Origin of the sequence: Cytobacillus oceanisediminis, from assembly GCF_003182355.1 — a bacterium.
GTDB classification, from domain to species: Bacteria; Bacillota; Bacilli; order Bacillales; family Cytobacillaceae; genus Cytobacillus; species Cytobacillus oceanisediminis_A.
This window is the reverse complement of sequence record NZ_QGTW01000010.1, coordinates 57,672-115,160: the sequence shown is the minus strand read 5'-3', so window position 1 is coordinate 115,160 and position 57,489 is coordinate 57,672. Positions and strand designations below refer to the sequence as shown.

Sequence of the window (57,489 nt, the reverse complement as noted above, 5' to 3'; positions counted from 1 at the left end):
CAAGTTCGGCTGTTTCCCCAACCGAGTCAGAAACAACATAGATGATCGGCATTTTTCCCATTCTTCAAAACCAACTCCTTCTATCACAAATCTACTTTTCCCCCGCAAGGGCCAAGAATGCTTTTGTTAAATTTGTTTTTGTTATTCTGCCGTTAACTTCAAATCCCTTATCCGTTTTCTTTACTACCGGCAGTGCATCTATTTGTTTTTCAATCAGCTTTTTAGCTACCTCTATAAGTAAATCATCTTTCTCGCACATCGTTATATTCGGCATTCTTGTCATAATAATATTTACAGGAATCGAGTTCAGCTCCTGCTTGCCAATACTTGCACGAAGAAGATCCTTTCTGGATAAAACTCCAACAAGCAATGAATGCTGGTCAACAACAAACAACGTGCCTACATCTTCCAGAAACATCGTAACAATAGCATCATAAACTGAGACATTTTCATTGACCACAACCGGAATCGACTGATAATCCTTTACATACAGCTTTTGAAGGTTTTCCGTTAAAAGCTGGGCACCTGTTTTGCCAGTATAAAAATAGCCTACACGAGGGCGGGCATCCAAATAGCCAGCCATTGTCAAAATGGCCAAATCAGGCCTTAAAGTCGCCCTAGTCAAGTTTAATTGTTCTGCAATACTCTCGCCAGTAATTGGACCATTTTCCTTCACGATTTCAATAATCTTTTCCTGCCTTTTATTTAATTCGATTTTCCTCACCACCTAATCAAGGGAAAGGTCGGGACTATAATAAAGGAAGTACATTGCCCAACCTTCTGAATTCAATATAAATAAGGTTATACTTTTATATAATTATTATATACTATTTGCCAAAAATGAAAAGATGCGTTTCTTACATAGTCAGTTATTGGCCATTATTTTGTGTCAAAAACTTGAAAGAGCCCGTCAACAGATTTAACAGGCTCTTTCCTTTCACAACAGCATCGTTCTCTGCTGTCATTCCTTATTCAAATTTAATCCTATTCCATCATAAAACGCAAAATTTTAGCTCGTTATTTAACAATAATTTCATTCATATTGGCGAACTGCATAATTAATTCGGCTAAAATTGCCATTTGATTCAGTCTGTTTATTCGGATTGCCTGATTATCGGCCATAACCATTGTATGTTCGAAGTATTGATCAATCTCAGGCTTCATGCTTATGAGCAAGGTAAAGGCTGCTTCCTCCGAAACTTCTTTACGCAGCTCTTCATTCACTGATAGGTATTTATTGAAAAGAGCTTTTTCAAACTCATTCTCAAACAGGCTGCTATCCACTTCGCCCTTTTCTTCTGCTTTTGAAGAAATATTAATAACACGGCTAAGAGCTTCTATGCTTTCTTTAAAACCTTCAGCATTCTTGTTGGATTCGAGAACCTCAGCTCTTTTTACAAGGGATGGCACAGAGCCGATTTCACCGCTTAAAACAGCATCAATTAAGTCATATCGCACAGCTTTTTCCTGTAACATATGCTTTACTCTTAGCTTAAAGAAGGAAACCAATTCCTGGAGAAGTTCCTCTTTTGTCTTCTTGCCGATCTTCGCATTCTGTACTGCATCCAAAGCTAATTCGATCAGGTTTTCAAGCTTAATATTCCAATTTTTCGCCAGTAATGTTTGGATAATTCCTGTTGCCTGTCTTCTTAGGGCATATGGATCCTGGGAACCGCTAGGGATAATGCCAATAGCAAAGGAAGAGACTATAGTATCCATTTTTTCAGCAATGGCCAATACAGCTCCTGTATTTCCTGATGGCGTTTTATCATCCGCATTCCGCGGCATATAATGCTCATTGATGGCAAGTGCCACTGCTTCTTTTTCGCCTTTTTGGAGAGCATATTTTTCTCCCATGAAGCCCTGGAGCTCTGGAAACTCATATACCATATGGGAAACAAGGTCAAATTTGCTTATTTCAGCAGCACGGTCTGCAACTGCTTTATCCTCTTCACTGAAACCGATTTGGTCACTCAATTTATTTACCAATTCGCGCACACGATCCACTTTTTCTGCAAGAGTACCGATTTCCTCATGGTATACAATGCTTTTTAGCTTTGCCAATGAAACATTGATATCCGTTTTTTGGTCTTCTTTATAGAAGAATGCAGCATCTGCAAGTCTTGCTCTTAAAACCTTTTCATTTCCTTTGGCGACTTTCTCCAAATTTTCATGCCCGCCATTCCTGACTGTAACGAAGTATGGAAGCAACTTTCCAGCTTTTGACTTCACTGGAAAATAACGCTGATGTTCCTTCATAGATGTAATCAAAACCTCTTCTGGAAGTTCAAGAAATTCCTCTTCAAATTGCCCATATAAAGCAGTTGGGTATTCAACTAGATTATTTACTTCCTCTAATAAATTTTCGTCTACAGGAATAACCCATCCGTTCTCTTCTTCAATCTTTTCCAGCTGTGATCGAATGGCATCTTTTCTTTCCTGCGGATTAGTAATCACATATTGCGCCAGCAGGGCTTTTTCATAATCAGCAGGATGGTTGAGCTCAATTTCTTCACCCAGGAATCGGTGTCCTCTTGTCCAGTTTGATGTTTGGACATTTGTAATGGCAAAAGGAATAACTTCGTTTCCGAACAAGGCCATCAGCCATTTAATAGGCCTTACAAAACGAAGGTCCTGATCTCCCCATTTCATATTCTTTGGAAATGTTAATGAAGTAATAATTTGCTGCAGTTCTGGCAGCAGGGCAGCTGTTTCCTGTCCCTTTATAAATTTGTTAACATGGGCATATTCAACCCCGTTAATTTCTTTAAAGAAAATATCCTCTACACTTGCTCCCTGGCCTCTGCTGAACCCAATGGCCGCTTTTGACCATTGGCCATCATCAGTTAATGCGATTTTTTTTGCAGGACCTTTTGCTTCTTCATTTATATCTTCCTGAGCTGTACTGACTCCCTTTACAAGAACAGCCAAACGGCGCGGAGAGGAGTAAGCTATAATCTCTTTAAATGAAATTTTCTTCTCTGTAAGCCAAGAGCTTACTTTATCTGAAAGCTGGTTCATTGAATTAGTCACAAATCTGGCCGGCATTTCTTCAAGGCCTATTTCCAATAGCAGATCTTTGTTATTCATGGGTTCCTTCCTCCTTTGCCTTTAAAATCGGGAAGCCAAGCTTCTCTCGCTCTTCATAGAAGGTTTTGGCAACTTTCCTGGCCAGGTTTCTGCAGCGTGCTATATAACCAGTTCTTTCTGTAACTGAAATAGCCCCTCTGGCATCAAGCAGGTTAAAAGTGTGCGAACATTTTAAAACATAATCATATGCTGGGTGGACAAGGCCTTCATCCATTTGTCTGTGTGCTTCTTTTTCATAAATATTGAACAAATTAAAAAGCATATCCGGATCCGATGTTTCAAAGGTATATTTTGAATGCTCAAATTCAGGCTGCAGAAAAATATCTCTTACAGTAAACCCATCAGTCCATTCAAGGTCGAAAACATCTTCTTTATCCTGGATGTATGAAGCAAGCCTTTCAATCCCATATGTAATTTCAACAGAAACCGGCTTGCACTCCAATCCGCCCACCTGCTGGAAATAGGTGAATTGTGTAATTTCCATACCATCAAGCCATACTTCCCATCCTAAGCCGGCACAGCCAAGGGATGGGTTTTCCCAGTTATCTTCTACAAAGCGGATATCATGTTCCAGAGGATTAATGCCTAATGCTTTTAAAGAATCAAGGTATAGCTCCTGGATATTGTCTGGAGAAGGCTTCATAATAACCTGAAACTGGTGATGCTGATAAAGCCTGTTCGGGTTTTCTCCATAGCGTCCATCAGCAGGGCGGCGTGAAGGCTCTACATAAGCCACATTCCATGGTTCCGGGCCGATTGCTCTTAAAAATGTGTAAGGACTCATCGTACCTGCGCCTTTTTCAACATCATAAGCCTGCATCAGGATGCATCCATGGCCTGACCAATGTTTTTGGAGTGTTAAAATCATGTTTTGAATATTCATAGGACACCTCTTCCTTATTCCTGTTTGTGTAGTATTAAAACATTTGGCTTTATTAACCTTGTCTGTTGATTCTCGCTACAGGTACCCGCTTTCCGAGGATCTTGTACCTTCCGCTCAAATCAACAGGGGGTTAAAAACCACAATAAGCTTTAATAGAGCTAAACATAAAAAAACTCCCGTCTCTATGCTCAAGGCATAGGGACGAGAGTTTACCCGCGGTTCCACCCTATTTGCTGCAGCCCTTGCCGCAGCCTCTTTTATGTCAAAAGACATTATTGCTCTGGAGCGCCCTTCCTTAACCTTCCCATGCCTGGCTTCCACCGTCCCAGGTTCGCTTTTATAGAATGAGTTAAGTACTCTTCCCCTTCACTGCAATTATTTTATTAATTTGAATCATAGCGGAAACAATATTGATTGTCAATATTCAAGCAGGCCGACTGTCCTTCGTTTACTTCACATAAGGTCATCAAACTTGGCCATTTGGTTAAGAAACTTCTTTGACTTTAAGTTTAGGCCAGAATATTCTTCGTAATAAGCTGAAATAATTTTTTTCAATTCTGCTTTTGTTTCCGGCTTGACAGAGATATTTCCAAGCCTGGACAAGTCAAAAAAGTAGAACAGGCGAAGCAGCTTGATTGCCCCCTGTGAAACTTTGTAATGATACGGGTCTTTTTCAAGACAGCGGTGGCATATGAGGCCGTTTTCCCGGATAGAAAATGAAAAATGCCCGTCAGTACTTCCACAGACAGAACATTGATCAAGAATAGGATATAACCCCAAAGTATTCAGCATCTTCATTTCATAAATATTTGTAATGATTTCAGGGTCATACCCTTCATTTATATAATTCAGGGATTGATAAAGCAATTCAAACAGAAAAGGGTTTGGTTTTTTGTCCTCTGTGCTTTTATCGGTTAAATCCACGATATAGCTTGCGTAAGCCGTCAGAAAAATATCTTCCTTTATAGAACGCATGGATAAGGCCATTTCCCCCTGCTGAAGAGTCCCTAATCCGCTCCCTCTTTGCACTAAAAAGTATCCGTATGTAAAAAGCTGGGTGACAGCAGCAAGCCGGCTGTTCGGCTTTTTCGCACCGCGTGCCATCACACCAACCTTTCCCCACTCACGGGTAAATAGAGTTACTATTTTATTTGTTTCGCTATAATTAGTAGTCCTTATGACGATGCCTTCACATTTATCAAGCACCTTTGACACCATCCCTGTCTTTCGACAAACCTATGAGATGGGAAAATCAGCTTCTGCTAGCTCTTCATCGTTATTTCCGGGTATTTCTTGAGTTTCCTTTTCTAGCTCCTTGAAAAGAAGATATGTGTCAATATTACCTGTCTGGGAAAACACTTTCCAGGTAAAGTCCATCATCGAAAACCCCACCTTTCCGTTATTCAACTAGCAATTTATTTATCCCAATACTTTATTTATATCATAGCCTGTCTTTGTAAAATCATGAGACGAAAATATTGTCAATCAGTATCATGCATATTAACCAAAAACCGTTAATACTTTAATTAGGGCTGGTAATATTAGTACTCATCCTCACGGAAACCAAAATCGCGGAGCTGGGACATTTTGTTTCGCCAATCTTTTTGAACCTTAACCCAAAGCTCAAGGTATACTTTTGACCCGAGCAGATTTTCTATATCCACCCTAGCCCGTTTACCGACTTCCTTCAGCATTTTTCCCTGCTTTCCGATTACGATGCCTTTTTGCGAATCACGTTCTACGATTATGGTGGCCATCACATGAACGACATCCTTCTCTTCACGGCGCTCCATTTTATCGATAATTACAGCCAGCGAGTGCGGAATTTCTTCTCTTGTAAGATGCAGTGCTTTTTCCCTGATCAGTTCGGAAACAATAAATCTTTCAGGGTGGTCTGTCACCTGGTCGGCAGGATAAAATTGAGGGCCCTCCGGAATATATTCCTTAATCTGTCCCAAAAGTGTTTCAACATTATTTCCCTCAAGAGCAGATATGGGGATAATTTCACTGAATTCGTACTTCTCCCTGTATGACTCAATTAACTTCAGCAGTTCATCTGGATGTACCTGGTCAATTTTGTTGATAACAAGGAAAATGGGAGTACGAACTGACTGAAATTTTTCAATGATAAATTCCTCACCTCGCCCGAAGCCTTCCTGGGCATTAACCATAAACAGGATGACATCAACTTCCTTAAGCGTATTTTGGGCAACTTTCATCATAAAGTCTCCCAGCTTATGCTTTGGTTTATGGATTCCAGGTGTATCGATGAAGATAAATTGTGCATCATCGGTTGTCAGGACACCTTGGACTTTATTGCGTGTCGTTTGCGGCTTATCACTCATAATGGCAATTTTCTGTCCGATTACGCGATTTAAAAAGGTCGATTTTCCTACGTTTGGCCTGCCAATTATGGAAATAAATCCCGATTTGTGGCCCTTTGATGTTGTTTCGTTATTCATGTAAATCCTCCGGTGAAAATGCTCCTGGCAATAATTCTTCTACTGTTAATTCACTTATATCCCCTTTTAAATTCGTTAAAACCACTTTCATATCTGGGGGGCATAACTCTGAAATTACCTGCCTGCATGCTCCGCATGGTGGTACAGGCCGATCTGTGTCAGCGACTACAGCAATGGCTGAAAAGTTTTTAACTCCATCTGAATATGCTTTGAACAGAGCAGTTCTTTCGGCACAGTTGCACATGCTGTATGCTGCATTTTCAATATTGCAGCCATGGAAGACTTGCCCGTCATCACTTAAAAGCGCCGCTCCTACTTTAAATTTTGAATAAGGTACATAAGCTCTATCTCTTGCAATTTTTGCTTCTGCAATTAGTTGATCCATTTTCACGATTATTTCTTCCTTTCGAGTAAGAAGGCTGCCGCCTCCCTTTTATTTTACAACATTTTGCCGCCATTTTCACCGTTTGTAGCAAAAACGTAATAAAAAATTTGAATTTTCTAAAAATATTTCAGCTTTTTAAATTTAAATAGGCTGTTCTGTCATTTTAGCGGATTCAGTGAGCGTTTTCAAACCTCGGAAATAACAATTTTGTTACAAGAAATTAGGTTTGCCTGAACAACTTTCTTTGATGCCTAGAAATAAGCAGGTTGGAAAAAATAAAGCCGCCCAGTTGGACAGCTTTCTTGGTCAACTCATATAAACGATGATCTTCGGCAAAAAAATGATGGCTCCAATTATTACGCTTAGAGCCGCATATATAAAAACGGCTCCGGCAGCAATATCCTTCGCTTGCTTTGCAAGGGGATGGTAATCTTTGGTTGCAAGATCAACAACCCTTTCAACAGCCGTATTCATTAATTCAAGTGACAGCATTCCACCGATCGCGAAAAGGACCATAATCCATTCAAGACGGGAAATGGCAAATATTAATCCCAGCAAAATAACAGCTACAGAAATAACAAGATGTATTTGCAGATTCCTTTCTTTCTTTACAGCTGCTTTAATGCCGGCAAAGGCAAAACTAAAGGATTTAAGGACACTGTGGGTACGTTCGTTATTACCTCGTAAGCCCGAATTCATCAAGTATATCCTTCTGGCGTGAAAACATTTTTTCCTCATCCTCAGCGTTTTCATGATCATACCCTAGGAGATGAAGGAAACCATGAACCGCCAAAAAACCAAGTTCCCGCATAAAAGAGTGTCCGTATTCCTCTGCCTGCTCCTGTGCTTTTGCAACAGATATAATAATGTCACCTAAGACCCTTGGCATCTCCGCTCCAACAAGCTCAACTTCTCCTTCACCCAGTTCTTCCATAGCAAACGAAATAACATCTGTCGGCCGATCTTTATCACGGTATTCCCTGTTGATTTCCTGTATTCGATCATTGGTCACAAATGTAACTGATACCTCGCTATCCGGCTCTATTCCTTCTTTTGAGGCGGCAAAGTTAATTAAATCTTTTATTTGGGCAATATTGTCCTCCATCAGCTCATTTGTTTCATCTAAAAAGTCAATGCTTAAACTCATGCTTGTTTCACCTTCTGTTTTGTCATTTCAGGATACTCAATACGAGAATGGAATATTCCATTTAACGTTTCACAAAATGAGAGTGAAACGGTTTCCAGTTCTTTTAAGGTTAAATCACATTCATTCAACTGTCCATCCTGAAGCCGGTCTGCAATAATATTTTTGACCAGTCCTTCAATTTGTTCAGTAGTAGGGTGCGACATGGAACGGACTGCAGCCTCTACACTATCAGCAATCCCAATAACTGCGGATTCCTTTGATTGCGCTTTCGGTCCAGGATACCGGTAATCCTCCTCTTTGACTTCCAGTCCATTTTGTTTTGCTTTATGGTAAAAATATTTTAGCAATGTAGTCCCATGATGCTGTTCGGCAATATCGACAATCTCTTTCGGCATCTTGTGCTTTCTCAGCATTTCAGCACCATCTGCAGCATGTGCAATGATTATGTTTTTGCTGGTCTGCGGCGGAAGCCGGTCGTGAGGGTTCTCAATATTAACCTGGTTTTCAATAAAAAATTGCGGGCGCTTTGTTTTGCCGATATCGTGATAATAGCAGCCAACCCTCGCCAAAAGCCCATTTGCACCAATTGCTTCACAGGCAGATTCTGAGAGATTGGCAACCATCACACTATGATGGTAAGTACCCGGGGCCTCGGTCAAAATCTTTCTCAGCAGCGGATGGTTTGGATTCGACAGCTCAATCAGCCTCATGGTTGATAAAATACCGAAACCAGCTTCAAAATACGGCAGCAGCCCAATCGTAAGGACTGCGGAAGATATGCCTGAAATAAGCGCAATCACAAAGTAAAAACCATATTCAACAGTATCATAATGGCCATTTCTTAGAAACATCAGCGAAAAAATAATGATAATGTTTACTGCTGATACAAACATGCCAGCCTGCAAAATTTTGGAGCGGCGATTTTGCTTGCTTAAAAACAGGATTGCTGCCAGACCGCTGCAAATAATATAGATTCCGGCGGTTACCTGGAATGTGCCGGTAATTCCTTCGTTAAAAATGATGCTTCCGCAGATAGCCATAATAATTGTAAAATAAAGCGCCAGTTTTTCATCGATTAAAATCTTAATTAGCATGGCACCCATAGCGGCAGGGAAAATATAGCCTATTTCCGAGTAATCGTATTCCTGGAAAATGCTTATGACCTTCATCAGCAATATGGACAATATAAAAACAAGGCTGAACAGAAGCAAATAACTTTGCTTGACTTCAGTTTGAACATTTAATTCATGGAAGTAGTAATACAGAGCAAAAAGAACAATCACGATAATCATTGAAAGTCCAATGAAGGGCTGTATGGAATTAACGCTGTCGAGGAGCCCTACAAGCTCAAGCTGTCTGTATATATCTCTGCTGATCAGCTGATTTTCTTCAACAATAATCTGGCCCTGAAGAATTTTAACAGGTTCAACACTCTCTACTGTCTGCTGACGCAATTCTTCTGTTGCTACCGGGTCATAAAATTGATTTTGATAAATAGCATAACGCCCTAATTCAATTGCAGCCTGCTTTAAATCAGAACTTAAACTGGTAAATCGAAGTTCTTCCTCGACCCGTTTTTTAGCATTCTCTACCTGTTCTGCCGGTATCTCACTATTCATAATCTTATTAATGGCTGTTACCGTGAGGTCTTTGGCTATTGAAAGTTCACCCTCTTTTGCCTTCAGCAATGCCAGAAATACCCCATCGGAAACTTCCCTTGTTACATCTTCTGTCAGTTTTTCTTTTACCCGTGCCAGTTTCTCATTTGGAGAAGGAACTGACGGCTTCGAAGCCTCTGCACCCTCCTGTGCCGGTTCAGAAGCCTCTTTTTCTTTTTCTTCCATCTCTTCTTGCACTTCTTCATTCACTTCAGAAACAGATCCGAAAATGGAGGTGACTAAATCAACCCGGTTCTGCGCTATTTCTTTTTTTACAACGTATATATCTTTTACATTATTTTCGGCTTCTTTTTTCTTTCTCTCTGTGCTCGCTTTATCTTCAATGGTTATCGGGGATCTGATGGTCTGTTCAGCTACAGAGAATAAACCAAGATCCAATTTTTCCGGTTTAACATTGCTATACATGGAAAAATACATAACGATGCCCAAAAGAAGAAATAGCAACACCCGAAAAAAAGTCATATTTAATAAATTCCTGATTTTATTCATACTCTGCTGAAGGTTTACCACATTACCCCTCCTATCTTGGCTAAAAGCTGCCAGATAAGCTTTTATTAGCAACTTAATGCATTCTCTTTAATTATGTAAAATCATAACAGTTTTTTTATTAAGTTTCACCAACAAAAATATCTATTTATTAACAGGTTACCTAAACATTTCACTAATAGCAAATAATCCCATAATCTTCTTGAAAAGTGGAAATCCTTTTCAAAAAAAAATTTTGAACTTACCAGCAATTAGACCATGAACATAACCGCAAAGAAAAAACCGCCAAAAAGCCGGCGGTTTTTTAGGTATTATCTTTTTCATAGGCCTGAATAATTTTTGCTACCAGCGGGTGGCGCACAACATCGCTTTGTTCCAAATGAACAAATGATAAACCCTTAACTCCGCCTAGAATGTTTTCAGCCACAATTAGACCTGATTTTACTCCCTTTGGAAGATCGACTTGTGTTTGATCTCCAGTAATGATCATTTTTGATCCAAAGCCCAGGCGGGTTAAAAACATTTTCATTTGAGCTTGGGTTGTATTTTGTGCTTCATCCAGAATGACAAAAGCATCATCCAGTGTTCTTCCCCGCATATAAGCTAATGGAGCAATTTCGATAGTACCTCTTTCAATCATCCTTTGGGTATGCTCTGTCCCTAATATATCATGCAATGCATCATACAAAGGCCTCAAATAAGGATCGACCTTTTCCTTTAAATCGCCCGGCAAAAAACCGAGGCTTTCTCCTGCTTCAACAGCGGGACGGGTAAGGATAATTCGCTTTACATTGCCATTCTTTAATGCGTTGACGGCCATGACAACTGCCAGGTACGTCTTTCCTGTTCCAGCTGGACCAATGCCAAACACAAGGTCATTTTTGCGGATGGCATTAATATATTGGCGCTGCCCCAGTGTTTTCACTCGAATGGACTTGCCTTTTGCATTTTTCGTTATTTCTTCCTCATATAAATCACTGAAATATTCAAGCGTTCCTTTATTCGCCATTTGAAGTGCATACACGACATCTCTCTGGCTTATATTTATTCCTTTTCGAATAACATAAAGTAATTTTTCCAGTACCTTGCCGACCAGCTCTACCTTATCCATTTCTCCAGATACGTAAACGGATTCGCCTCTAGTCACAATGGATACATTCAGTTCTTGTTCAATAATTTTTAGGTTCGCATCCGAATTCCCCAATAAGGCAATGGCTTCATTTGGGTCTTCCAGCTGCACATTCATTGTTTTCAAGTCTTCTGTCATTCCGAATCTCCTTGAATAATTGGTTGTCCTTCTGCAATGTTCTCAATAATTTGGAAATGTATTGATATTGTTACTTTACCATTGTCAACTGATTGGTGCAAAACTTTTTCACCCTTAACCTTAGCATTTTCTTCTAGACGGTTTTTTATATCATTTCGCGCCATAACTTTCGCAACATCAAATGCTTCTTCGTTTGAATAAATCCTGGTTACCTGCTCTCTTTCCCTGAAAGTTACATTTTTATACGAAAAAGGAAGCTCCCACTTTAAGAATCTGATTCTCTTTTCATTTTCCTCTAATTCATATTCTTTAAACTCCGGCTTGCCAAATCCCCATACAGGGATGTTTAATGACCCAATTGTAATGGAATGCTTTACTTTTTCATTCCCATTAAAAACTTGAAAAGTGCTCTTAAGAGGCAGCTCCACTGTTGATTTGTACCATGTCTCACCTAAAACTTCTCCTCTGGCAGGAACGGTCTCTGTTTCCCCCTCTTTTCCGATTATACCAGACACTAGGAGCTGGCCAGGCTGGACATGATCATGTATATCAACAACAGGCCGGCCTTCTTCAACAAACATATCCACTATGACGGCCTTCTTTTTGGCCACTAAATGCCGTGGACTTAAATATTCCGGCTTATCAGGCTCATTCTTTTCCACAACCTGTAAATGGTAGGTTGTCCCTTTCAGCTCCACACCAACCCACGTTATGGCTTCAATATTATTGGATAACTTCCGCTGAATCGATTCAACATTATCAACAAAGAACTGCAGCTTTCCTGTTTTAAGGCCCATCTTGTCCAGTTCTTTGCGAATCTGATATTCTGTGGCAGGGTTCGCTCCTTTAATTTCAATTCCCCATACCATATTGGATAAAAGAAGGATTACTGCAAAAAAAGCCAATGCACCAGCGACAAACCCGCTGTTCTTCAACAGCCTTTTAAAAAGAAAAGGGGCTCCCGCCCGCTGCAGGAACTCGATTTTGCAATCGCTGTTCCTGGCGAGGCTTCTGATTTTTTTGGCATCTTCAAGCTTCATTTTAAAAGTCACAGCCTGCGTGCCATGATTCTTTACATTCCAGATGTAAATTCCGCTTCGGGTAAGCGTATTAATAAACCGTTCAATTCCCTTTCCGCTTGCTTTAACTGTTACAAGACCCCTATAAAACTCAATCCACTGGTTCTTCATTTCCTTCCCCCTGAATAATTAATCATTGTCTGTAATATAGGTAACTGAGTCAATTTTCCCCTCCAGCAGTATCTCTTCAGGCAAAATCGTTTTTATAACAAACGCTTTACCTTTAATTAATAACTGTCCCTGCTTCAAAAGAAGCCTTAGTTCCTTATCTGAAAAGGCAAGTAATCCCCTGTGGTTTTCAATATATATATGGATTTGTCCAATCATAGTGATGCGGGGTAAATCCATCATGACATCTTGAGGAAGCTCCATATTTTTAGTCATCCAGCTGCGGACGAAATGTCCCCATTTTTTTGCCATAAAAAAAGAACCCCCTTTCATCTCATATGTATGAAATGAACGAAGGTTCTAGCACTTATTTTTAATTACTTCCTTTGAATCGAACGATGGGGATTCTTTGCTCTGGGCGGACCCAAGATCTCAGACCATATGACTCCATCGACAAGTGCCTGCTTTTTAGGCGTAAACTGGCCTGAAGGTTGGGTGTGTGGACGTTCCACTAACTTCGCGGCCGGTTCCCTTAGTGAATTTGCTTTTCTTTCAGCAGCGCTCTTTTGGTTCTGAAGGGCCCTCATACTTTCCTCTGCCTGCTGTTTTCGCCGCCTGTATTCTTCTTCGATCCTGCTTGCTCTCTCTGCCTGCTGCCTCTTTTCCTCTTTCAGCGCTTTTTCCATTGAAGCCTCCACCGCAGGACGCTCTGCTTGCGGCTGAGGCCTCTGCTTTGGAGGTTTTTTTGGGTTTTCACGCTGTTCTCCCTTCTTTTTCTTAAAGAAGGAAGAGATAAACGCTATTAGAGCTATTAGAATAAATGGATTCTCCAATAATATTTCCAAGAGAGTTTCCTCCCTTCTCCCCTTCAGGGATCATTTAGTCGTTTTTACGGCCATCTTTGCGGTCTTCACTCATATTGCCGATTGAATCTCTCATTTCCGTGTCAGCTGAAATGTTTTGGATATTCATATAATCCATAACACCAATATTACCGGAACGAAGCGCTTCTGACATGGCCAGCGGTACCTGGGCCTCTGCTTCTACAACCTTCGCTCTCATTTCTTCTACGCGGGCTTTCATTTCCTGTTCCTGCGCTACAGCCATTGCACGTCTTTCTTCCGCTTTAGCCTGGGCAATTTTCTTATCTGCCTCTGCTTGCTCAGTCTGTAATTCTGCTCCAATGTTTTTGCCGATATCCACATCCGCAATATCAATCGAGAGAATCTCAAAGGCAGTTCCCGCATCCAATCCTTTTGAAAGAACTGTTTGAGAAATCATATCTGGATTCTCCAGAACCTTTTTATGATTGTCAGATGAACCGATTGTCGATACAATCCCTTCACCGACACGCGCCACAATCGTTTCCTCGCCGGCCCCCCCGACAAGGCGGTCAATATTTGCTCTTACTGTGATTCTTGCTTTTGCCTTCACTTCAATACCATCCATCGCTACACCGGCAATGAAAGGTGTTTCAATCACTTTAGGGTTAACGCTCATCTGAACTGCTTCCAAAACATCACGGCCTGCCAAATCAATAGCCGCGCTGCGTTCAAAGCTTAAGTCAATATTTGCACGGTGAGCCGCAATCAATGCATTCACAACGCGGTCAACATTACCGCCAGCCAGGTAATGGCTTTCAAGCTGGTTTGTGGAAACATCAAGTCCTGCTTTATGGGCTTTAATTAACGGATTGATCACTCTGCTGGGAATAACCCGGCGAAGCCTCATCCCAATTAATGTGAATATGCTGACTCTAACTCCGGCTGCCAATGCTGAAATCCACAGCATTACCGGTACAAAGGTAAATAAAACACCCAACAAAATAACTCCCAGTACAACGGCAACCAGGACAAATACTGTTCCTGCTTCTAACATGTTCCTACCTCCTGAAATTTTTATTTATCTAAATCAAGATTAGATATTTCCCTTACAACAATACGGGAACCTTCCGCTTTAACAACTTTTACGTTGGCTCCTTTGGCTATATAGCCTCCCTCGCTGACAACGTCAATTCGTTCATCCTTGAGGACTACTGTTCCTGATGGGCGGAGTGCCGTTAAAGCATACCCTTCCAGCCCAATCAGTTCGAGCCTGCTTTTATTCGAAATATAGCCTCTTTCTGTATTTGTGCTATCGGTTAAAATGATTTTTTTAAAGAATTTCATCCTTTTACCAAACACCTTTATCATTAATATAGATGCCAAAACCGAAACCGCTAGTGCAATTAGAAGAGAAATTCCCATATGGACTACATTGTCAGTCGCCAAAAACAGACTGCCCAATATTGCACCAATTCCTGCTATGCCTGCAATGCCGCCAGGGAGGAAAAACTCTGCAATAATTAAGCCAATGCCGATCACAAAGAGGATAAGTGTTTCATATCCTGCTAAACCAGCGACCATATGGCCATAGAAGAAAAGCAGCAATGCCGATAGCCCCATAAAACCTGGAATTCCAAAGCCTGGTGAATATAGCTCAAGCACCAGCCCTAAGCTTCCGATTGATAAAAGAATTGGAACCACTACCGGATGGGTAATAAAGCGGGCCAGCTTTTCTGCAAAACTTTCATCAATGGTTCTTATTTGAGCATTCTCATATCCAAGCCTTTTCAATAAATCGGCCCTTGAATCAACGGTACCTTCCGAATAGCCCACTTCCTCAGCCTGCTCAGCCGTTAAGGTGAGCAGCTTTCCTTTAGGCGCGCCAAGCTTTGGCAAATCAACTGATTCATCTGCCATAGCAAGTGCGTAAATAGGATCTCTATCAGTCTGCCTCGCCGCGCTCTGCATAGCAGCAAACCAGTATGATTCAGCTTTTTTCCCAGCCGTATTGCCCTGCTGGTCTATGATAGCAGCAGAACCCATTGTGGAGCCAGGCACCATGTAAATTTCATCTGTATTTAATGAAATATAGGCACCGGCTGATAAAGCCTGCTTATTAACAAACGAAATCGTTTTCACTTTTGTCGATGTTAAAAGTTTTCCAATCTCACCTGCTGCATCTACTGCCCCGCCAGGAGTATTTATTTCAAATATAATGGCAGAAGCATTCTCTTCCTCAGCTGTTTGGACTGCCCTGCTCAAAAAAGCGTAAAGCCCTTTTTCCACCGTTTCCTCAATAGGCGCTATATAGACAATTTCATTATCGGCTTTTCCCTGAAAAGGGACAGCCATCAGGACAAAAGCAAGCAAAAATGAAAAGATTGTTAAAAGCCTTCTTACAGTCATCTCTTTCCCCCCTTCGAAGTGAAACTTGAATATATGTATGTATCTACGGTTGAACCCTGATAAAAGTTTCATCTTTTAAAAGAAAAAATGAAACTGTATATCCTTTTTTTAGTATAACCCACTAATGGCTATAGTTAGATGTATTAGCGGCAGTTAACAATGAAATTTTTTATAAAAACCGGGCTTGTTAATTTCATGTCTGAAATTTTATGAGCCTGCCATATAACTTTGGTGCCCACCGGTTTCCAAATAAAATAAAAAAGACCGTTAGCCTAGGGCCTTCGGTCTTTTATTACATAGTTTTATGAAAGGTGTTGTTGTACAAGTTTATTTACTAGTGATCCGTCTGCTTTGCCTTTTACTTTAGGCATAATGGCAGCCATCACTTTTCCCATATCAGCCTTTGAGGATGCACCAGTTTCAGTAACCGTTTCAGCAACGATTTTAGAAACCTCTTCTTCAGAGAGCTGTTTAGGCATATATAATTCGACATACTGAAGTTCAGTACGAATTTTTTCAACAAGGTCTTCACGACCTGCTTTTTCAAATTCATGGAGGGAATCCTTGCGTTGTTTAACTTCGCGAGAAAGGACAGTTAACTCCTGTTCTTCGTTAAGCTCTTTACCGAGCTTGATGGCTTCGTTTTGAAGCGAAGCTTTAATCATACGAATGACAGTGAGTTTTTCTTTTTCTTTATTCCTCATCGCTTGTTTCATATCTTCATTTAAACGCTCGAGAAGACTCATTACATACACCCTCTCTTACCACTTACGCTTTCTAGCAGCCTCAGACTTTTTCTTACGTTTAATACTAGGTTTTTCGTAGAATTCGCGCTTTCTTGCTTCCTGCAAAGTACCAGTTTTTGATACTGAACGTTTGAAGCGACGAAGAGCATCTTCAAGCGATTCGTTTTTACGAACGACGGTTTTAGACATTCTCTTTCCCTCCCTCCGAGCACAACACACTTACATCAACAACATGGTTTATTCCATGTACCTTGCAATTATAATATAACAGCTTATCAAGGTCAACAGTAATTAGCCTGCTCTAGCGTTTGTTTTTTCTAATTGTGCTTTTTTATTACCCTAAATGAGGACAAACTAAACATTTTTTTTGCCTTAGGCATGTCCTTGCAATATGCCCCATAGTATTAGATGTAGGGGGTGAGGGCTTGACCCAGCTGTTATTATTTTTACTTCTTATTGGGATATTTATTTATGGGATGACACTTTTAAGATCAGGACTTTTCAACCTATCCGCCGATTCATTAAAAACTTGGCTGGCAGTGCTGACAAATGCTCCCTGGAAAGGCCTGCTTATCGGTACATTAATTACGGCCATTTTACAAAGCAGCTCCGCCGTAATGATCATTACTATAGGAATGGTTTCAGCAAGAATGCTCACGTTTCCGCAAACCATAGGCATTATTTTAGGAACAAATATTGGAACAACTTTTACGACAGAACTAATCACTTTTAATATAGAGTCTTATATCATCCCTATTGCTGTGGCTGGAAGTATCCTAGCCGTTATGAATAGAAAAAACCTACAGAGTGCAGGGCTCGCTTTGCTGGGCATATCTGCAGTATTTGCAGCAATGAGGGGCTTTGAATATTTGGCGGGTTCCCTAAAAAATATTGATTGGGTCAACCAAATGCTTCTTGCTCTTGATGGAAGCCATTTATATGCAGTTTTTGCCGGCATCATCATTACAGCCATTATCCAATCAAGCACTGCAACAACTGGAATTATAATGGGCTTTTTGACTGCTGGTACGATGGATTTAAATACGGCTATTGCCATTATGCTGGGATCAAATATTGGAACATGTGTTGATGCCTATTTAGCCTCCATTGGTTCAGGCAGGGAAGCCAAGCTTTCTGCCTACGCCCATATATGGCTAAATTGCATTGGGGTTGCCGCTTTTTACCCTTTTATTGATTTGCTTGCTGCGCTTGGCCAAAATGCTGCTGACCACGCTGACGTGCAGCTTGCCCATATTAGTGTAATGTTCAATGTCATATCATCTTTGCTTGTCCTTCCATTTGCCCATCAGTTTGGAAGGTTTATTATCAGGCTGCATGACCGGTAGTATTTTTCTTTGGAATGCAGGCGGGGCTCAATCGTACCTGATGCCAGTGAAAAAACAGGTGCAAGGGAACAATTGTATGTTCCTTTGCGAACTCAGTAAAAAAGCAAGAGTATAGGATCAAATTAACTATTAATTTGCCCTGTAAACAGCAGCCTTCAAACATTTAAGACAATTCATAGTGGCTGATTTGTCACCAAAACAAAAAAAATGCCGGGTATCCCGGCATTTTTTTTAGTAATCAGAATCGCTAGTCAAACCGTTGACAATAGCTGCTCCTGAGCTTGCACCAATTCTTGTGGCACCTGCTTCAATCATTTTCTGTGCATCTTCAGCGCTTCTTACTCCGCCAGATGCTTTAACGCCAATATCTGGGCCTACTGTTTTTCTCATAAGGGCGATGTCTTCAACGGTTGCTCCTCCAGTAGAGAATCCAGTAGATGTTTTTACGAAGTCAGCTCCTGCCTTAACAGAAAGTTCGCATGCTCTAACCTTTTCTTCTTCAGTAAGAAGACAAGTTTCGATAATAACTTTTGTTAATGCTTTTCCTTTAGCAGCATCGACAACCGCGCGAATATCTCTTTCAACAAGCTCATTATCTCCGCCTTTTAAAGCGCCGATGTTAATTACCATATCTACTTCTGTTGCACCATTTTCAATGGCACTTTTAGTTTCAAACGCTTTAGTTTCAGGAGTGGAAGCTCCCAATGGAAAACCGATAACTGTGCAAACCTTAACCTCAGTTCCGTTTAGCAACTCGCTTGAAAGTTTTACCCAAGTCGGATTAACACAAACGGATGCAAAGTTGTATTCCTTTGCCTCTGCACAAATTTTTTCAATTTGGTCTTTGGTTGTATCCGCTTTAAGTAATGTATGGTCGATCATTCTTGCTACGTTATTTGTCATTTTAACTACTCCTTTAAAACAAGTTGTCCGTACCTCTTACATAATACCATTGAAATCAAAAAATATCGAGCAATTTTGCAACCGTTTTCGAGAGTAGTTTTTCCCAAAATGCTTTATTCAATGAGAATTGAACAAAAAAGGAACTACCCTAAGGTAATTCCGTTAAACTGCCGCCTCTTCTTTTTCATCCAATTCATCGAGAACTTTCACGAATTGGCCTTCATTATAAGGATAACCAGCCTTTGTAATTTTTACTTTGACAATCTGGCCAATCATTTCTTCAGTGGCCGGGAAAACAACCTTCAAGTAATTGTCTGTGTATCCCACAAACAAATTGTTATCTGAGCTATCCTTGAAGCTTTCCTCAGGAATCACTTCAAGCACTTCCCCCTCATACTTGGATGCATATTCTTTTGCAAGCTGATCAGATAATGCAATCAGGCGGTGCACCCGCTCGTTTTTAATTTCTTCGTCGATCTGGTCATCCATTCTTGCAGCAGGTGTACCTGTACGCTTTGAATAAGGAAATACATGAAGCTCGGAAAATTTATGTTTCTTTATAAAATTATAGGTTTCCATAAATTCTTCTTCTGTTTCCCCAGGGAACCCAACGATAACATCTGAGGTTACCGCCAAACCAGGAAGAGCTTCCTTCAAACGGTCGAGACGCTCTGCAAAGAACTCCATCGTATATTTGCGGCGCATTCTCTTCAGGACAGTATTGGAACCCGATTGAAGAGGAATGTGGAGATGCCTGACAACCACTTTGGATTGATCCATAACTTCAATGACTTCATCTGTAATTTGGCTAGCTTCAATGGAGGAGATTCTTAGACGTTTTAACCCTGCAACCTGCTCTTCCAAATCTTTCAGAAGCATCGCAAGGTTATAATCCTTCATATCCTCCCCATAGCCTCCTGTATGGATGCCTGTCAGGACAATTTCTTTATAGCCTGCATCGACAAGCTGCTGTGCCTGGCGGATTACTTCCTGTGGATCGCGGGATCTCATTAAACCGCGGGCCCATGGAATAATACAGAAGGTACAAAAATTGTTGCAGCCCTCCTGAATTTTAAGGGAAGCACGTGTCCTGTCTGTAAAAGCTGGAACATCTAGTTCCTCATAAACACGGTTTTTCATGATATTTCCGACACCATTAATAGGCTGGCGTTCCTGTTTGTACTGCTCAATATACTCGAGCATCTTAACCCGATCCTGGGTACCTACAACGATATCCACCCCAGGAATCGCCATAATTTCAGCTGGTGATGTTTGTGCATAACAGCCTGTTACACAAATAACAGCATCAGGGTTTTTCCGGATAGCTCTTCTAATAACCTGCCGGCTTTTTTTATCTCCTGTATTTGTAACCGTACATGTATTAATAACATATACATCTGAAACAGATTCAAAATCTGTCCGTTCATAGCCAGCTTCTTTAAACAGCTGCCAAATGGCTTCTGTTTCGTAATGGTTGACTTTGCAACCAAGTGTATGAAATGCAACTGCAGGCATATTATTTCACCCCATTAATTCAAAATGATAGGAAACAGCCGAAAGCAAATAAAGCGGTGCTGTTTCTGTTCTTAAAATCCGCGGGCCAAGGCCGCAGGCAAGAAAGCCGTGCTCCTGCAGCAAGGTAACTTCCTGGTCTGCAAGCCCGCCTTCAGGCCCAAAAAATATAATCAGCGATTCACCTTTATTCATTGAAGACAAGGTTTTGGAAAGCACGGAGGCTTCCCCCTGTTTCGCTTCTTCCTCAAAGGCAATCAATTTATGGTTGTAATGTCCGCATAATTTCAGCAGTGACTTTAAGTCTAACGGTGCATGAACTTCAGGCATAATGGTCCGGTGAGACTGCTCGGCTGCTTCTTTAGCAATTTTCTGCCATCTGTCAACCTTTTTCGCAGCCTTCTTCGCATCCCATTTTACTACTGAACGAGCTGAAGTAAAAGGGATAAATCGGTGAGCACCGAGCTCTGTACCCTTTTGGATAATCCATTCCAGCTTATCCCCTTTAGGCAGTCCGCTCACTATTGTAACATCAACAGGAAGCTCTGAAGATCCTTCAATCCATTGTACAACTTCTGCAGTCACTTGTTCATCGGTAATTTCTGCAATTGTGCATAGTGCGCTCTTCTGGTGCGGACCCACACAAATAATGCAGTCGCCTTCTTTCATGCGCATTACTTTTACAATGTGATGGCGGTCTTCACCAAAAATATAAAAGCGATTTTCAATTGCCTGTTCCTCTACGAAATAACGCTGCACATTTGGCACCTTCTTTCTTAGACTGTCCGCTATTCTTCTAAAACTTTTAGCTTTGCTTACCTTCCTTGTTGATTTCCGCTCAAGAAGCTCAGTTGAACCGCGGGCGGTCCGACGCTCCTCAAGCGTGAAGCCTGGGGGCTCCCTGTGATCCGCAATCCCGCAGGACATTGGATAAGCATCCTCGAATCCGAATGCATTTTCGAGGATCCCGCGCCTTCCGCTCCAATAAACAAAGCGCCAAAATCACCAGTTAGCTTTAGCACAGCCAAAACTTTAAAAAGGGGGGTAAATCAATTCCCCCCTCCCGACTGTCACTTTCTTTTCCCTACAATAGCAACCCAGTCTTCCATTTGAATCGTTTCTTCAATTTCAAAGCCTGATGCTGCAATGGCGTCCCTGACTTCCTGTTTCTTCTGCTGGATAATTCCTGATGCAATAAAATATCCGCCTTCCTTAACGACAGATGCAACATCATCCGTAAATCGCAGGATCACTTCCGCAAGGATATTCGCTACCACCACATCTGCACCTTGCTCCACGCCATCGAGCAGGTTATTTTGGGAAACATCTACTATATGCTGAACTTTATTTAGCTTAATATTTAATCTAGCCGAATTTACTGCTACTTCATCCAAATCAAGTGCTTTTACACTTTCAGCGCCAAGCATGGCTGCAGCAATGCTCAAAACACCTGAACCGGTCCCAACATCTACTACATTATCCCCTTGTTTTACTGTTCTTTCCAAGGCTTGAATACACATGACAGTCGTTGGGTGTGTCCCCGTTCCAAAAGCCATTCCCGGATCAAGTTCAATGATAAGCTCATCACTGCTGACCGGAGTATACTCCTCCCAAGTAGGGACGATGGTAAAACGTTCTGATATTTTTACAGGGTTATAATATTTTTTCCAGGCTGTCGCCCATTCTTCTTCGTTTACTTCGCTGATGCTGACCTTATTAGCCCCTATATCAATGTTAAATAAAATCAGGTTATTAATAGCCTCTTTTATTTCATCAACAGTTTCGCCCAAAAAACTGTTTACAGGCAAATAAGCTTTTACAATAACGCCTTCTTCAGGATAATCCTGTGGATCGAGCTGGTAGATTTCGCCGAATTGGTCCTTTCTTTCTTTTACAAGTTCCAAAGGATCTTCTATAACGACTCCGCTTGCTCCGGCTTCATGCAAAATATTCGAAATCGGTTCAACAGCTTCATTTGTAGTATGAATACTGATTTCTGACCATTTCACTTCTACCAACTCCATTTCCTTTATTCACCTTTAAAGGCTCGTTTTACTTTCGAAAAAAAGCTCTCTTCCTGCTCCCCTTGAGGAACTTTCCCGCTTACTTCCGCAAATTCGCTAAGCAGCTGCCTTTGCTTTTCTGTCAGCTTTGTCGGGGTGATAATACGGATAATTATATGCTGATCTCCCGTGCCGTAACCTCTGACGTTTGGAACACCTTTCCCTTTTAAGCGGAATTTTGTTCCCGTTTGTGTACCCGCAGGAACCTTTAGCTTTACTTTCCCATGAAGGGTTGGCACTTCGATTTCATCACCAAGTGCAGCTTGCACAAAAGTAATAGGCATTTCACAATATACATCATCGCCATCCCGCTCAAAGAACTCATGAGAACGAACATGGAACACTACATAAAGATCTCCAGGAGGGCCGCCATTCACCCCCGGTTCACCTTGTCCAGCTACACGAAGCTGCTGGCCATCATCTATCCCGGCAGGAATCTTGACGTGGATTTTCCTTCGCTTTTGCACCTTGCCGGAGCCCCCGCATGTAGAGCACTTCTCCTTAATTTCTTTGCCAGTACCACTACAATAGTGGCAAACTCTTCTGTTTACAATCTTGCCAAATGGCGTATTTTGTTCAACGTTCAGCTGGCCAGATCCATGGCAGTGGCGGCATGTTTCCGGCTTGGTGCCAGGCTTCGCCCCTGATCCGTTACAAGTTTCACATGTTTCCTCACGAGGAATTTCAATATCTGTCTCTTTTCCAAAGACAGCTTCCTCAAAAGATAGGGACATTGTGTATTGCAAATCTGCCCCTTGCCTTGGCGCATTAGGGTCGCGACGGCGAGAGCCTCCACCGAAGAATGTGCTGAAGATGTCCTCGAAACCGCCAAAGCCTTCAAAACCGCCTCCGCCAAAGCCCTGATTCGGATCTGTATGTCCGAATTGATCGTAATGAGCTCTTTTCTGTTCATCGCTAAGCACTTCATACGCTTCTTTTACTTCCTTGAACTTCTCGTCAGCATCAGGCTCTTTATTAATATCAGGATGATATTTTTTTGAAAGCTTTCGATAAGCTTTCTTTATTTCATCCTTGGATGCACCTTTGCTAATTCCAAGAACTTCATAGTAATCCCTTTTACTCATGATTACCACTCCCCGATTCATTTCACATAAAGGTTATTGTATCATTCTCTAAATATATTCTGCAACCGACATTCACTTGGAAAGTGAATAGATTTGCCGCTTCCCCAAAGATAGGATTCACATCCGCTCATCGGGCAAGGGGCAAAAAAGCACCTCCATGAATTCTTCTTCCGATTGCCTTAATAGCCATATGCTCTTTAAAAACAAGTTTCCTTAAACAGAATAAAAGCCAAAGCCAAGAAATACCTGACTTTGACTTTTAATTGGAAAATCTCAGGCGCCCAGCTCAGGAGTGACACCCTCAAGCTCCTAGGCGCTGGAGCTGTTCAATATTATTTATCGTCTTTAACTTCTTCAAATTCTGCGTCAACTACATTATCGCCATTATTTTCGCCAGTGCCTTCCGCACCTTGGCCAGCTTGTGCTTGCTGAGCCTGTTCATAAAGCTTCATTGTTAATGCTTGGACAACCTCCTGCAATGCATCTTTCTTCGCGCGGATTTCATCCAAATCATTCTTTTCAATTGCAGCTTTTAAAGCATCTTTAGCTTCGTTAGCTTTAGTTACCTCAGCTTCGTCCACTTTACCTTCAAGATCCTTTAGAGTCTTTTCAGTAGTGAATACCAGCTGGTCTGCTTCATTGCGAAGCTCAACCTCTTCTTTGCGCTTCTTATCAGCTTCTGCATTTTCTTCTGCTTCTCTTACCATTTTATCGATTTCTTCATCCGATAATCCTGTGGATGATTTAATCGTAATCGCCTGTTCTTTATTTGTGCCCAAGTCTTTTGCACGCACGTTAACAATTCCATTTTTATCAATATCAAAAGATACCTCAATTTGCGGTACACCGCGTGGAGCTGGAGGGATATCTCCAAGCTGGAAGCGGCCTAACGTTTTGTTATCAGCAGCCATCGGACGTTCCCCTTGAAGAACATGGATGTCTACAGCGGACTGGTTATCTGCAGCAGTAGAGAATACTTGTGATTTTGATGTTGGGATTGTTGTATTGCGCTCAATTAGCTTTGTGAATACTCCGCCCATTGTTTCAATACCAAGAGACAGTGGAGTAACATCTAATAGTACAACGTCCTTAACATCTCCAGTGATAACACCGCCCTGGATTGCTGCACCCATTGCAACAACTTCATCAGGGTTAACGCCTTTATGCGGCTCCTTGCCTGTCTCTTTCTTAATTGCTTCCTGTACAGCCGGGATACGTGTTGATCCACCAACAAGAATAACTTTGTCGATATCTGAAGGAGTCAATCCAGCATCTTTTAGCGCCTGGCGGGTAGGTCCCATTGTGCGTTCTACAAGATCTGCAGAAAGCTCTTCAAATTTTGCTCTAGAAAGCGTTACTTCAAGGTGTAAAGGACCAGCTTCCCCCGCAGTGATAAACGGAAGGGAAATTTGGGTTGAAGTTACACCGGAAAGATCCTTTTTCGCTTTTTCAGCTGCATCTTTTAAACGCTGAAGCGCCATTTTATCTTTTGAAAGATCGATGCCATTTTCTTTCTTGAACTGTTCTACAAGGTAATCAATAATAACCTGGTCGAAGTCATCTCCGCCAAGGCGGTTATCGCCGGCAGTTGATTTTACTTCAAACACGCCATCGCCAAGTTCAAGAATGGATACGTCAAATGTACCGCCTCCAAGGTCATAAACAAGAATCGTCTGGTCCTCATCCATTTTATCAAGGCCATATGCCAAAGCTGCAGCAGTAGGCTCGTTGATAATACGTTCTACTTCAAGGCCTGCGATTTTGCCTGCATCCTTTGTAGCCTGACGCTCAGCATCATTAAAGTATGCAGGAACAGTGATTACGGCTTTTGTAACTTTTTCGCCAAGATAGTCTTCAGCATAAGATTTTAAATATTGAAGAATAATAGCAGATACCTCTTGAGGTGAATATTCTTTTCCTTCAATTTCAGTTTTAAAATCTGTTCCCATATGACGCTTAATGGAAATTATTGTGTTCGGGTTTGTAATGGATTGGCGTTTTGCCACCTCACCGACCTGGCGTTCACCGTTTTTAAACGCAACAACAGAAGGTGTTGTACGGTTGCCCTCCGGATTTGGAATTACTTTTGGTTCGCCGCCCTCGAGTACAGCGACACATGAGTTTGTTGTACCTAAATCTATCCCGATAATTTTGCTCATGTTCTTTTACCTCCCCAAATATGTAGTTATTGATTTACTTTAACCATTGCTGGTCGAATGACTCTATCCTTTAGCTTGTAGCCTTTTTGGAACTCTTCGACTACAATATTGGAACCAAAATTCTCATCCTCTACCTGCATGACAGCCTGGTGCAAATGCGGATCGAATTCCTTCCCAACTGCTTCGATTTGTTCTGCACCTTCTTTTTTAATAGCCTCCAGGACGCTTCGGTAAACCATTTCCATTCCTTGGAGGATGGATTTTGCCTGTTCATTTTCAGCTTCCATCTGAAGAGCTCTCTCAAAGTTGTCAACTGCAGGCAACAGATCAGAGATTAAGCTTTGTGCTCTATATTTTTCAGACGCTTCAAGGTCAAGCCTTGCACGGCGTCGGGAATTTTCAAAATCAGCCTGAAGGCGGTAAATCCGATTTTCTGCTTCCTCCAGCTTGCCTTCGAGTTCAGTAATTCTTTCCTTAGCTGCAATAAGCTCAGCATCCGTATTTTCCTGGCTAGCATCTGCTTCTTCAGCCTCTGCAAACACTTTCTCAACAGGAGCCTCATTTTCAGTTCCTTCAGGATTGTTCGTTTGTTCATTTAAATTTTGATTTAGCGTTTCTTTCTCTTCTGCCAACTTGTTCACCTCCCTTAAAGAATGGATGTTCCAGTGCATCACGGCACCGCACTATATAAAAAAACACAGGGAAAGGGATGGAAAAGGCCATTCCACCCTTAATCAATATTTCCACCGTCAGCCGTTTTGATACAGCTTCGATAAAACAGCAGATAAGTCTGCGCTGATGTAATCCAACAAACTTATCACTCTTGAATACTCCATCCTGGTAGGTCCGAGAATGGCAATGGTACCTAGCTGCTCGGTACCGATCGAGTAGCTCGCTGTAATCAGACTGCAGTTTTCCATTGCAGAATTGTTATTTTCCCGGCCAATTTTTATATTGATCCCGGCCTTATTTTTACGGATTAAATCATATATGCCTTTTTCCTGCTCAATCATATTCATGAGATTTTTAATTTTTTCAATATCATGAAATTCCGGCTGGCTAAGCATATTGGTTTTTCCGCCAAAAAATAATTTTTCATACGCTGGAATCTTAATGGTATCAGCAATCGAGTTCAGCATAAAGTCATAATTATTGATATGCTGCCGCAAAAGTACGGCCACTTCTTTGTATAGCTTATTGTTCAGGCTCTCGATCGGTGCTCCTGCCAATCGGTCATTTAGGATGTTGACTATCTTTTCCAAATCGCCGGCATCAATGTTTTCCGGCAAGTGGAACATCCTGTTTTCCACATGGCCTGTGTCGGTAATAATAATAGCTATTGCTGTTTCTTTATTCAAAGGAACAATCTGAATTCTTTTCAGCTTGTTGTCCCTTACTGCAGGCCCAAGGACGATGGATGTATAGTTCGTCAGCTCAGACAGAATTTTGGCAGATCTTTGAACAATTTTCTCCAGCTCATAAATTCTTTCAGCAAAGATTGACTTTACTTTATAGATGTCATGCTGATTTAATTTTTGCGGGGATAAAAGGTGGTCCACATAGTAGCGGTACCCTTTCTCAGAAGGAATCCTCCCCGATGAGGTGTGTGTTTTTTCTATAAACCCAAGTTCCTCCAAATCAGCCATCTCATTTCTGATCGTTGCGGAACTAAAAGAAATCTCTTCCTTTTTCGACAAGGTTCTCGATCCGACAGGCTGTGCAGTTTGAATAAAATCATCAACAATCACTTGAAAAATTAATAATTGACGATCTGTTAACACAGTTATCACCTCTGTTAGCACTCTTTGTTCGTGAGTGCTAATTCTACTAATAAATTAACAAATCAAGCGTGCAGTGTCAATAATTTGGCATCCATTTTTAAAACATGCAGGCCGATCTGGCCAATTATCCTATAAAGGACTGGAACACTTCATTTCCAAGGAATCGCCCTTGCCTTGTCAGCTTTATTCGACCCTCACAAACAGCAATTAATTCTTTGGCAGTCAGCTGCGCAATTTGATCTTCAAACAAATTTAAAGGATCTCTGCCAAATTTCTCTTTAAAACGACTAATGGAGACACCATCCGTTTTTCTCAGCCCAAGGAACATCTCCTCTTCCATTTGTTCCTCCAGCGTAACTTTATGTTCCTCAAGCACGGGAAGCTGTCCATTTGTTATCGGCTCCATATATTTCTTGAGCGGTCCGTGGTTGGACCTGCGCATTCCATTTACATAACCATGGGCACCTGCGCCAAATCCGAAATACCATTCATTATCCCAATAAGTAATATTGTGCCGGCTTTCATGGCCAGGTTTTGCAAAATTGCTGATTTCATATTGTTTAAAGCCATGTTTGTCCATTTGCTCCATTAACAAAGCATACATTTCAGCTTCCACATCTTCTCCGGGAGTTGGCAGTTTACCTTTTCGCATTAGATTATAAAAAACAGTCTTAGGTTCAATAATCAGTGAGTAGCCCGAATAATGGACAATATCCAAAGTGAAGGATGTTTCGAGTGTTTCTTTAAAATCCTTTAGAGTCTGGCCGGGAAGGCTATAGATAAGATCAATGCTAATGTTTTTAAAACCTATTTTCTTCGCTGCTTCAACAGAGTGGAAAACATCTTTGGCTCTGTGGACCCTTCCGATTCTTTTTAAAAGCTCATCATTGAAAGTCTGTACGCCAAAGCTGAGCCTGTTGACTCCCGCGTCATACAATAATTGAAGTTTTTCCTCAGTAAGGTCCCCAGGGTTTGCTTCAAAGGTGTATTCTGTCGAGCTGTCATAAGGAAGCTGCTTTTTAATAATGGCGCAAAGCTTTTCAAGCTGCTGCTCATTTAACGCTGTTGGCGTGCCGCCTCCAACAAAAATGGAATCCAAATGCCTTGTTGGCGTTTCAAGCAGGGCGATTTCCATTTCTTTCTCCAGAGAGCCAAGGTAATCTCCAACCGGCTGACCCTTAAGAAAAACTTTATTAAAATCGCAATAGTGGCATATGTGCTCACAAAATGGGATGTGTATATAAGCTGCTTTAATCATATATTTTTCACTACCTTTATCAATAAGCCTGTTCATATAAAAAAGAGGCTAGTGCTGCTATTATTATGACAGCATATCTAACCTCTTTAAACAAAGCAAATATATTACTTTTTAGAGTTATTGTCGTCCATTTTCAGAACAGCCATGAAAGCTTCTTGCGGAACTTCAACAGAACCAACCTGCTTCATCCGCTTTTTACCTTCTTTCTGCTTCTCCAAAAGCTTTCGCTTACGGGAAATGTCTCCGCCGTAACACTTTGCCAATACATTTTTGCGGATCGCTTTAATTGTTGAGCGGGCAACGATTTTTTGCCCGATTGCCGCTTGGATTGGCACCTCGAATTGCTGTCGGGGAATAAGTTCCTTGAGCTTTTCGACGATAACCTTTCCTCTTTCATAAGCAAAGTCTCTATGGACAATAAAGCTTAATGCGTCAACTTTTTCAGCATTTAATAGAATATCCATCTTAACAAGCTTGGAAGGCTTATAGCCGATTAGTTCATAATCAAAAGAAGCGTATCCTTTTGTATTGGATTTAAGCTGGTCAAAGAAATCATATACAATTTCAGATAAAGGAATTTCGTAAATAATATTAACCCTTGTTTCATCCATGTACTGCATATCAATGAATATGCCGCGTTTCTCCTGGCAAAGTTCCATAATTGCACCAACATAGTCATTCGGTGCCATCATTGTGGCTTTTACATATGGCTCTTCCACACGATCGATTTTTTGCGGGTCAGGCATATTGGATGGATTATCTACTTTAATTTCGGTGCCGTCTGTCATGATGACATCATAGATAACACTTGGCGCCGTTGTAATTAAGTCAATCTTGAATTCACGCTCAATTCGCTCCTGGATGATTTCCATGTGAAGCAATCCAAGGAATCCGCAGCGGAATCCAAAGCCCAGCGCCTGGGAAGTTTCCGGTTCAAACTGAAGTGCAGAGTCATTAAGCTCAAGCTTTTCAAGAGCTTCCCGCAAATCATTAAATTTGGCGCTGTCAATTGGATATAAACCGCAATAAACCATTGGGTTTAACTTTCGGTAACCAGGAAGAGCTTCGGTTGCACCGTTTTTAGCACTTGTAATGGTGTCACCGACACGGGTATCGCCTACATTTTTAATGGCTGCTGTTAAAAAACCTACGTCTCCAACAGATAATTCAGGCAGTGGAGTAGATTTAGGTGTAAATACACCAACCTCTGTTACTTCAAATTCTTTGCCTGTCGCCATCATTTTTATTTTATCCCCAACTTTTACCGTTCCTTCCACTACACGGATATAAGCAACAACTCCGCGGTAAGCATCATAAAGGGAATCAAAGATTAGCGCCTTTAAAGGAGCGTCTGGATCGCCAACAGGTGCAGGCACCTTTTCAACGACCTGTTCGAGGATTTCCTCAATGCCGATTCCGGCCTTTGCTGAGGCAAGTACAGCTTCAGAAGCATCAAGGCCGATTACCTCTTCGATTTCATTGCGAACACGCTCAGGGTCTGCACTTGGAAGGTCAATCTTGTTGATGATCGGAAGGATTTCCAAATCGTTATCCAAAGCTAAATAAACATTTGCAAGGGTTTGCGCTTCAATCCCCTGGGCTGCATCCACCACAAGGATTGCCCCTTCACAGGCTGCCAAACTGCGGGATACTTCATAAGTAAAATCGACGTGTCCCGGAGTATCAATTAAATGGAAAGTATAAATTTCTCCATCTTTGGCCTTATATTTCAACTGGACTGAGTTTAATTTGATGGTAATGCCGCGCTCTCTTTCAAGGTCCATAGAATCAAGGAGCTGATCCTTCATTTCACGGGCTGTAAGCGCATTGGTTTTTTCAAGGATCCTGTCAGCCAAAGTCGATTTCCCATGGTCAATATGGGCGATTATCGAAAAATTCCTTATTTTCTCTTGCCTTTTTAGTCTCTCTTCTCTGTTCATGGTTTACAATTCAACTCCTACTATAAGAAAAGCGCAAGACGCCTTTTAAAGGGCGCCTGGAGCCAAGTGTTAATCTATTTTCAGTTAGTCCTATTAGTTTATACACTATTTTTGATTATAGCAGTACGTTTATGAAGATTCAATGCTAAGCTGTTTTGCCTTCTAAGTGAGGTCTTTTTTAAACTTTCCTGTTGATTTCTCCTCTAAACAACAGAGCCCCATTATCAATATTAACCTAGTGCAAAAAAATAAGGCTGCCCCCTGAGCAGCCCTATTCTCCGGTTAATAATTCTGTAATGAAAGCGATCGATTTTTCTGTTAATCCTGACAGGCCTTCGGAGATACTTTTTCCCAAAGACGAAAAGAAGTTATAAGCTTTCATTTCTTCAAGCCTTTGTTTCTTCTGTTGAAGATCATGGCTGGATACATCATTCCCCAGTACTGAAGCCTGAAGTTCACCTTCCTCACTTTCGCTTAAGGTGAGCGCACTTTTGAAATCATTATCAGAATAGCCCTTCATTCTTTGTATTCCTTCATTCGCCTGCTGCATCCCAAACAAGACAGATACAAACATAATGGCAGCCAGAAAAGTCGCTTTTAACATAAACATCTTCATTACAAATCACACCTAAACATTATTTCTTTTCCGATTCCCCGCCTATGGTTGAATTTACTTCCTCAGCCTGCCAATAATATTCACTGAAGATTTCCGCCAGGGCTTCCGCTGAACGATCCAATTCCTCAAATGTATTATCGACCCCTCCAAATTCTATCAGGATGGCATTTTCAGAAAGGTCCTGATTAAATTTCCCATTCGTCCTTTCTCCCTGCAGCTGGATAATCCCTCTGCTCAAGCCCTTGTATTTGTCCTCGAGTCTTTTATGCAATTCATTGGCAAACTTTAAATTCTTCTCGTAGTTTTGATGCTCTGCCCCTATCACAAATGCAAGTTTCGCATATGTCTTTCCATTAATTTCTTTTGTTGTATCCTCTTTTCTTCGCGAGTCCCTGTGAATATCAATGAAATATGTTAAATCCCGGTCAGTGGAAGCTGCTGCCTGAACAACCTCCCGTGAAGCCTCATAGGACTGTGCATAACTCCATCCTTTTTTATTTAAAGCACCTTGGATATCCGTTTTATCAACTGTTGTTCCGATGCCTCTGCTCTCCAATTCCGCTTTAAGTTTGTCCCCTATTTTTGTCACATTGATTTGAGAATGACTGGCAGCATTCGGGTCGTTCACACCTTTTAGATATGGAAGAAACGATTCCCGATTATGGCTGAAATAAACATAAACTGCCTTTTTATCACCGGTAGTCATAGGAGGTGTTCCAGACTGGCTATTTTCTTCATTTGAATCCAGGCCTTCAGTGTTTTGCAGTGCTGCTTCTTGCTCAGCTTTTAATACTTCCAAAGGCGGCGAAGACTCTATCGGCATGTTGGTATAATCTGTTCCTTCACCGGCAACTAGAATTTTGCTGTCATAAAGTGAGAAGAAAGGCAGTTCCCTCCCTAATAAGCTTCTCGGATCATCAAGATTTACATTTGTTGATAGCTTAAAAACCACATTTGCAAATCTGGGAGGGAAACTATCTTCCGGCATCGCCTCAAGAAAGGCGTGATTTTCCCAGCCAAGGAAATGGTATAGCATTTCTCCTGTTAGATTCGTCGCTGCTGTATTAACGGATGAAGAACTGATTCTATATTCTGGCTTTAAAGATGTCAGAGCTCCGCTTATTGAAAATATCATAAACAGAAAGAGCAAAAATCCGCCTATGGCTTTTAACAGGCTTGTCCCTTGAATTGTTACAACGAGTCCATTGGTCTTCAAAGGTTTCATTGTTCCACCTCTCTTTGCAAGTCTAGTAAATGTTATGACTTTGCTAGAGAAGATAGAACAAATAATTTCTATCTAGTATAAAAACCGGCATTATCCTGGTTCACTTTTTGATGGAGCGCTGCGTTCAAGCCATTGGCTATAAGGTTTGACATATCCTCAATAAATACATCAACTTCCTTCGGTGTAACCATTAGATTGTGGCCGAGCGGGGAAAGCACTTCATAGATAAGCCTTCGCTTTTCATCTTCAGGCAGGGTGCCAATCATGCCTAAAAAGGTTTTTCGGTGGTGTTCCTCAGGCAAATCTTCCTCAGTCAGCTTTCTTTTTTCCCCAAAGGTCATGCCAGCCGGCGCAAGTGACCGGGACGGACGGTCTCCCTCCCTCATTTCTTTTCCAAAATGCTTTAGAATAAAATCAATGGTGTCGCTTGTTATCGACACGGCATCCACAACAGTAGGTACTCCTATTGCGATTACTGGTATGCCCAATGTTTCCTTGCTGATTTCCTTCCGTTTATTTCCCACACCGGATCCGGGATGGATGCCTGTATCCGATATTTGGATCGTGGAATTAACTCTTTCGATTGAGCGGGAGGCAAGCGCATCTATCGCAATGACAAAATCAGGCTTTGTTTTTTCAACAATTCCATAAATTATGTCGCTTGTCTCAATACCAGTTAACCCCATAACGCCAGGGGATATGGCGCTTACCGGACGATAGCCTTCTTCTACGCTTTCAGGCTGCAGCTGATAGAGATGCCTGGTAACCAGCAGGTTTTCACAAACTTGCGGTCCCAATGCGTCAGGAGTGACATTCCAGTTTCCAAGGCCGACTATTAGGCATGAGGCGTTCTCTTTTATCCCCAATTGCTTAATGAACTGGGAAAATTCACCTGCAAAAACAGATTCCACTTTTTTTTGCAGTTCGGTATCCTGCTGACGGATGCCCGTCACTTCAAGTGTCAAATATTTACCTTCCTTTTTTCCTAATGCCTCTGCACCTTGTTTTGTCACTTCTACAAAAGAAATCTTTATATCGTTCTCTTCTTTCTCCTTTATTATAACGCCCTCAATTTGCGAAAGGTTTTCCTGCTCGTGGACATTGTCTTTCTGCCTGTCCGCTATGACCATTTCCCTTGCTTCAATCGCTAGATCCGTTCGGACCGAGTACTTGCTTAAATCTATTGATTCCTTCAAGTTAATCCCTCACATTCTCTGCTTATTTGGTTTTATGGAAAATAACCCATAATATACTAGAATTCGGATATGTACTATCATTGCCTTCAAAAGGCAAAAACATGCATAGGATGATTTATCTTCATAACAGAATTGCAATCAGCAATTTTAATTACAGAGTATTGCATTATGGCCTCGTGTTTGATAGAATATCACTTGTTCTTAATTATTGTTAATGAATGTGAATGTCGAGTTATAGAATCTCGATGCTTTTTCAGGAGGTGAATGGAATGCCAAACATTAAATCTGCTATTAAGCGTGTTAAAACTAGCGAAGCTCGTAACGCTCATAACGCTACAATCAAATCTTCAATGCGTACAGCTGTTAAGAAAGTTGATGCTGCAATCGTAAACAACGATGCTGCTTCTGCAACTGAATCTTTCGCTGATGCTGCTCGTAAACTAGACAAAGCTGCTGCAAAAGGTCTAATCCACAAAAACGCTGCTGCTCGTAAAAAGTCTCGTTTAATGAAAAAAATGAACTCTTTAAACGCTTAATGTTTAAAGATATCGGCTATCTTTAAGGGATAGCCTTTTATAATGCACAAAAAAGCGGTCCTTGTCAGGACCGCTTTTTTTATTGCGTATTTTTTTGCAAAGCTTGGCTTTGAAGGCGAAACAGGAACATTTCAATCAGCATGGTTTTATTCATGCCCCCGGTTTTCATTTGGTAATCTGCGTCTGCAAGCAAGCTCATAATGACCGTTAGTTCTTCATCGCCAAAAAGCTGCGCCTGCCCCGCAGCCAGCTTAACGCGAAATGGGTGGATTTTTAAATAGCCAGCGATCTGCTGCTGTCCATACCCCCGTCTGGCAAGCTCTTTTACCTGGTATATTAGCCTGAACTGGCCGGTTATCACGGATAAAATTTTAATCGGTTCTTCATTTTGCTTTAATAAATCATAATAAATTCTTAATGCCTCTTCTATTTTGCGATGGACAATTTTATCCACAAGAGAGAAAATGTTTTGTTCCAGTGACCTTGAAACCATCTTTTCAACCATCTGTTCGTCAATTCGCTTTGTATCACTTGCATATAGAGCCAGCTTATCAATTTCACTAGTCAGAATAAACAAGTTGGTACCTGCCAGGGTCAATACCAGTTCAACTGCAGCTTCATTAATCTGGACTCCGTTTAATGCCGCCCGTTCCCTGATCCATGTTTTCAGCTCACCTTCGTTCAGCTTCTTAGCTTCGAGCACAGCTGCCGTTTTCTTTAATTGTTTTGTTAATTTTTTCCGATCATCCAGCTTTTCAGAGGAGGCTGACAAAACCACAACCGAGTATGGCGCAGGTTCCTTAATATAGGCTTCAAGCTTAGCCAGATTATGCTCTATTTTCGCTTTAGACTTTTCAGAAGTTAGAAATACTGGGTTATGTAAGAAAATCAGCCTTCGTTCCCCCATAAAAGGGAATGTTTCGGCATCTTCAAGCGCTGTATCGATCGGTGTTTCCTCAAGGTCATAAGAGGATAAATTAAAGTCAGCTTCCTCTGGGCTTAACACATGATTGATCAGCAGCTGTTTTGTTTCGTTTATAAGATAGGGTTCCGTTCCATATAATAAATATATAGGAGCAAACCGCTTTGCTTTTATTTGTTTCCATATATCAAAAACCAATTTCTTTCGCTCCGTTCACCTTGCATTTTATTCTCTTTCTATCCTAAAGAAGCTCAAGCGTTTTGACAAGTTATACATAAGAAATTGGCGCCCGCTATGAACGCCAATTCCTGATCTATATAGAACGCCGCTCCCTGAGACCCGGGATACTCAGGAAGCTGCGGTGCACCCTTTGTTTTATTATTTTCCCCTTTATGTTTAGCCTTATTTGTGACAACTCTTGTTAATGCAGGAAAAGGACCGGGGAACGCTAGATTTTTTTAATTGAATGTCTTATACTATATAGGAAATAGGAGGGGTAGACTGTGAACGAATTTGAAAAGAACGTCCAAAGCAAACGAAATGATGCTATCGACTCTGGTGTAGGATTTATCGTATCATTTGGTTTCTTCGCAACATTATTTGTTATTGCAACAGTCATTAAATTTTTAGGAGCTTAATGGCTACATAAAGTGAAACTTCCATCAGTGGGGTTTCTTCCTCCCCCACTGATGGATAGTTGAGGCCTTCACGATGCGGGTCACTCAGACGTTGCCACAGGACGTGGCGCCATTTGTCTGAGTTCAGATAATCGGGCCTTTACGGGCAGTTTATCTCTACTTATCCTTACTTGTTTTTCTTGAAGTCTTAATGTGGGGGTATTACTGTACGTTAGTCTGCGATAAAGTGACTAAAAATGAATGGCCCAGGCCAAAACATTGAGGCTGCATACTTGCAGTCTCTTTTTCATTTTTCGAGGTATTTGTGAACCCTTACATAAATAACTGGCTTAAGTACTTTCTAAGATATACTATGGAAGCTGAACATAAAAGGTTCCTGAATTTCCTTTAAAAATATAGGTAACCGCTCCATGCTCATCCGTTCTTAAAATTCGAATATTCCTGCTGGCAAGCCTGGAAATTACATCCGTATGGGGATGCCCATAACGGTTGTTTTCCCCCGCCGAAATGATGGCAATCTGCGGCAAAACGCTTGAGAGGAATAGATCTGTAGAAGAGGTTTTACTTCCATGATGCCCTGCTTTTAATACATCAATTTTTAAGTTGGGATAAGTCTGAACCAGCCTTTTTTCTCCTTCTGATTCAAGATCTCCGGTAAACAGCCAGCTTAAACCGCCCAATTTGGCATATAGCACAATGGACCCGTCATTTCTCTCTATTTTCACTCCTTCTGGAGGAGAAAGTATTTGAAAAAGGCTTTCTCCCTCAGTCCATCTGTCTCCAGCTTTACTGTATAAAACTTTACTATTGCTCTTCTTTGCCTTATGAATAAGTTCTTGTTCGAACTCAGAAATCTCACTGGCTATCGGCAGTATAACGGCTTTAACCCGTATTTCGTCGATGACCGCTGCAGCTCCGCCAATATGGTCCATGTCCCCATGCGTCAAAATAAGCTTATCAATAGTACTGATTCCTTTGCTCTTAAGAAAAGGGACAACGGTATCCTTCCCTACTTCATATGGATCATTCCGCATTTTCCATTCTTCTGTTTGAAACCTGACTGTGCCGCCTGTATCAATTAGATAGTTCCCTTTTCCATAGGGAAGCTTAACCAGTATGCTATCACCCTGTCCGACATCAATAAATGTGACTTCTCCATTTGGGGAGATAGCAGTCGTAAAGAAATGAATCATTACCGCAAGTAAAGGGAGTAAACAACTTAAAAGAAACGGTTTTTTGCCTTTTGCCGTTTCCCATGAGCTGAAAAAAGCAGGTATGATGAAAACATATAGAAGCAGGACTAGTACTGAAGGACGGCCCAAAACAAGAGATGTATAAGGGATCCCTGAAAGTTTTTCAGCTAGATAATCAATTAAATTTATAAATTTATCAAAAGGGATAAGCAAAAAAGCGGACTTCCCGCCCATTAACAAATGAAGGAAGAAAAGAATTAATATTACCGGCAGAACAAGAGATGAAAACATTGGGACAAAGATTAAATTAGCAAATACGGAAATAATGGACACTTCAAAGAAATGCCAAAGCAATATCGGGATTGCTGCAATTTGGCAAATAAAGGACACAGCCAAAATGATGGCAAATGGACTGGAGAATCGTTTTAAGATAAGCGGAGCTGATAGGATGAGTGATAAGCTAACAGCAAATGAAAGCTGAAAGCCGGCATTAAACAGGATATGAGGGGAAATAAAGAGATAGATAATGAACACAATAGCGAATACATCAATAATCAGGACAGTTAATTTTAACTTCCTGGCAAACAATACTAAAAGCATCATAAAAACAGCTCGGATGACAGATGGTGCTGCACCTGTGATAAGGGCGTATCCTGGCAAAATCAGGATCAGCACGCTCGTCATTTTCTCCCTCGTTATCCCCGCACGAATCCCAGCAAGAAAAAACATGCCAGCAAGCAATCCCACATGAAGACCGGAAATAGCAAGCAAATGGATGATTCCCAGTCTCTGATAAGATTCGAGGATGTCATGATCAATGAAGTCTCGATCTCCAAATATGAGGGCAACCGCTATGGAAGCAGTCTTTTCAGGAAAATGCTTCAATAGGTAACTTGTTCCCATTTCTCTAATTTTTAAAAGTAATAAAGGGAGGCTGTTTTCACGGTTACTGCAATCGGAGAGGAATAGCTGCTTAATTTCGAGGATCCAGAAGATTTTGTTATGATTGAGGTACTCTTTATAGCTGAACGCGTTGGGGTTTTTGGCTGTTGGCGGGATCTGCAAGTTTCCGCTTACCTTGCATGCCAGTCCCACCCGCAAATAGCTGCTGAGGATTTTTTCTTCTTTTTCGGATTTAATTTTATATTTAGCCATTAACCTTTCATTTGAAACCGTTTCAACAAGGACCGTGAGTTGGTCTCCATCTATTCTAACAGCTTCTTTAATCCTTACTTCAAAAAGAGTTTCGTCGCCAGCAAGTTGGGTTACATTTTGGTCTTCTGCTATTACGCTTCGAAAGAGAAAGAAAAGGAAGATGATTAATAGCAGTCCAGATTGCTTTTGGGTAAGGATATTTCTTTTATAGAACAGAAAGGCTGCTATAATCATAATGAATATAAAAACAGCCATTTTAAAAAAAGCTGTTAATATTCCAAAAAACGAGGCAGCAGCTACATAAATCCATCTGCCTTTCATTAAATTTGCTCCTTTGCTATAGTTTAATAGAATGCAGGAATAAAATCAGCTTTTTCCGCGGGTTCTACTCCTGCAAATAAATTAAGGATTAAATAGCTTGTCCTTTTTTTCTTTGTAACCTTTCAATAATTCCTGATTTGTTCCGTTCTTCTCAAGCTCGTTCATCAATTCCTCAATAAAATCGTGTTTTTCTTGCCTTCTTCCATCAAATGAAACCTTTTCAGCTTCAACCTGGACAGTTTTAACCCCTGCCTTCTCAAAGAGTTCAATCCCATAAGGGTGATTTTTGTAGTCCTGTGCGTAGTAAACCGTTTTAATACCTGCCTGGATAATAGCTTTACAGCATTGAAGGCAAGGAAAATGTGTTACATAGATTTCTGCATCACTTGTAGGCACACCGAATTTGGCACATTGCAATATCGCATTCATTTCTGCGTGGATGGTGCGAACGCAATGGTTATCAATAACATAGCAGCCTTCATCTATGCAATGTTCCCCGCCTGTAATCGAACCATTATATCCACCCGCTATGATTCTCTTATCCCTGACAATTGTTGCGCCTACCGCCAATCTTGTACATGTGCTCCTTAGAGCCAGCAAATGGCTTTGAGCCATAAAGTATTGATTCCAGGATATACGTTCCATCTTGTCTGCCTCTCCCTTCCATTTTTCCGCAAGCTGGTACCAGCCGCTGCTATAATCTTGTGGGAAATATTCATTTTCTCCCCATAAGTTTAAGCCCCAAATGATATAAGGTCAATGGAAGGAAGAATTTCTATTTTACCTTTATCCGCTCCTTCAGTTTTTCAAAGGTCTTATCTCCTATCCCTGGAATTAATTTCAGATCCTCTATAGCCTTAAATGGTCCATTTGTTTCCCGGTGCTCAAGAATGGCAGCAGCCTTGGACGGACCGATACCGGGCAGCGTCTGCAATTCAGCTTCAGTTGCATTATTCAGATTAATTTTCCCATCATTTTGCTGGACTGATATAGAAGTGATTCCCTCAGCTCCATTCGTTTCAAAAAGTCCCTCTCCTTCTCCGGGAATATAAATAACCATTTCATCAGATACCCTTAGAGCAAAGTTTATTTGATTGCGATCAGCATTTTCCATCAGCCCTCCTGCCTTTTCCAGGACATCAATAATCCTGTCGCCCTCCATTGTTTCATATACACCCGGCTTTTTAACTGCTCCTTTCACATCGACTTTAATAGCTTGTTGCTGCCCTTCTGCCGGGGGTTCATCTTCAAGGCCGTTTGGGACACTGTCCTCCCTTTCTGCTAATGCCGGATGATCAATTTCGGGAAGGGCTTCTGTTTCTTGAGGGGGCATGAATAAATAATATAGGAGGGCACACATTGCAAGCGTGCCTCCAAAAAAATATAGTTTATTGCTCTTTATCCATTCGGCCACAAACATCCTATCCTTTCTTTTTGGCATAAATGTTTTTTACAACACATATCGTTATACGAGAGAGCTGCTTTTGAAGGAGGGATGGAACAATGAAAATCGGAATCATTGGTACAGGTAATATGGGGAGAATATTGACAGAGGCATTCCTCGACGGAGGAGCCGTTTCCCCTTCCTCCATGACTATTACCAATAGGACAATTAGGAAAGCGATGGAGATAAAGGTAACTTACCCTGAAATTGCGGTTGCGGAAGATGCCAGGGAGACTGCGCGGCACTCTTCTCTTATTTTCGTATGTGTAAAGCCTCATGATGTTTATGATGTGATTCAGGATATCCTGCCGTTCCTGTCAAAAGATAAGTGTGTGGTATCAATCACGAGCCCTATAAGTGTAAAACAGCTAGAATCAGTATTACCTTGTTCTGCTGCGAGAGCTATTCCCAGTATAACGAATCGGGCTTTATCGGGAGTCTCATTATTATCATTTGGGGAACAGTGCCAGGAGGAATGGAAGAGACGAATCAAGAAGCTTTTTGAGAGTATTTCCACGCCAGTATCTATTGAGGAAAAGATTACAAGAGTTTCTTCTGATATCGTCAGCTGTGGACCTGCCTTTTTCAGCTATTTAACACAGCGCTTCATCAACGCTGCAGTTTCAGAAACAGAAATTGACCAGGAGACTGCCACTAAGCTTGCAGGCGAGATGCTAATCGGGTTGGGGGATTTGCTAAAAAAAGGGTTTTATACTTTGCCGACATTACAGGAGAAAGTATGTGTCAAAGGAGGAGTTACCGGAGAAGGAATCCGGGTGCTTGAAAGCGAACTTGGTGAAGTATTTGAGCATTTGTTCCAGGCAACACATTCGAAATTTGACGAGGATCTTATACAGGTAAAAAAACAGTACACACTTCAATAATAATTCTTTATCAGGGCATTAAAATCCTCCTTATTCAAAATAAAAAATTATAGCCAGATTGCCTATTCGCAATCTGGCCATTTGTTTATCATGGTTTTTATTTATGGAGCGAAAAAATTATTTGCCTTTAGTAACTGCACTTTTCCTGCAGATAAAAAATATCCGTTCTGCCTGGCTGCCCGGAGCAGTATCTTCAAAATCAGCTGAAACCTCCAGCAGCTCAAAGCCGCATTCCCGGAGCCATCCCTCATAGCTTTCAACAGGGTAGGTCCGCTGAAAATGAAGTTCATCATAACGATCATATTTTTCTGTTGCTTCATCCAAAACGAAAAAGGAGAGATCATGCTCAACAGAGTTGGGGTATTCCCCCTGATAGCTATGCCAAATATAAGAAATTTCTTCATCATTTTCAGCAAATGTCTGGTTCATAAAGATTTGCATCATTTTATAAATGGAATGGACATCAAATATAAAGAGACCATCGTCTTTCAGGTGTCCATGAACACGCTGAAAGGTTGCTTGCACCTCTGATTCTGTCTCTAGATAATTTAATGAATCACAAAAAATCCCTATAATATCGAATTCTCCAAAGCCTTCTAGTTCAGCCATATTTTGTTGATAAAAAGGAATCCGCAGGCCGTTTTGTTCCGCCTTAGCTTGGGCTACAGCCAGCATATCCCCGGACAAGTCCACACCAGTAACCTCATATCCCTGTTTTCCAAGCCTAATCGAAAGCTGACCTGTTCCGCATGCCAGATCAAGCAGTTTTTTGCCTGAAATACTAAACTTTTCCACCTTTTGGCTGATTAATTCCACCCAGCTATCATATGGTGCATCTTCCATTAGCTGATCGTAAAGATATGCGAACTTACCGTAGCTCATTGATTAAGCATGCTTTGGACGCTTTCAACAGGCGCATCGCCCCAAAGCCTTTCCAAGTTATAATAGCTTCTTTCGTCACGATGGAAAACATGGGCAACAACATCCCCCATATCCACAAGAACCCACCTTGCCTCATCAAAGCCTTCCATTCTTTTCACATTGAATCCTTCTTCTTCTGACTTCTCTTTCATTTCCCGCGCAATGGCCTGTACCTGTTTATCAGAGTTCCCATGGCATATAATAAAGTAGTCAGAGATTAAGGAAATGCCTTTCATATTTAAGATGGTAATATCCTCTGCCCTTTTATCATCAGCTGCCTTTACTGCAGTTTTCAGCAATGTATTCTCGCTCATTCAATCAATCCTCCGTTTTCATTAAAAGGTCATTATAAGTATGGAAGGTAGCCGGAAAAACTGGCTGCCCCTTTTTTACTAAAAACATAATCGTATTTTGTACAGATTTTATTAGTGCTTTATCCAGACTGGACTCGGCCAACTCTCGCACTTCTTCAACACCTGGGAAATGCCTTCCGGGCTCAATATAATCAGCAAGGTAAATAACTTTTTCAAGCAAAGTCATCCCTGTCCTTCCGGAAGTATGGTATCTTATTGCGTCGAGAACTTCGCAATCAGTAATGCCTGCTTCTTTTTCAGCCAAATAGGCTCCAACCGGAGCATGCCAAAGCTCACTATTGTAATCAAGAAGCTCAACAGGCATGCCATTGCTTATAATGATTTCCTTCATCTCATCTTTGGGCCGAAATTTGGCATAGTCATGGAAGATTGCAGCCAGTTCTGCTTTCTTTCCATCTGCACCATACTTTTCCGCAAGCTTTATGGCTGTTTCCATAACACCTATAGTATGGAGAAAGCGGTGTTCGGTTAATTGTTCCTTAACAATTGCCAGGGCCTTATCACGATTCATATAAATGATTCTCCTTAATATATTTCCTAATTGAATCAGGGACTAGGTAGCGAACCGTTCCGCCTTCCTTCAGCCTGCTTCTGATCATACTGGATGAAATACCTATTTCCGGAACCTCCGAATAAAGAATGGGATAGGAAGTCTGGTGATTGTATGATGGCCTTTTCACGCCGACGAAAGTAACCATTTTAAGGAGTTTATCAATGTTGTGCCACTTAGGCAAATACTCTACCATGTCAGCCCCGATAATAAAGTAAAACTGCTTGTGAGGATAGTTTTCCTTTAAAAGCATAATCGTATCATAGGTAAATGAAGGCCCTTGCCTTTCGAGCTCAATCAGTTCCAATTTGAACTTTGGATGAGCATCCACTGCAAGCTTTAGCATTTCTATACGGTCACGGTTGCTGGCAGCATTGGATTTCTCCTTATGAGGCGGTTCCTGGTTCGGCATAAACCAAACTTCATCCAAGTCTAGTGAGCACAAAACCTCATTTGCAATAATAAGATGTCCCATATGAGGAGGATTAAAGGTGCCTCCCAGTATACCTACTTTGTCCACTTTCGCCCCTCCGTTTCTGTATGCCCGAATAGAAAGTATCTTCTAAGGAAGTTCGATTTGTTTGTTTTCTTTAGATTCTTTATATAAAACAATAATATTCCCAATAACTTGGACAAGCTCGGCTTTTGTGCCCTTTACCAGCTGCTCTGCAACCGTATCTCTGTCATCTTCACAATTTTGCAGGATAGTGACTTTTAATAATTCACGGGCCTCCAAGGCTTCTCCTACTTGCTTAATCATGTTTTCATTAACCCCGCCCTTGCCAACTTGAAAAATTGGGTTTAAATGATGGGCTTTAGAACGTAAAAAACGTTTTTGCTTTCCTGTTAGCATTATAATCCTCCCAGTTGTTTTAAGACTTTATCTCTCATTCTTTTTATATCCGGTTCAATGCCAGTCCATTTTTCGAATGCCAATGCTCCCTGATAAACAAACATATCCAGTCCATTTTGGATTCCGGCACCCTTATTACTAGCTTCCCGCAAAAGCAGTGTTTCAAGCGGATTGTAAATAATATCGCTCACAAAGGTTCCGGACTTAAGATTATGTATGGAAAGCGGACTCTTTTGGATGTCCGGAAGCATGCCAATTGGCGTGGTCTGAACGATTAGATCATATATCTCCAGATTTTTCTCAGCTTCCTGTATATCCAAAGCCCGAGCGGGGACAGGATAAGGACAATCCTCCACGATAAGATCAGCTTTAGATACAGTCCGGTTGCAGATTTCCAGTAATTGGGGCCCTTCTTTTGCCAATGTGAAATAGATAGCTCTTGCAGCTCCACCGGCACCAACTATTAAAACCTTCTTATCTCTTACAGTCGAAATTTCCTCCAGCAAACCTTTTACATAACCGCTTCCATCTGTATTATAGCCTTTAAGCCTACCGTTATGGTTTACGACCGTATTGACAGCTCCAATGGCCTCTGCCAATGGATCCAGTTCATCCAAAAGAGGCATTATTGCCTCTTTGTGCGGTACAGTAATATTAAATCCTGATATTCCTATCGCCCTGAGCCCTCTTATCGCATCCCCCAGGTTTTCTTTTTTTACATGGAACGGCTGGTAATGGGCGTCGATGCCATAAGCATGAAATAGATCATTATGCATGGCAGGCGACATCGAATGTGATATTGGATCACCTATAACACCAAAAAGTTTTTTCAAATTCCTCTCCCCTTTTGAAAAGCGTAAGGCGCCCGCCTATGAGGGACGCAGACTAAAAGTGCTAAGTCCTTCCTAAAGCTGTCACTTTTGGTCGTGCAATAAAAATGCTGACGCAGCGTCCCTTGTCCTGCGGCCCTCAAGCTTAAGACAAGCTGCAGCAGAAGGCGTTTTTTGCCTTCAGAAGCGATTGTACGAAATGTAGAGGCGACTGTTCAGGGACGACAAGCATAAGGGGATTCCTGTAAGAAGGTGATTTTCCCTTCTGAAAGGAAGCGATTTATGACCTCGAGTCCCTTAGAGCCTCAACTAGCCACGCTTAAGACCTCAAGCCGATGGCACCTGGAGCTAGACTGTTTTCAAACATAGAAAGTACATGATTCTTTTGATGACCGGATATATATTATATCAAAGACTTTCTCACTAATGCATGAACGCCTTTCGGAACATAAGCAGCTACCTTTGCACCTGCTTCGTTTACTGTAATCCACCCAAGCCCGGAAAAAACGATATCTGTTTTCGGTTCTTTAATTGTAAACTCATGCCTAACAAGTTCTGGAAAAGTATCCATCTGTTCCTTTCTTGGAGGGGTGAGCATTTCTCCTGCATGGTTTTGATATAATTCATCAGCCTTTTCCATTTTTGTGCGATGTATATTAATTTCGTTAGAAAAATGGCAAACAAATGAACTGCGGCCTCCTGAAATAAAATCAAATCTTGCGAGCCCTCCAAAGAATAGCGTCTGCCCTTCATTTAACTGGTAAACTTTAGGCTTAATTTCCTTTTTGGGTGTAATAACCTTTAAATCCCGCTTATCGACATAGTGTGCCATCTGATGATGGTTTATAATACCTGGTGTATCGACCAGAGCTTTTCCATCCGATAGAGGAATTTCAATGATGTCCAATGTTGTACCAGGAAAATGAGAAGTGGTGATGATATCTCCTTCACCGGTTACTTCTTTCAGGATCCGGTTAATGAAGGTAGATTTCCCAACATTTGTACAGCCAACCACATACACATTTTTACCTTCACGGTACTGGTCAATAGCAGCTGCAACCTCAGTGATGAAATGGCCTTTCGCAGCACTTACCAAAAATACTTCTTCAGGCTTTAAGCCAAGCTGTTTTGACTCCTGCTTCATCCAATTAATCAGCTTATTTGTTTTCACTGATTTCGGAAGCAAATCCACCTTGTTTCCGACAAGAAGAATTTTATTGTTTCCAACAAAACGGTGCAGCCCTGGAAGCCAGCTTCCATTAAAATCAAAGATATCAACAATCTTGACGATGAGCGCATCACTTTGTCCAATTTCGTTCAGGATTTTCAGGAAGTCGTCATCAGTCAAGCTTACATCCTGCACCTCGTTATAATGTTTTAGCTTAAAACAGCGCTGGCATATAATCGCTTCTTTTTGCAGCGCTGATTGAGGGGCATAGCCTATCTCTTCAGGTTCTTCCGTTTGAATTTTAACCCCGCATCCTATACAAATAAATTGCTCTTCACTCACTATTTAATCCTCCCACTGAATCATTCCCTTTTTTCTAAACCAATTTAAAATTCTTCTTTCAACTAAGCGATTAAATTTTGTAACGAATCCATCTGTTTGTGCAACAGGCACAACCAAAATAGTATGGAAGCCGCTGCGGTTTCCGCCCAGTACGTCCGTCAGCAATTGGTCGCCAATGACCACAGTTTCTTCTTTTTTAAGCCCCATTTCTGATAGAGCTCTTAGAAAGGCCCGTCCCATTGGTTTTCTTGCCTGATAAATAAACGGAATATTAAGAGGGTGGGAAAATGCCTTAACACGACTTTCATTATTGTTTGATACAATTGTTACCTTTATATTGCTTTGCTTCATTTCTTCAAACCAGCTAATCAGCTTGGGAGTTGCATTCGGCCTGTCCCATTCCACTAAAGTATTGTCCAGGTCCGTTATAATTCCTTTAACACCTTTTTCCTTTAAACTTTGCGGAGTTATCTCAAAAATGCTTTTCACATGCTGGTCAGGCAAAAAATGCTTTAACACTATATTTACACCTCAATCATTATTCGTATTGTCCATTTTTCCATATTATTGTTCGCAAAAGACAATTACCGATTACATCATAACCAATTTTATCCGCTCTTTCAAAACAAACACCAATATGCTTCCACGAAAGTGCTAAATAAGTACATATCCACACCAATACAGCCAGAAATTTTCCAGCGGTACTATTTTATACGATTCCACAAAAAGCTGAAAGACACTCAAACAAAGGGAAATTCCACGTAGAACATAGGTGATTTTACCTAAATTTAAAAATTTTTCGACAAAATCCAACTCCCTTTGATAGCTGTGGATAACTTTATGCACATAATCCAATGTGATTCTTATACTTTTTCCCTTTTTATAAACAAAATAATCACAGGTTATCCACCACCACCTGTGGATAACAGAACAGTTGTTCTAATCGTTTAATTTTGCTAGAGTAGGGGTACAACATAAAATCTTACATTATATGTATAAAAATAATCAGTTAGAACCGTATATTTCTTTTTCCTGGAGGTGGGGCAGGCATGCGCAAATTGTCAGATGAATTACTTATTGAATCCTATCATAAAGCAAGGGAACTGCAGCTCAGCAAAGACTTCATCCGTTTAATAGAAACAGAAATCCACCGGCGCTCATTATCCAACAGAATAAAAGTCTCTTCTTAAAAAGTACAAGCCCTGAACAGGGCTTTTTTTTTTCTATAGGCTATGTGGTTAAATCTCATTGTTGATTTTGGCACTCTGTCCATTAGAGCGGAAGGCGCGAGATCCTCGAAGAACATTCCCACTTCCTTCGTGCGGTGTTTGCTCAAGGCTGCTTATTCAAAGTCCTGCCGGTGAGCCGAGTCAAAGGGAGACTCCGAAGGCTTATTGCTTGAAGAGCGTCGGACCACCCGCGGTTTGCTGAGCACCTAGAGCAGAAATCAACAGACATGTTTAACATAGCCTTTCTATAAAATATTTCCAATGCGCTCTCCCACTCTTATGTGAGCCGGTGCCTTAATGGATGGATTAAGTTCAAACCTTCCTCTCTCGAATAGAAGGATGACAGTTGAACCGAATGAAAAATAGGCCATTTCCTTTCCCTTTTCCAGCTGATCTCCTTCATGGATAAGCTCAATGGAATTAACAAACATGGCACCCACTTTTACAATTGCGATAGATGCAGTTCCACGCATTACCTCTGTAATGCTTCGATAATTCTTTGAAAGGGTACTCCTTCCATATTTCAATCCCCATTTGTTCACCGGATAGGATTTTGAACCGAGTACCCATTGGTCTGCTACCTTTCCGGTTACAGGGCTGTGGATACGGTGATAGTGGCTTGGGCTTAAGTAAAATATCATATAAGTGCCATCAGTATATTTTTTTGCTTTATACTCACCCAGCATCTCTGAGATGGAGTAGTCTTTTCCTTTCACAGTAATGATACGGCTGGATTGAATGCTCCCTATATCCTCAATAACAGCATCTACAGGGCTGACAACCGAATCAGGGCTTTCATCTGTGATTCGTGCCCCTTCTTTTAACCTCCTGATAAAAAACTCATGAAGAGAAGGGTACTCCTTTAATTCTCTTTCCATCTCACTCTCATTTATGTTATAGATCCTTGAAAATGAAGGAATAGCCCACCTGCTCCATTTTGATCGTGCAAATCTTTGCAGCAGTGCGGATGTCCATCTCCGATTTGTAAGCTCAATCATCAGGCGATATAAAGACTTAATCAACTGGCAGGCCCCCTCAATGAAATATGTTCTTTACGAACAGGCATAAAAACCATAGAATAAAATATTATTATATAACAAATTAAACTTAGTTTGCCACAAACTCCCCTGCTTTGCTATCCTTTTTTAGAATATGTATATCTGTCAACCCCGCTGCTATCCCTTTGACTTACAAGGAGTGTATAAAATGTTTTTATCTGATGTTCTTGATTTAACCTTCAAGAAGCTAAAGGCACAGACAGCCAATGTTCTGACACTGGCTAATTTGTCTTTAGGAGGCTTCGCCATTTTATTTGCTATTAATGAAAATCTGAATTTAAGTGTCCTGCTTATCTTTGTGGCAGCTCTTGCTGACCGCTTTGACGGCATGGCAGCAAGGAAAATGAATATTGAATCGGATTTGGGAAAGCAGCTTGATTCTATGAGTGATATCATATCTTTTGGAGTTGCTCCTGCCCTTTTAATGTATCAGGGGATATTGTATGGATTTGGGGTACCTGGTTCGTTCTTCACAATCCTTTATATCGGGTGCGGAGCTTTTCGGCTTGCACGGTTTAATATAAGCGAAAATAACGGCTATTTTACCGGTCTTCCCATTACAGCTGCAGGCTGCCTTGCTACATTAAGTTTTCTTGCTGTGCCTTATTGGCCCGAACCTTTTTTCCTCTTTTTCATGCTCATCCTTTCTTTTTTGATGATAAGCCCTTTCAAGCTTAAAAAAATGTAAAAAAGAGCCGTGCTCACTGAGCGCGGCTGCTTTCATTTTTATTTGTTTTCTGTTAATGAAAGGAACTCTTCTACATCATCAATACACAATTGAACTGCACTTTCCCAGAATTCCGGCTTTGTTAAGTCAGCCTTTAGATGTTTCATCGATAAGTCCTCAACCGTCATGGAAGCCGTATCTTTTAATAAAGCTATATATTTTTCCTCGTATCCTTTCCCTTCCTTAAGAGCCTGAGCATAAATGCCCAGTGAGAACAAATAGCCAAAGGTGTACGGGAAGTTATAGAATGGCACGCCTGTAATATAAAAATGCAGCTTCGAAGCCCAGAAAGATGGATGGTACTCATCCAGTGCGTTTCCATACGCTTCTTTCTGCGCTTCAGCCATCAGCTCATTCAATCGTTCTGCACTCACATTGCCCTGTTTTCTTTCTGTATAAAAACGGGATTCAAATAGGAAACGGGCATGAATGTTCATTAGAAGCGCTACCGATCTTTGAACCTTTTCTTCCAGAAGTGCAAGTTTTTCCTCTTCTGACTTGGCATTTTTAACCGAAGCATCTGAAACGATCATTTCAGCGAAAGTTGATGCTGTCTCCGCTACATTCATGGCATAGCTGCGGTTCAATAAATGGAGGTCTCTCATCGCATAAGTGTGGAATCCGTGTCCAAGCTCATGTGCCAAGGTAGAAATGTTAGATGGTGTTCCGGAATATGTCATAAAGATTCTTGACTGGCTGCTTTCCGGGAAGTAGGTATGGAAACCGCCTGGAGCCTTTCCAGGGCGATCTTCTGCCTCAATCCACTTATCTTCAAATGCCTTTTTGGAAAAAGCCGTCATTTCCTCCCCAAAAAGAGAAAACTGTTCCAGGATAAATTCTGCGCCCTCCTGGTAGGATACTTTTGTCTCTGTCTTGCTAAGAGGTGCATCCAGGTCATACCAGCTTAATTTTTCAATGCCCAGAAGCTCTGCCTTTCTATTCAGGTATTTAACAAGAGGCGCTTTATTCTTTGAGATAACCTCCCACATTGTATCCAGGGTTTCTTTTTTCATTCTGTTTAAATCGAGGGGCTCTTTCAAGAAATCCTCCCAGCCTCTTAATTTATAAACATTTAATCTAAATCCCCCCAAGTGGTTTAAGGTCTTAGATAGATAATCTGCCTGTCCGCTCCATGCCTCTTCCCACTTTTCAAAAACTTCCTTGCGGAGAGCTCTGTCGGGGCTTGAAAATTTATTTGCTGCCTGGCCTACAGAAAGCTGCTTATCCTCTCCATTTTCACGGATCGGAATTTTAATATTCCCGACAATAACATCGTACATTTGGCCCCAGCCATGGTATCCATCGATCGCTAGAGCATTAATCACAGATTCTTCTTCCTGGGATAGCTTTTCTGCTGCACTCTCACGGCGTTCAGTTAATACAAAAGCCAGTTCATTCAAGCTTTCGTCTTTCAGTATTTCAGTCCATACTTCCTGACTATAACCCGCAAGCTTCTGATCAAAAATTGTTAAAGCAGTTTGGAAAGATGCACTCAGCTCAGTGGTTGATCCTCTAAGGGCTTTTGCCTTCTTATCTTCTGTATTTTGAGCCTGAAGGCAGCTGACAAAGGCTCCTGCCTGGCGAAGCTTTTTAGCCGTTTGCTGGAATAAATCTATAAACTCGCTGATTGCCTGTGCATCTGCAGCTGAATTAGAAGGCTGCCATTTATGTACCTGATTATAGAATGAATCGATATGTTTTCTTGTTTCTTGCAAATGCTTTCCGAACTCCTCTGAAGCACTTCCGCCATTAAAAAAAGCATCCAAATCCCAAACTGTCGAATATACTTTAGCAGTCATGATTTTCCCCCTGTAAAATAATATTTCGTATATAGAAGTATTATAATGTAATTTTTCCGAAATTTCTATCAAAATGGCAGAATAGTTCTTTTTTAGGCAATGAGCCTTAACCTGGCCATAAAAAAAGACAGAAGGACGATGGATTTAAGATATTTAATCCCAATAAAAGAAGCCCACACCGCATTGGGTATGAGCTAGGTTGTAATCTTTACTATTTATAATAACCGCCATAATATGCAAAGCCTCCAAAAACAAGCAGCAGGATCAGCAGCACAACCACCAGAGCAAGCCAGAATCCTCCGCCCCCGTAATATCCTCCAGGATAAGGCGGGGCCGGATAGCCGTAATAACCATAAGGCATAATGCTTCTACCTCCCTTCGCTTTCTATTATTAGGGTATGTGTCCAACGGGATGAGCGTTTAGGCGTTTACATCAAATTTCCTCCGAGAGATAAGCAAAATCCTTATTATCCTAAGCACCGCCATAAAAACGCATCATATAATGATAGCAGAAGGAAAATTAAGGGAGGAGTGTTAAATGAAAATCATCTCCATCTGCAAGAAATGCAAAGGAACAGGCAGCATAACCGCTTATAAATTTATAAAGAAAACTTACCCTGTATGCAAAGGAGCAGGAAAAATGACAAAGAACATTTCAGATATCAAAAAAGAGAAGAGACATAAAGGTTCACTTATTCCCCTTTAGGCCCATAACCTAGAGTTTCTACCGCTATGGACCCTTTCCAGAGGCAAGGGTTTTTTATTTTGACTTTAAATGCTTTATAATGACAACGGAAAGAAACATCGGACTACGGTCAATTGGAGTGAAAAAAATGAAACACTGCAAGAAAGGGGTTCTTCTATTATTATTCTCACTTGTTTTGCTTGCAACGGGCTGTTCTTCAGAAGAGCAAAAAAGTGAAAACCCACCGGAGGAACCTTCAAAAAAGACGGGCGAGCAATCTCCCTTTGAACTTACCAAGGCTTCAGCCCAGCAAATTGAACATATCCAGGGGATAGGCTATCCCGGAAATGATACAGGGCTATATCTCTCATCCAGCGACGGACTAAAGCTTTTCAAAGATGGCTCCTGGCATGAAACATCCACCCATAACCACGACTATATGGGTTTCCAGGCGATAAAAGACGGTTATATTGCCAGCGGCCATCCAGACAAAGATTCCGATTTAAAAGACCCCCTTGGTATTGTTAAAAGCACAGATAAAGGCGCATCGTTCAAAGATCTGGTGTTTTACGGTGAAAGTACATTTCCTTTTTTATCAGCTGGCTACAATACCGGTATGATCTATGTAATCAATCAGGAAGAGAACACTAAGCTTGATCCTGGGGTATATCGAACGGAAGATGAAGGGCAAACCTGGGAGCCAGTCAGTTTAAAAGGGCTGAAGGCTGACACGCTTGGCATGATCGCAGCACATCCTGATGATGCCGATATAATGGCTATGTCCACGAGAAGCGGAATCTTTTTCTCGCGCGATAAAGGAGAAACAGTAGAATTAGTATCTGAACCAATCATGGCTACAGCCTTGGCTTTCACGGAAGACAGCTTGTACTACGCATTTGCAAAGCAGGAAAGGGTCTTGCTGAACAAGATTGACCTTGAAACCATGGAAACCTCTCCAGTTGATATCCCTTTTCTTAGCTATGACAACCCGATTACATACATTGCAGCTGATTATCAAAATAGCGGAAGAATCTCTTTCTCGACCTATTTGAAAGATTTATATGAGTCTGGAGATAGCGGCGAAAACTGGGAGCTTTTATTAAAAAATGGCAGAATAAAATAATTAAAGGGACAGAAGAGCTGTCCCTTTAATTATTTTTGCGCTTTTCTTTTTCTGCCCGATAAAACTCATGGAACATCTTCATTAATGCCCGCTTCTCAATTCTGGATACGTAACTCCTGGATATGCCAAGCTCCTTTGCAATTTCCCTCTGGGTTTTTTCTTTTTGCAAATCGAGCCCGAACCTTCCGACAATGACCTCTTTTTCTCTGTCATCCAAAACATCAATATATTCCTTCACCTTTTCAAGCTCCATATTCAGCTGAATCGTATTAATAACATCCTCGGATTCTGACTTTAATACATCAATAAGGGATATTTCATTGCCCTCTTTGTCCTGTCCAATGGGGTCGTGAAGCGATACATCCTTCTTGGTCTTTTTTAATGCCCGCAAATGCATGAGGATTTCATTCTCAATACAGCGGGCTGCATATGTGGCCAGCTTTGTTCCTTTACCTTCAGAATAGCTCTCAATTGCTTTTATCAGCCCGATGGTCCCTATAGATATCAGATCTTCGGAATCTTCTCCGGTATTTTCAAACTTTTTTACAATATGAGCAACCAGCCTAAGATTATGTTCAATCAGCATATTACGGGCATGCGCATCACCAGCAGCCATCAATCGCAGGTATTTTTTTTCATCTGCAGGTGACAGCGGTTGAGGAAATGCATTATTTTTTACATAAGATACAAGGAACACAATTTCCTTAACCAAATAACCAAGTGCAGTTAAAATTCCGGACATTGTTTCACCCCCGCTTTTAATGCGTGTTCAAAAAAGCCTATAACTAATTCCTATGTAAGCATGGAGTTGTTTTTGTCTGTCCCATATAGATATTTTCATACAGAAAATATTTCCTTTTCCCTTCTCCCTCTTCAAATGGACATTTATTCGTTTTTTTCGTTATGATGGATTTATATAAAAAGAGAAAGAGGTCTTGCTTTGAACGCTAAGCGAATAATCCTGGCACTTGTTTTTTTCATTGTTTTGCTGGATAGCCTGGCAAAATTCATTTTTGAAGGCTTTTCTTTAAAAACCCTACTATTATTACTGGCAACAGCGGCAATTGTAGCATTTCTATGGTTAATTCCAAATAAAAAGGACTGACTCATTAGCAGTCAGTCCTTTTTTCAGGCTATTGCCTGGATCTTTTGTTGTTGCTACTCTGTTACGCTTACCTCAGCGGCAATGATGCAGCCAATTGCTCCGCAAATAACCAACCCCATAACAATCGAGAACATCTCTCACACCCCTTTAGAAATTCCTGGTTTCCTTTAATGTACCATGGTTTTTCCTGCTAAATAGAAAGCGAATGTGAACATTCTGTTAATCCCAGCCATGGGAAAGGTTATTTCCTTTTTCTCCGGAATCCGAGAGTTAAAATTAAAATATGCAGTGACATACCTAATTGCCTCCTAACACAGTATGGTTAGGTGGAGTCTTTCTCCACCCAGAAAATTGCCTGACGTCCTTGAATAAGAAAAACCATTTTCCTAACCACCTTTCAAGTTTTTTAAAATTACTACTATTAAAACGGGCGATAAATTGAAAACTGACGGTCACGGTTTTGGTCCTGAATTTTTTTGGACATTTGTTCACGTATAATGTCTTCAGCTGATAATTGACGTTTTTTAATGGTTACGGTCAAAAATAAGATATTTAAAGTCATTAGATTTTCCACCTCCTCTTTCATATCCCGCCTAAAGGCACAAAAAAGCCGCAAAGAGACACACTCTCTGCAGCTTGGTCATAGGCATAAAAAAGCCGCAGAGCACGATTCTCCCTGCGGCATGGATATGTAATGTCAAAAATTTAAGCGATCCATTCCATGTAGGTCGAATTCGTAGAATAATTATCTAATTCTGCTTTTACTGCAATTGCTTTGATCATCATTACATTCGACCTCCTTGTTTGAATTTTTCGCTTATATTGGTAATTATATCCACAACAATATGGTTTGTAAACCTTTTTTTTGATTTTTTTCAAATTCTTATAAAAGTATGAACCCATAAAAAAACACCCTGAAAGAGGGCGTTTGCAATCTATTATTTTTTCATCAGGAATTCCTGGCCATCATCCAATTCGTTCAGCTTTTTACGGCAATGCTTGGAGACCGCAAAGAAATATATGGAACCAATCAGGAAAACCGCAGAAGATCCAGCCATTATATATAATTCCATCATTGTATTTGCAGTGTCCGGAATAATTAAACCCAGGTAAAAAAATGAGCCGACAGCAAGCAAAGCAATAGCAAACCGCTTGAAGTCCACCATTTTCTCAAATAATCGCTTTGCTTCATTTTTCATTTTTATCACCTTCTATTTTATGGTCTTTTTCAAAAGACTATAATCCTACTTTAACATAGAAAGCAGTAGTACAGGTGATGTAAATATTGTAAGCACAAGAAGACCATCCAATAAAGGAAAGGCGGTCTTCAATGAAAAACCGCTTCATACCCTGTGTTTGATATATTCTTATAGCTGTCCTATTTATTTTGTCTAATGGCCTCAACCATCTTCATAACCAGATTGGCCGAATGAAGTGCTGCCTTTTCCAAAAATTGATCAAAAGAAATATCGGACTCTTTTCCTGCAATATCGGAGAGAGAGCGTATAACCACAAAAGGGGTTTTAAATTGATAAGAGACCTGGGCGATAGCAGCTGCTTCCATTTCTACTGCCTGCAGGCCTGTGAATTTATCACGGATATAGTCCACTCTTGCCGGATCGTTCATAAAGGAGTCACCAGTCGCAATCAATCCTCTAACGACTTGGATATCCTGGATTTCTTTCGCACATGCCTCAGCAATTTTCAAGAGGCTGCTATCCGCTTCAAATGCCGCCGGCAATTGCGGCACCTGTCCATATTCATAGCCAAAAGCAGTAACGTCTACATCATGATGCCTTACCTCTGTGGAAATAACGACATCCCCCACATTTAAATCAGGGTTGAAACCGCCAGCCGATCCAGTATTAATAACATAATCCGGCTTAAAACGCTCCAAAAGGATAGCGGTTGACATGGCAGCATTCACTTTCCCAATTCCAGAACGCAGCAGGACCACTTCGGCTCCATTCATCTTTCCTGTTGTAAACTCGCAACCAGCGATGGTTTCCTGCCCTTTGCCTTCTATTTTATCTCTGAGTAAAGTAACTTCCTCTTCCATTGCTCCGATAATCGCTATTTTCATCTTAAAACCTCTTTCATATTTTTCTTTGGCTCTTTATATTACCAGGTGAATGGCAAAAGCAGCCATGCTTTTCAAACTAGTCCTTAGGCTCCTGCAGATGCTAAACTTGTGCAGCAAACATGAACCCGCTTTTTATGTAAACTTCAGGAGATTGCTATTTGCATCCGCAAAAACTATTCTACCACCACTTACAGGAAGTTTTCCATATATCGCAATTCTATTGTCCCTATCAGCATCTCTTAAAGTGCAATAGCTTATGTGTATTCACCGCCAGAATGATTAAATACTGAAGAAATTTGCCAGAACAGATTGCCGGCACTAAAATAATGATAGAAATTGTTAGTCTAAACTTTGCATATGGAAGGATGATTCTATCTATGAATTTTAAGTTTGATTTAATTGAAGATAAAGTTGAATTTTATGAGGCCCCCTCTTTAAAGGAGCTTGAAAAGAAAATAAATAGCCAAATCGAACATAATAAGGCGATTCTTCTTTCTGTCCATCATGTTTCCCATCAAATGCATCTCGACGAGAATGGCAGAACTTATTACTCTGCTGTTGTACATTTCAAAGCAAAAAAATAAGGACGCACAGACGTCCTTATTTTTTTGCTCTGTTAACTTGTCTTTGATTTTCGCTATAGGCGCTTAGCGAACCGCTGGCGGTCCGGAAGCCTACTCGGCGCACACGCTCCTGCGGAGTCTCTTTTTGACTCGCTTCTCCCCCAGGACTTTGAATAAGCATCCGTGAATATACAACGCACGAAGGAAATGCCAAGGCATTTTCCAGGAGCCCGAACCTTCCGCTCCAATCAACAGAGTGCAAAATCAACAATGAACATTAGCATAGTCTATTTTTTTTAATTAATTTCATTTAATACTTCTACCTTTACTGGCTTCCAGCCTTGACCGTCCACCCAGTCTATATAGACACGATATTTTTCGCTTTGATCCTTTGTTGATATGGTTCCTACTGATTTGTTCGGTCCATTATTGCCAAGAAACCACACTGTCATATTGCTTTGGTCTACTCCAGTAGCATAGGAGATTGCCTGGAGCATTTCCTGCCAGTCCACAGCGTTCTGGTCATAGACTGCTGTGTGTTCACCTGATTGGGACGTGCCAACCGGTTCCCAGGCAGGATTTTCGATTGTTTTTTCAACATCAGGCGAGCTTCCGCCTTCGGTTACGACTTTTTCATTTTCTTCTGATTCCTTTTCGGCTTCCTCAGCTTCTTTCTTCTCTTCCTCTGCCTGTTCTTCTTCTTCTCTAGCCTTTTCTATTTCTTCTTCATCTTCTTTTTCCTGTTCACGATCACCGGCTTGATTATCTGTTTTATTTTCATTTCTCTCATTCTCAGACGCTGTTTGTTCATCCGCCTGGAGTGCTTCATCATTGTTCCCGCCAAAGAAAATTTTAGCAGACACAACGATAATCAGTAATATAACAAGCGCAATTAGACTATTTAAAACAATATTGGTTTTTTTTCTTTTTTCCCGTTTACCTAATCGGGACTCTCTTGGTGAATGCTCATTCCCTTTCAAGGCTTTCTCCTCCCCAAACTTTTATCAGGATTGCACGTAATAATGCTAATGAAAGGCATAAAACTATTTAGCCACGCCTCTTTTAAGTCGTTACTACCCAAATTGTGGCTGTGAACATTCTAACACGACATAAGGCTATCTTAAAAGAAATAACCTTTTCCATGAAAAAAATGATGGTGTACGTTTATTTCTATCAGTAAAACATATCCTGCAGCCTTCAGGAAAGTTACAATATATCATATTTGTTTATGAGTCTGTAGAGCCAAAGGGCGGAACTTCTTCTTTATGATTAAAGTTATATATCCCCTTCACCAAGTCTGCAAATAAGGGATTCACACCCCCTGTGTCCTCTGTTACCCC

General features: G+C 41.0%; 63 protein-coding genes and 1 other annotated feature (2 of these 64 running past the window's edge). Of the genes, 9 read left to right on the top strand and 54 right to left on the bottom strand.

All coding sequences use genetic code 11. From position 1 onward, the window contains the following. From DFO73_RS18170 to rpsU, 19 genes are all read right to left on the bottom strand, one after another. A protein-coding gene (locus DFO73_RS18170; RefSeq protein ID WP_110066131.1) for a pyruvate, water dikinase regulatory protein crosses the window boundary here: on the bottom strand, nucleotides 1-61 show its beginning. The gene continues 758 nt to the left of window position 1, outside the view; 61 of the gene's 819 nt are visible here — the first part of the coding sequence; its start codon is at nucleotides 59-61; the stop codon falls past the left edge of the window. A gap of 30 nt (nucleotides 62-91) precedes the next feature. Continuing rightward, nucleotides 92-727 (bottom strand): helix-turn-helix transcriptional regulator, encoded by a 636-nt coding sequence (locus tag DFO73_RS18165; RefSeq protein ID WP_110066130.1) that lies wholly within the window; start codon nucleotides 725-727, stop codon nucleotides 92-94. Nucleotides 728-1,017: 290 nt separating this feature from the next. Next, the gene (glyS, locus tag DFO73_RS18160) at nucleotides 1,018-3,090 is read right to left on the bottom strand and encodes a glycine--tRNA ligase subunit beta (RefSeq protein WP_110066129.1); all 2,073 of its coding nucleotides are present in this window, start codon (nucleotides 3,088-3,090) and stop codon (nucleotides 1,018-1,020) included. Next, nucleotides 3,083-3,973 (bottom strand): glycine--tRNA ligase subunit alpha, encoded by an 891-nt coding sequence (gene glyQ, locus DFO73_RS18155; RefSeq protein WP_110066128.1) that lies wholly within the window; start codon nucleotides 3,971-3,973, stop codon nucleotides 3,083-3,085. The genes glyS and glyQ overlap by 8 nt, the downstream gene beginning before the upstream one ends. Nucleotides 3,974-4,167: 194 nt before the next feature. After that, nucleotides 4,168-4,352 (bottom strand) — a binding site (T-box leader). Between the two features lie 74 nt (nucleotides 4,353-4,426). Next, on the bottom strand, nucleotides 4,427-5,179 hold the full coding sequence (gene recO / locus DFO73_RS18150; protein ID WP_110066127.1) for a DNA repair protein RecO: 753 nt from the start codon (nucleotides 5,177-5,179) through the stop codon (nucleotides 4,427-4,429). Nucleotides 5,180-5,209: 30 nt separating this feature from the next. Continuing rightward, nucleotides 5,210-5,353 (bottom strand): YqzL family protein, encoded by a 144-nt coding sequence (locus DFO73_RS18145; RefSeq protein WP_110066126.1) that lies wholly within the window; start codon nucleotides 5,351-5,353, stop codon nucleotides 5,210-5,212. Between the two features lie 161 nt (nucleotides 5,354-5,514). After that, nucleotides 5,515-6,435 (bottom strand): GTPase Era, encoded by a 921-nt coding sequence (era, locus tag DFO73_RS18140; protein WP_110066125.1) that lies wholly within the window; start codon nucleotides 6,433-6,435, stop codon nucleotides 5,515-5,517. Next, nucleotides 6,428-6,826 (bottom strand): cytidine deaminase, encoded by a 399-nt coding sequence (locus DFO73_RS18135; RefSeq protein WP_375137332.1) that lies wholly within the window; start codon nucleotides 6,824-6,826, stop codon nucleotides 6,428-6,430. Before DFO73_RS18135 ends, era begins: the two co-directional genes overlap by 8 nt. Nucleotides 6,827-7,126: 300 nt before the next feature. Beyond that, nucleotides 7,127-7,519, bottom strand: coding sequence for a diacylglycerol kinase family protein (locus DFO73_RS18130; protein ID WP_110066124.1), 393 nt, complete (start codon nucleotides 7,517-7,519; stop codon nucleotides 7,127-7,129). Beyond that, the gene (ybeY, locus tag DFO73_RS18125) at nucleotides 7,497-7,967 is read right to left on the bottom strand and encodes an rRNA maturation RNase YbeY (protein ID WP_110066123.1); all 471 of its coding nucleotides are present in this window, start codon (nucleotides 7,965-7,967) and stop codon (nucleotides 7,497-7,499) included. The genes DFO73_RS18130 and ybeY overlap by 23 nt, the downstream gene beginning before the upstream one ends. Continuing rightward, complete coding sequence (locus DFO73_RS18120) at nucleotides 7,964-10,156, bottom strand: HD family phosphohydrolase (RefSeq protein ID WP_110066122.1); 2,193 nt, start codon at nucleotides 10,154-10,156, stop codon at nucleotides 7,964-7,966. Before DFO73_RS18120 ends, ybeY begins: the two co-directional genes overlap by 4 nt. Before the next feature lie 280 nt (nucleotides 10,157-10,436). Beyond that, nucleotides 10,437-11,399, bottom strand: a complete 963-nt coding sequence (locus DFO73_RS18115) for a PhoH family protein (RefSeq protein ID WP_110066121.1) — start codon at nucleotides 11,397-11,399, stop codon at nucleotides 10,437-10,439. After that, nucleotides 11,396-12,589 (bottom strand): sporulation protein YqfD, encoded by a 1,194-nt coding sequence (gene yqfD, locus DFO73_RS18110; RefSeq protein WP_110066120.1) that lies wholly within the window; start codon nucleotides 12,587-12,589, stop codon nucleotides 11,396-11,398. Before yqfD ends, DFO73_RS18115 begins: the two co-directional genes overlap by 4 nt. 18 nt (nucleotides 12,590-12,607) lie before the next feature. Continuing rightward, nucleotides 12,608-12,898: a sporulation protein YqfC gene (gene yqfC, locus DFO73_RS18105; RefSeq protein WP_110066119.1), complete on the bottom strand. Its 291-nt coding sequence runs from the start codon at nucleotides 12,896-12,898 to the stop codon at nucleotides 12,608-12,610. Between the two features lie 65 nt (nucleotides 12,899-12,963). After that, nucleotides 12,964-13,431: a hypothetical protein gene (locus tag DFO73_RS18100; RefSeq protein WP_110066118.1), complete on the bottom strand. Its 468-nt coding sequence runs from the start codon at nucleotides 13,429-13,431 to the stop codon at nucleotides 12,964-12,966. 34 nt (nucleotides 13,432-13,465) lie between these two features. Continuing rightward, nucleotides 13,466-14,464, bottom strand: coding sequence for a flotillin-like protein FloA (gene floA, locus DFO73_RS18095; protein ID WP_110066117.1), 999 nt, complete (start codon nucleotides 14,462-14,464; stop codon nucleotides 13,466-13,468). Nucleotides 14,465-14,484: 20 nt separating this feature from the next. After that, nucleotides 14,485-15,816, bottom strand: a complete 1,332-nt coding sequence (locus DFO73_RS18090) for an NfeD family protein (RefSeq protein ID WP_110066116.1) — start codon at nucleotides 15,814-15,816, stop codon at nucleotides 14,485-14,487. A gap of 302 nt (nucleotides 15,817-16,118) precedes the next feature. Further along, nucleotides 16,119-16,562, bottom strand: coding sequence for a GatB/YqeY domain-containing protein (locus DFO73_RS18085; RefSeq protein ID WP_110066115.1), 444 nt, complete (start codon nucleotides 16,560-16,562; stop codon nucleotides 16,119-16,121). 15 nt (nucleotides 16,563-16,577) lie between these two features. Continuing rightward, a complete protein-coding gene (gene rpsU, locus DFO73_RS18080; protein WP_009333009.1) occupies nucleotides 16,578-16,751 on the bottom strand; it encodes a 30S ribosomal protein S21 in 174 nt (57 codons plus the stop codon). Between the two features lie 236 nt (nucleotides 16,752-16,987). On the opposite strand from rpsU, the gene DFO73_RS18075 reads away from it, so the two are divergent. Next, nucleotides 16,988-17,908, top strand: a complete 921-nt coding sequence (locus tag DFO73_RS18075; RefSeq protein ID WP_110066114.1) for a Na/Pi symporter — start codon at nucleotides 16,988-16,990, stop codon at nucleotides 17,906-17,908. A 231-nt stretch (nucleotides 17,909-18,139) separates the two neighbouring features. Here the strand turns inward: DFO73_RS18075 and deoC are convergent, their stop codons facing one another. From deoC to gpr, 13 genes are all read right to left on the bottom strand, one after another. Continuing rightward, nucleotides 18,140-18,811 carry a deoxyribose-phosphate aldolase gene (deoC, locus tag DFO73_RS18070; RefSeq protein WP_110066113.1) on the bottom strand — a complete coding sequence of 224 codons (672 nt, stop codon included), beginning with the start codon at nucleotides 18,809-18,811 and terminating at the stop codon, nucleotides 18,140-18,142. 162 nt (nucleotides 18,812-18,973) lie between these two features. Beyond that, nucleotides 18,974-20,326, bottom strand: coding sequence for a tRNA (N(6)-L-threonylcarbamoyladenosine(37)-C(2))-methylthiotransferase MtaB (mtaB, locus tag DFO73_RS18065; protein ID WP_110066112.1), 1,353 nt, complete (start codon nucleotides 20,324-20,326; stop codon nucleotides 18,974-18,976). Nucleotides 20,327-20,332: 6 nt separating this feature from the next. After that, nucleotides 20,333-21,082 carry a 16S rRNA (uracil(1498)-N(3))-methyltransferase gene (locus tag DFO73_RS18060; RefSeq protein ID WP_110066233.1) on the bottom strand — a complete coding sequence of 250 codons (750 nt, stop codon included), beginning with the start codon at nucleotides 21,080-21,082 and terminating at the stop codon, nucleotides 20,333-20,335. Between the two features lie 311 nt (nucleotides 21,083-21,393). Beyond that, complete coding sequence (gene prmA / locus DFO73_RS18055) at nucleotides 21,394-22,332, bottom strand: 50S ribosomal protein L11 methyltransferase (protein WP_110066232.1); 939 nt, start codon at nucleotides 22,330-22,332, stop codon at nucleotides 21,394-21,396. A gap of 20 nt (nucleotides 22,333-22,352) precedes the next feature. Continuing rightward, nucleotides 22,353-23,471, bottom strand: a complete 1,119-nt coding sequence (gene dnaJ, locus DFO73_RS18050; protein WP_110066111.1) for a molecular chaperone DnaJ — start codon at nucleotides 23,469-23,471, stop codon at nucleotides 22,353-22,355. A gap of 332 nt (nucleotides 23,472-23,803) precedes the next feature. After that, entirely contained in the window at nucleotides 23,804-25,630 is a 1,827-nt protein-coding gene (gene dnaK / locus DFO73_RS18045) for a molecular chaperone DnaK (protein WP_110066110.1), read from the bottom strand. 26 nt (nucleotides 25,631-25,656) lie between these two features. Next, nucleotides 25,657-26,262, bottom strand: a complete 606-nt coding sequence (gene grpE / locus DFO73_RS18040) for a nucleotide exchange factor GrpE (protein WP_375137331.1) — start codon at nucleotides 26,260-26,262, stop codon at nucleotides 25,657-25,659. Between the two features lie 117 nt (nucleotides 26,263-26,379). Next, the gene (gene hrcA, locus DFO73_RS18035; protein WP_110066108.1) at nucleotides 26,380-27,411 is read right to left on the bottom strand and encodes a heat-inducible transcriptional repressor HrcA; all 1,032 of its coding nucleotides are present in this window, start codon (nucleotides 27,409-27,411) and stop codon (nucleotides 26,380-26,382) included. Between the two features lie 124 nt (nucleotides 27,412-27,535). Beyond that, nucleotides 27,536-28,669 carry a radical SAM family heme chaperone HemW gene (gene hemW / locus DFO73_RS18030; protein ID WP_110066107.1) on the bottom strand — a complete coding sequence of 378 codons (1,134 nt, stop codon included), beginning with the start codon at nucleotides 28,667-28,669 and terminating at the stop codon, nucleotides 27,536-27,538. Between the two features lie 104 nt (nucleotides 28,670-28,773). Next, a complete protein-coding gene (gene lepA, locus DFO73_RS18025; RefSeq protein ID WP_110066106.1) occupies nucleotides 28,774-30,609 on the bottom strand; it encodes a translation elongation factor 4 in 1,836 nt (611 codons plus the stop codon). 271 nt (nucleotides 30,610-30,880) lie between these two features. Next, nucleotides 30,881-31,225 carry a YqxA family protein gene (locus DFO73_RS18020; RefSeq protein ID WP_110066105.1) on the bottom strand — a complete coding sequence of 115 codons (345 nt, stop codon included), beginning with the start codon at nucleotides 31,223-31,225 and terminating at the stop codon, nucleotides 30,881-30,883. Between the two features lie 19 nt (nucleotides 31,226-31,244). Beyond that, entirely contained in the window at nucleotides 31,245-32,450 is a 1,206-nt protein-coding gene (gene spoIIP, locus DFO73_RS18015) for a stage II sporulation protein P (RefSeq protein ID WP_110066104.1), read from the bottom strand. Between the two features lie 68 nt (nucleotides 32,451-32,518). Then, the gene (gene gpr, locus DFO73_RS18010) at nucleotides 32,519-33,646 is read right to left on the bottom strand and encodes a GPR endopeptidase (RefSeq protein ID WP_110066103.1); all 1,128 of its coding nucleotides are present in this window, start codon (nucleotides 33,644-33,646) and stop codon (nucleotides 32,519-32,521) included. Between the two features lie 269 nt (nucleotides 33,647-33,915). On the opposite strand from gpr, the gene rpsT reads away from it, so the two are divergent. Continuing rightward, entirely contained in the window at nucleotides 33,916-34,182 is a 267-nt protein-coding gene (gene rpsT / locus DFO73_RS18005; protein ID WP_110066102.1) for a 30S ribosomal protein S20, read from the top strand. Nucleotides 34,183-34,261: 79 nt separating this feature from the next. Here rpsT and holA read toward each other — a convergent pair whose 3' ends face one another. Next, nucleotides 34,262-35,302, bottom strand: a complete 1,041-nt coding sequence (gene holA, locus DFO73_RS18000) for a DNA polymerase III subunit delta (protein ID WP_110066101.1) — start codon at nucleotides 35,300-35,302, stop codon at nucleotides 34,262-34,264. Between the two features lie 305 nt (nucleotides 35,303-35,607). Here holA and DFO73_RS17995 point away from each other — a divergent pair, with 305 nt between their 5' ends. Beyond that, entirely contained in the window at nucleotides 35,608-35,742 is a 135-nt protein-coding gene (locus DFO73_RS17995) for a YqzM family protein (RefSeq protein WP_019382872.1), read from the top strand. A gap of 350 nt (nucleotides 35,743-36,092) precedes the next feature. On the opposite strand, the gene DFO73_RS17990 is transcribed toward DFO73_RS17995, so the two are convergent. The 3 genes from DFO73_RS17990 to DFO73_RS17980 form a co-directional block, all read right to left on the bottom strand. Continuing rightward, a complete protein-coding gene (locus DFO73_RS17990) occupies nucleotides 36,093-38,411 on the bottom strand; it encodes a DNA internalization-related competence protein ComEC/Rec2 (RefSeq protein ID WP_110066100.1) in 2,319 nt (772 codons plus the stop codon). Nucleotides 38,412-38,492: 81 nt separating this feature from the next. Next, on the bottom strand, nucleotides 38,493-39,056 hold the full coding sequence (locus tag DFO73_RS17985; RefSeq protein WP_110066099.1) for a ComE operon protein 2: 564 nt from the start codon (nucleotides 39,054-39,056) through the stop codon (nucleotides 38,493-38,495). Nucleotides 39,057-39,186: 130 nt separating this feature from the next. Beyond that, nucleotides 39,187-39,831: a helix-hairpin-helix domain-containing protein gene (locus DFO73_RS17980; RefSeq protein ID WP_258309571.1), complete on the bottom strand. Its 645-nt coding sequence runs from the start codon at nucleotides 39,829-39,831 to the stop codon at nucleotides 39,187-39,189. 83 nt (nucleotides 39,832-39,914) lie between these two features. On the opposite strand from DFO73_RS17980, the gene comER reads away from it, so the two are divergent. Then, nucleotides 39,915-40,739, top strand: a complete 825-nt coding sequence (gene comER, locus DFO73_RS17975) for a late competence protein ComER (protein WP_110066098.1) — start codon at nucleotides 39,915-39,917, stop codon at nucleotides 40,737-40,739. A gap of 117 nt (nucleotides 40,740-40,856) precedes the next feature. On the opposite strand, the gene DFO73_RS17970 is transcribed toward comER, so the two are convergent. From DFO73_RS17970 to DFO73_RS17935, 8 genes are all read right to left on the bottom strand, one after another. Next, nucleotides 40,857-41,621, bottom strand: coding sequence for a class I SAM-dependent DNA methyltransferase (locus DFO73_RS17970; RefSeq protein ID WP_110066097.1), 765 nt, complete (start codon nucleotides 41,619-41,621; stop codon nucleotides 40,857-40,859). Further along, nucleotides 41,618-41,974 carry a ribosome silencing factor gene (rsfS, locus tag DFO73_RS17965; protein WP_110066096.1) on the bottom strand — a complete coding sequence of 119 codons (357 nt, stop codon included), beginning with the start codon at nucleotides 41,972-41,974 and terminating at the stop codon, nucleotides 41,618-41,620. Before rsfS ends, DFO73_RS17970 begins: the two co-directional genes overlap by 4 nt. Nucleotides 41,975-41,978: 4 nt before the next feature. Beyond that, a complete protein-coding gene (gene yqeK, locus DFO73_RS17960; protein WP_110066095.1) occupies nucleotides 41,979-42,545 on the bottom strand; it encodes a bis(5'-nucleosyl)-tetraphosphatase (symmetrical) YqeK in 567 nt (188 codons plus the stop codon). Next, complete coding sequence (locus tag DFO73_RS17955; protein ID WP_110066094.1) at nucleotides 42,535-43,104, bottom strand: nicotinate-nucleotide adenylyltransferase; 570 nt, start codon at nucleotides 43,102-43,104, stop codon at nucleotides 42,535-42,537. Before DFO73_RS17955 ends, yqeK begins: the two co-directional genes overlap by 11 nt. A 42-nt stretch (nucleotides 43,105-43,146) precedes the next feature. After that, nucleotides 43,147-43,437, bottom strand: coding sequence for a ribosome assembly RNA-binding protein YhbY (gene yhbY / locus DFO73_RS17950; protein WP_110066093.1), 291 nt, complete (start codon nucleotides 43,435-43,437; stop codon nucleotides 43,147-43,149). After that, a complete protein-coding gene (aroE, locus tag DFO73_RS17945; RefSeq protein ID WP_110066092.1) occupies nucleotides 43,437-44,270 on the bottom strand; it encodes a shikimate dehydrogenase in 834 nt (277 codons plus the stop codon). The genes yhbY and aroE overlap by 1 nt, the downstream gene beginning before the upstream one ends. A 400-nt stretch (nucleotides 44,271-44,670) precedes the next feature. Continuing rightward, the gene (gene yqeH / locus DFO73_RS17940) at nucleotides 44,671-45,777 is read right to left on the bottom strand and encodes a ribosome biogenesis GTPase YqeH (RefSeq protein ID WP_110066091.1); all 1,107 of its coding nucleotides are present in this window, start codon (nucleotides 45,775-45,777) and stop codon (nucleotides 44,671-44,673) included. A gap of 3 nt (nucleotides 45,778-45,780) precedes the next feature. Then, nucleotides 45,781-46,296, bottom strand: coding sequence for a YqeG family HAD IIIA-type phosphatase (locus tag DFO73_RS17935; RefSeq protein WP_110066090.1), 516 nt, complete (start codon nucleotides 46,294-46,296; stop codon nucleotides 45,781-45,783). A gap of 530 nt (nucleotides 46,297-46,826) precedes the next feature. Between DFO73_RS17935 and DFO73_RS17930 the strand changes: the two genes are divergently transcribed. Next, nucleotides 46,827-46,967 (top strand): sporulation histidine kinase inhibitor Sda, encoded by a 141-nt coding sequence (locus DFO73_RS17930; protein ID WP_026584554.1) that lies wholly within the window; start codon nucleotides 46,827-46,829, stop codon nucleotides 46,965-46,967. A gap of 284 nt (nucleotides 46,968-47,251) precedes the next feature. Here the strand turns inward: DFO73_RS17930 and DFO73_RS17925 are convergent, their stop codons facing one another. Beyond that, nucleotides 47,252-48,028, bottom strand: coding sequence for a phosphatidylserine decarboxylase (locus DFO73_RS17925; protein WP_110066089.1), 777 nt, complete (start codon nucleotides 48,026-48,028; stop codon nucleotides 47,252-47,254). Nucleotides 48,029-48,212: 184 nt separating this feature from the next. On the opposite strand from DFO73_RS17925, the gene pssA reads away from it, so the two are divergent. Next, nucleotides 48,213-48,752, top strand: coding sequence for a CDP-diacylglycerol--serine O-phosphatidyltransferase (gene pssA, locus DFO73_RS17920; protein WP_110066088.1), 540 nt, complete (start codon nucleotides 48,213-48,215; stop codon nucleotides 48,750-48,752). Nucleotides 48,753-48,790: 38 nt separating this feature from the next. Here the strand turns inward: pssA and DFO73_RS17915 are convergent, their stop codons facing one another. Continuing rightward, complete coding sequence (locus tag DFO73_RS17915) at nucleotides 48,791-50,590, bottom strand: M3 family oligoendopeptidase (protein ID WP_110066087.1); 1,800 nt, start codon at nucleotides 50,588-50,590, stop codon at nucleotides 48,791-48,793. A 211-nt stretch (nucleotides 50,591-50,801) separates the two neighbouring features. Next, nucleotides 50,802-50,951, bottom strand: a complete 150-nt coding sequence (locus DFO73_RS28790) for a hypothetical protein (RefSeq protein ID WP_181396054.1) — start codon at nucleotides 50,949-50,951, stop codon at nucleotides 50,802-50,804. A gap of 177 nt (nucleotides 50,952-51,128) precedes the next feature. On the opposite strand from DFO73_RS28790, the gene DFO73_RS28785 reads away from it, so the two are divergent. Next, a complete protein-coding gene (locus DFO73_RS28785) occupies nucleotides 51,129-51,296 on the top strand; it encodes a hypothetical protein (protein WP_181396053.1) in 168 nt (55 codons plus the stop codon). Nucleotides 51,297-51,423: 127 nt separating this feature from the next. Then, nucleotides 51,424-52,398 carry a F510_1955 family glycosylhydrolase gene (locus DFO73_RS17910; protein WP_110066086.1) on the top strand — a complete coding sequence of 325 codons (975 nt, stop codon included), beginning with the start codon at nucleotides 51,424-51,426 and terminating at the stop codon, nucleotides 52,396-52,398. A gap of 25 nt (nucleotides 52,399-52,423) precedes the next feature. Here DFO73_RS17910 and sigK read toward each other — a convergent pair whose 3' ends face one another. The 5 genes from sigK to mtnN form a co-directional block, all read right to left on the bottom strand. Continuing rightward, nucleotides 52,424-53,140, bottom strand: a complete 717-nt coding sequence (sigK, locus tag DFO73_RS17905; protein WP_110066085.1) for an RNA polymerase sporulation sigma factor SigK — start codon at nucleotides 53,138-53,140, stop codon at nucleotides 52,424-52,426. Nucleotides 53,141-53,310: 170 nt separating this feature from the next. Then, nucleotides 53,311-53,508 (bottom strand): hypothetical protein, encoded by a 198-nt coding sequence (locus tag DFO73_RS28310; RefSeq protein WP_142669535.1) that lies wholly within the window; start codon nucleotides 53,506-53,508, stop codon nucleotides 53,311-53,313. 416 nt (nucleotides 53,509-53,924) lie between these two features. Next, entirely contained in the window at nucleotides 53,925-54,065 is a 141-nt protein-coding gene (locus DFO73_RS17900) for a YrzI family small protein (protein ID WP_110066084.1), read from the bottom strand. A 376-nt stretch (nucleotides 54,066-54,441) separates the two neighbouring features. After that, nucleotides 54,442-54,702, bottom strand: a complete 261-nt coding sequence (locus tag DFO73_RS17895) for a YrhC family protein (protein WP_110066083.1) — start codon at nucleotides 54,700-54,702, stop codon at nucleotides 54,442-54,444. 179 nt (nucleotides 54,703-54,881) lie between these two features. Further along, nucleotides 54,882-55,586: a 5'-methylthioadenosine/S-adenosylhomocysteine nucleosidase gene (gene mtnN / locus DFO73_RS17890; RefSeq protein ID WP_110066082.1), complete on the bottom strand. Its 705-nt coding sequence runs from the start codon at nucleotides 55,584-55,586 to the stop codon at nucleotides 54,882-54,884. A gap of 377 nt (nucleotides 55,587-55,963) precedes the next feature. Between mtnN and DFO73_RS17885 the strand changes: the two genes are divergently transcribed. Then, the gene (locus DFO73_RS17885) at nucleotides 55,964-56,170 is read left to right on the top strand and encodes a YrzA family protein (RefSeq protein WP_110066081.1); all 207 of its coding nucleotides are present in this window, start codon (nucleotides 55,964-55,966) and stop codon (nucleotides 56,168-56,170) included. Between the two features lie 275 nt (nucleotides 56,171-56,445). Here DFO73_RS17885 and DFO73_RS17880 read toward each other — a convergent pair whose 3' ends face one another. After that, the gene (locus tag DFO73_RS17880; RefSeq protein ID WP_110066080.1) at nucleotides 56,446-57,129 is read right to left on the bottom strand and encodes a YrrS family protein; all 684 of its coding nucleotides are present in this window, start codon (nucleotides 57,127-57,129) and stop codon (nucleotides 56,446-56,448) included. 246 nt (nucleotides 57,130-57,375) lie between these two features. After that, a protein-coding gene (locus DFO73_RS17875) for a peptidoglycan D,D-transpeptidase FtsI family protein (RefSeq protein WP_110066079.1) crosses the window boundary here: on the bottom strand, nucleotides 57,376-57,489 show its 3' end. It continues 1,680 nt past the right edge of the window; the window shows 114 of its 1,794 coding nt (coding positions 1,681-1,794); the start codon falls outside the window, past its right edge; the stop codon is at nucleotides 57,376-57,378.

Coding starts and splice junctions, on each gene's coding strand:
- glyS (WP_110066129.1), bottom strand. CDS start 3,090: ATGAATAACAAAGATCTGCTATTGGAAATAGGCCTTGAAGAAATGCCG.
- glyQ (WP_110066128.1), bottom strand. CDS start 3,973: ATGAATATTCAAAACATGATTTTAACACTCCAAAAACATTGGTCAGGC.
- DFO73_RS18145 (WP_110066126.1), bottom strand. CDS start 5,353: ATGATGGACTTTACCTGGAAAGTGTTTTCCCAGACAGGTAATATTGAC.
- era (WP_110066125.1), bottom strand. CDS start 6,435: ATGAATAACGAAACAACATCAAAGGGCCACAAATCGGGATTTATTTCC.
- DFO73_RS18130 (WP_110066124.1), bottom strand. CDS start 7,519: ATGAATTCGGGCTTACGAGGTAATAACGAACGTACCCACAGTGTCCTT.
- ybeY (WP_110066123.1), bottom strand. CDS start 7,967: ATGAGTTTAAGCATTGACTTTTTAGATGAAACAAATGAGCTGATGGAG.
- DFO73_RS18115 (WP_110066121.1), bottom strand. CDS start 11,399: ATGACAGAAGACTTGAAAACAATGAATGTGCAGCTGGAAGACCCAAAT.
- yqfD (WP_110066120.1), bottom strand. CDS start 12,589: ATGAAGAACCAGTGGATTGAGTTTTATAGGGGTCTTGTAACAGTTAAA.
- yqfC (WP_110066119.1), bottom strand. CDS start 12,898: ATGGCAAAAAAATGGGGACATTTCGTCCGCAGCTGGATGACTAAAAAT.
- floA (WP_110066117.1), bottom strand. CDS start 14,464: ATGTTAGAAGCAGGAACAGTATTTGTCCTGGTTGCCGTTGTACTGGGA.
- DFO73_RS18090 (WP_110066116.1), bottom strand. CDS start 15,816: ATGACTGTAAGAAGGCTTTTAACAATCTTTTCATTTTTGCTTGCTTTT.
- DFO73_RS18085 (WP_110066115.1), bottom strand. CDS start 16,562: ATGAGTCTTCTCGAGCGTTTAAATGAAGATATGAAACAAGCGATGAGG.
- rpsU (WP_009333009.1), bottom strand. CDS start 16,751: ATGTCTAAAACCGTCGTTCGTAAAAACGAATCGCTTGAAGATGCTCTT.
- deoC (WP_110066113.1), bottom strand. CDS start 18,811: ATGACAAATAACGTAGCAAGAATGATCGACCATACATTACTTAAAGCG.
- mtaB (WP_110066112.1), bottom strand. CDS start 20,326: ATGCCTGCAGTTGCATTTCATACACTTGGTTGCAAAGTCAACCATTAC.
- dnaJ (WP_110066111.1), bottom strand. CDS start 23,471: ATGAGTAAAAGGGATTACTATGAAGTTCTTGGAATTAGCAAAGGTGCA.
- dnaK (WP_110066110.1), bottom strand. CDS start 25,630: ATGAGCAAAATTATCGGGATAGATTTAGGTACAACAAACTCATGTGTC.
- hemW (WP_110066107.1), bottom strand. CDS start 28,669: ATGATTAAAGCAGCTTATATACACATCCCATTTTGTGAGCACATATGC.
- lepA (WP_110066106.1), bottom strand. CDS start 30,609: ATGAACAGAGAAGAGAGACTAAAAAGGCAAGAGAAAATAAGGAATTTT.
- DFO73_RS18020 (WP_110066105.1), bottom strand. CDS start 31,225: ATGAAGATGTTTATGTTAAAAGCGACTTTTCTGGCTGCCATTATGTTT.
- spoIIP (WP_110066104.1), bottom strand. CDS start 32,450: ATGAAACCTTTGAAGACCAATGGACTCGTTGTAACAATTCAAGGGACA.
- rpsT (WP_110066102.1), top strand. CDS start 33,916: ATGCCAAACATTAAATCTGCTATTAAGCGTGTTAAAACTAGCGAAGCT.
- DFO73_RS17990 (WP_110066100.1), bottom strand. CDS start 38,411: ATGAAAGGCAGATGGATTTATGTAGCTGCTGCCTCGTTTTTTGGAATA.
- DFO73_RS17985 (WP_110066099.1), bottom strand. CDS start 39,056: ATGGAACGTATATCCTGGAATCAATACTTTATGGCTCAAAGCCATTTG.
- DFO73_RS17980 (WP_258309571.1), bottom strand. CDS start 39,831: ATGTTTGTGGCCGAATGGATAAAGAGCAATAAACTATATTTTTTTGGA.
- comER (WP_110066098.1), top strand. CDS start 39,915: ATGAAAATCGGAATCATTGGTACAGGTAATATGGGGAGAATATTGACA.
- DFO73_RS17970 (WP_110066097.1), bottom strand. CDS start 41,621: ATGAGCTACGGTAAGTTCGCATATCTTTACGATCAGCTAATGGAAGAT.
- rsfS (WP_110066096.1), bottom strand. CDS start 41,974: ATGAGCGAGAATACATTGCTGAAAACTGCAGTAAAGGCAGCTGATGAT.
- yqeK (WP_110066095.1), bottom strand. CDS start 42,545: ATGAATCGTGATAAGGCCCTGGCAATTGTTAAGGAACAATTAACCGAA.
- yhbY (WP_110066093.1), bottom strand. CDS start 43,437: ATGCTAACAGGAAAGCAAAAACGTTTTTTACGTTCTAAAGCCCATCAT.
- DFO73_RS17930 (WP_026584554.1), top strand. CDS start 46,827: ATGCGCAAATTGTCAGATGAATTACTTATTGAATCCTATCATAAAGCA.
- pssA (WP_110066088.1), top strand. CDS start 48,213: ATGTTTTTATCTGATGTTCTTGATTTAACCTTCAAGAAGCTAAAGGCA.
- DFO73_RS17915 (WP_110066087.1), bottom strand. CDS start 50,590: ATGACTGCTAAAGTATATTCGACAGTTTGGGATTTGGATGCTTTTTTT.
- DFO73_RS28790 (WP_181396054.1), bottom strand. CDS start 50,951: ATGCCTTATGGTTATTACGGCTATCCGGCCCCGCCTTATCCTGGAGGA.
- DFO73_RS28785 (WP_181396053.1), top strand. CDS start 51,129: ATGAAAATCATCTCCATCTGCAAGAAATGCAAAGGAACAGGCAGCATA.
- DFO73_RS17910 (WP_110066086.1), top strand. CDS start 51,424: ATGAAACACTGCAAGAAAGGGGTTCTTCTATTATTATTCTCACTTGTT.
- sigK (WP_110066085.1), bottom strand. CDS start 53,140: ATGTCCGGAATTTTAACTGCACTTGGTTATTTGGTTAAGGAAATTGTG.
- DFO73_RS28310 (WP_142669535.1), bottom strand. CDS start 53,508: ATGAGTCAGTCCTTTTTATTTGGAATTAACCATAGAAATGCTACAATT.
- DFO73_RS17900 (WP_110066084.1), bottom strand. CDS start 54,065: ATGACTTTAAATATCTTATTTTTGACCGTAACCATTAAAAAACGTCAA.
- DFO73_RS17895 (WP_110066083.1), bottom strand. CDS start 54,702: ATGAAAAATGAAGCAAAGCGATTATTTGAGAAAATGGTGGACTTCAAG.
- mtnN (WP_110066082.1), bottom strand. CDS start 55,586: ATGAAAATAGCGATTATCGGAGCAATGGAAGAGGAAGTTACTTTACTC.
- DFO73_RS17885 (WP_110066081.1), top strand. CDS start 55,964: ATGAATTTTAAGTTTGATTTAATTGAAGATAAAGTTGAATTTTATGAG.